The following is a 56,849-nucleotide window of genomic DNA, read 5'->3' as shown; positions in this document are numbered from 1 at the left end:
GTCCTCCAGTGCTTTGACGTCGCTGATGTAGAAATTCGACGTCAGGAAGGCGCGGATCTGTTCCTTGCATCGGTCGGGTGCCAAGACGAGTGTCATTGCATTCGGGCTCCATAAAAAGCGCTGGGTTCATTGGTCGTTCACGAGCGATGCGGCGATGAGTTCTCGTTTGTTGATCTTGCCGGTGTCCGTGCGCGCCAGGCTAGGCACGACGACGACATACTTTGGTACCATGAAGCTCTCGAGGCGCTTCTGACACTCCCGCTGAATCTGCTTTGGGCCGATGGGGGCGCCCTGGTCGACCACGACGAAGGCCTTGAGCGCGTGGCCCAGCAGTTCGTCGGGGACGCCAATGACCGCCGCCTCCATTATGCCGGGAATGTCCAGCAACGCGCTCTCGACCTCCTTGGGGGCGACCTTCTCGCCGCGGGACTTGATGACCTCGTCGCTTCGGCTGACGAAGTACAGATATCCGTCGGTGTCCATCCGGCAGTAGTCGCCCGTGTACAGCACCTGCTCCCCCGGTAGCGGTCCGGGCTTGAGTTTCCGCGCGGTAGCTTCGGGCTTTCGCCAATAGCCCTTCATGACCGTCGCGCCACGGATCACGAGTTGCCCGACAACGCCGGCGTCGACCCGTCGATCATGCTCGTCGACGATCCACATTTCGGTATTCGGGATGGCAATTCCGACACTCTCGGGCTTCCGATCGAGATCCTCCGGCGGCAGGTAGGTGCAGCGCTTGCATTCGGTGAGGCCGTACATGGAGTAGATGCGTGCGCCGGGGAACGTGTCTCTGAGCTGGAACAGGTGCCGAACCGGTAATGCGGCGCCGGTGTTTGTCACGTAGCGAATGCTCGATAGATCGTAACTCTTCAGCGATTCAAGCTGCAGAAGGGTCGAGAACATGGTCGGCACGCCCGGAAAACCCGTAACTCGCTCTTCTGCGGCATGCCGGAGTACCTCGGCGGGGAAGGCAAATGAGCGCTCGAGAACCAGGCGCGCGCCGGCGCGTACGGCCATGATCATCTGATACAGGCCGTAGTCGAACGCGAGTGGCAGGGCGTTGAGGATGATGTCGTCGTCGCGCACATCCAGATATGATGAAACCGACGTACAAGCGACCATCATGTTCCGATGCGTCAACATGACGCCTTTCGGCTCGCCGGTCGAGCCGGAGGTGTAGACGATGGCGGCGAGATCGATATCGATGCAGCGGCGTGCGGGTGCTGTGTCGTGCTCGGTAGCCGTTGTTGCACTCCATCGCGCGGCATGGGGCAGCGCGTTCAAGTCGGCGTCGCCGATGGCGCCGGAGATGATGACGCGGCGCAAGGACGGGCAGCGTCGCGCAGGCTCGCAGAACGTTGCGCAGAGGCGCGACTGCGTGATGAGCGCGGTCGGCTGGCAGTCATCCAGGAGATAGCCGAGCTTGTCGCTCTTCGTGAGCGGATTGATGATGCACGCAATGGCATTGGCCTTGAGCACGGCCCAGAAGCTGACAGCGGCCTCGACGGTGTTGTCGGCGAAAACCATCACGCGGTCGCCGCGCTCGATGCCGGCCGCGACCAGGTGATGTGCGACCGCATTCGACCACGTCTCGAGCTGGTCGTAGGTGACCCGGTGGCCGTCGCACACGAGTGCAATCTTCGTGCCTTTGCAACGCGCTGAGTGGATCAGGTAATCGTGCAGGAGCGGTACAGGATCGTTCATCAGGCGTAAGCTCCCGATAGCTCTTGGTGATCGACGTCCACGGAGAGCCTGAGGCGGTGGCGTCCCTCCGGGCGGTCTGCGACGAACTGCTGGACCAGCAGCTGAGTGGACAAGACTCCGACCAGTGCCATGTTATCGAAATTCGACAGGTCGCCATCGCCGGTTTGCGCATGCGCTCGGCACTTGCTGCGTAGCCGCTCAATGGCCGTCGGATCGAAGATGTTCGCGGCGCGAATGCTTGCATCTGAGAGCACTTCGTCCACGTATGGAGGGCTGTCCTTGCCGACGAAGCAGAGCGCATTGGGGGTGCGGTAGGGTTGCTTCTTGCGCTTGACGATCTCTGGGGGGAGCTGCGACTGCGTGACGCGCTTCAAGACATGCTTCTCGTCGAGGATACGAAGCTTGCAGGCGTCGGGAAGCGAGTTCGCGAGCTCGACGACGTCACCGTCAAGAAATGGAAAGCGCCCCTCGACTGAGTGCGCCATCAGCATCCTGTCCCCCTGAGAGGAGAGCAGATAGCCGGCCAGAAGGGTTTTGCTCTCGAGGTACTGATCTTGTGCAAGAGGCGTCCAGCGGGAAAAATCCACCGGCAGACCATCGAGCAGTTCGGTCAAGGGGTCCCGCTGCGAGCACGCATCACGCATGTCGCTGGAGAGCAGGCGCTTGATGGTGCTCGTGCTGCGCCAGCGCGTTTGGTGAGCAAAGCCGGGCATATCAACATCGGAAATGCCGTGGCCGAAGAACTTGAGCGCGATGCCCTGCATATGGACGGGCGATCGAGAGATGTAGGGATAGAGGCGTTTCAGGAGGGCGGCTCGCCGCATCGAGGCCGGGTTGCGGCCCCAGAAGCGACGGATCTTGCCCTCGCGAAACAAATCATAGCCGGCGAAAATTTCGTCAGCGCCCTCGCCGGTCAGGACAACCTTGATGCCGCGTTCCCGTACGAATTTTGAGAGCAGAAACAGCGGTACTGGAGCGGTCCTCAGGATGGGACGCTCGGTGTGGTAGATCACCTTGGAAAATGCCTCGGCGATGTCCTGCCGCGTGACCATGAGTTCGTGATGCTCGCTCGCGATCGTGCGGGCCATGAGGCGCTGATAGGGCGTCTCGTCATACTCGGCGTCGGCGAAGCGTACGGAAAACGTCTGGAACCGCCGGCCTGCGCATCGGCTCCCGAATGCCGCAACAAGCGAGCTGTCGAGCCCGCCGGAGAGATAGCTCCCCACGGGGACGTCGGAGCGCACCACGCGAAGCGCGGTGGCCGCTTCAAGCGCGTTCCGCACGGCATCGATCACTTCGTCATTGCAGGCGTTGGATGGAGTCGAATGCCGTTCGGAGCGGGGCGGATAGCGCGGAGCCCAGAATGCACGATCCCTGACCTCGCCGCGCATGTAACTGCGGACGTGTCCCGGCTCGATCTCCGTGATCCCCTGAAACACGGTTTGCGGCGGCACGGTGCTCCAGAACGTAAAGGTCTGGTCGATGCCGGCCGGATCGATCGCCCGCGGGATCGCCGGATTTGCCGCGAAGATCGCCTTGATTTCACTGGCAAAGTAGAGCTGGCCTTGATGATTGCAGACGTAGAGCGGGCAGATTCCCGTCCGGTCACGCGACAGGACGAGGCGGCGGGCGGAGGCGTCCCATATTCCGACGGCCCATTGCCCGTTCATCCGCTCGAAGGCTGCCTCGCCCCAGGCGCGATAGGCCTGAATGACGACCTCGGTGTCGCTGCGGGTACGGAAGCGATGGCCGAGCAGGATCAGCTGCTCGCGCAACTCGACGTAGTTGAAGATCTCGCCATTGAACACGATCCAGGAGTGCGCGTCGGGATCAGAGAGAGGTTGTTGTCCGCTCGCTATGTCGATGATCGAGAGGCGGGCATGCGCCAAGCCTGCGCGTTGGTCCCGGTACAGGCCGTGCTCGTCGGGCCCGCGATGTGCAAGCGCCTCGACCATGCGCAGCAGCGCGTTCCGCGAAGGACCCGGAGCGTTTGCGTTCAGCGCAACGATGCCTGCGATGCCGCACATGCCGTCAAGTCCTCGATCGCCACGTCAACAAGCAGAGGCGGCGTGTGGAGATAGCGTGTCGCTCGACGCTTCGAAGTAATGTCGTTGAATACCTTCTGTACCTGCCTTGCCGGCAAGCCGACCGCCTCGGCCACGTCATCGGCGGAAACACCGTGATTGACCGCATACAGGCAGACGTCGGTCAAGCGATAGGGAGCCGCGAAGTAGAATTCTTCCTGGCTCTGCGGCATCGAGAACGTGTCGGATGTCGGCGGCCGTCGCCTGATCTCCTCGTCGACGCCGAGGTATTCGGCCAGTTGATAAACCTGGCTTTTGTAGAGATGCGCGATCGGCATCACGTCCGCGTCGCCGTCGCCCTGCTTGACGAAGAAGCCCTGATCGTGCTCCAGCCGATTTGGCGTGCCGATGACCGCGTATTTCAGGCGGTCCGCGTGGTAGTATTCGGTCATCTTGCGGACACGCTGCTTGTAGTTGGTTGCAGCGACGATCTGCAGGTAGACTTCGGGGGGGAGTCGTACACTGGAGGTTTCGCCGGTCGGGTCCTGTACGGTCAGGCGCGTGATGTTGATGCCATCGCGCTCCAGAACCGAGCCGAGGACCAACTTGCATTTCCAATCGGTGTCGTATTCGGGTACGACCGCCTGGATCGCCTCCCGCTGCCGGCGGTATGCACCCAATGCTTCGAGAGCTGGTGCGATGTCTTCGACAACCGTCGTCAGGCGCAGCTGCGCAGCAACGGTCCGGCCGAGTCTCAGTGAATCCGAGGACGAATCGCGCTCGGGCATGAGCAGACCGAGGACTTTCGTACTCCCAAATGCGCGCACACACAGCGCCGCGACGACGGAGCTGTCGATGCCGCCGGAAAGTCCGACAACGGCCCCGCGTCGTCCAAGTACGCCAAGAACCCGGTCGCGCAAGAACGCGACAATGCGCGCCACTTCCAGTGGCGCGTCCAGGGCCAGGACGTCCTCACTGAACTGTCGTTCGGTCCGTTCGGGAGCTGCCTGCATGGTCACGTGAACAATCCGTCCGTCTTGGAGAACTCGGCGAGTGAGTAGGTTCGCGACAGCGCATTCTGCACGAGGTGCAAATTCATTGCGAGATAAGGTGGCACGACGAGGTCAATGTGCGTGCCTGCGCTTGGAACGACGTCGACATGGGCAAACGCACGGTCCCACCCAAGAGCCTGCGGCATCTTCTTCCGCTGGCATCGGAACAGGACGGCGGAAATCGGCAGCATCGACTTCGGCTCCGCCAGCCAGCGGAAGTAGGCCTTGGCGCGCAAGACCTCCTGCAATTCCTGCTTGAGCCTGAAAGACGTGAGATTGAACTGGCGGTTCGCGCGCTGATCAATCATTCGAGCCAGCTTGGCTTCACGGCCGATCGCAACGGTTGCCTTGGCGACGGCCCGGCAGGCCATCCGGGACGCGGTTACCCGGTTGTTGCGGATTCGGTGAACTGTTCGGCTCAACGTGTCCCAAGCAGAACTGCGCTCGCCCATGAGGCTGGTGTCGAGAATCCCGAAGAACTTCACGGACCGGCCGGAGGCAAACAGTTGCGTTGCGACCTCGAAAGCGACCGCCCCACCGAGGGAGTGGCCGAGAAGCCTGATGGGGCCCCGCGGCTGGACGCAATTGATCTGCTCCAGCGCGGCAGCGGCCATATCGCGAACGCCGTCCTGGCCCTGCAGTATCTTGCCGAGATCCGGGTACCGGATCGGAACGATATGGGCCATTTCGCGCATCGACGCGGCTAGAGCCGAGAGGCTCGCTCCATAACCAAGTGATCCGGGCAGCAGGAAAAGCACGGGTAGCGCCGCCGCCACGACAGGGGAAGGCGGAGAATCCGGAGTCTGCCCTGCATCAATCAATGGCCGTAGCGTCATTAGAATACAACCGACCGACAGGATTTCAAAAAGTGCAGTATGGAGACGGACGGAATCCTCTCATCGTTCATTTGCATGATGCATATCGTCGCACCTTGGGAATTGATTGCTCCGGCCCGAGTACATCTGTCGTCCATTGTCGTGCCTCACACCAAGGATGCGCCCCTCAACCTTCGGATCAGACAGGTCCATTGACGGGTGCGCTCGACCGCCGCGCGCCGCCTGGACCGTTCAAAAGGAATAACGCTACGACAATTCCCAAGGCGTAGCCGGTCGCTCCTCCGGCAGCCATCGTGAAGATCACCTGCAACGGATCGTGGCCTAGACGAGCCCCGATGAGGAGCGGAGCAAATACAAGCAGGGCCCGCACCAGGTCGACGAGCAGGCGCAGTTCTTGACGGCGAAAAAGCGTCGGAACCTCTTGAATGGGGGTCGACAGGGCCTGTGCGGCGCACATGATCGCCAGGGCGGCCATGATCTGACCCGTAGGCATCCAGGACGGCCCGAGCAGGGGAACGACGACATAGGGCGAAACGAACCCAAGGCCAAGTACCGGCAGGGCGATCAGGCCGGCCGCAACGGCCAACAGGCCGAATGCGGTGCCGATCAGATGTTGACGATCAAAACCCTTGCTGGCTTCGGCGACGAAGACATTGCTGAGTGGCAAGGCGATCAGAGTCACTGGTCCGGTCACGAGACGGGCCGCGACGCCAAAGTGCCCGGCAAATGCTGTACCAAACAACGAGCCTATGAAGATTGCGGGAAGATTGATGATCGCAAATCCGGCAAGGGCCGAGGGCAGCTCGAACAAGGGAAACTTGTACTCTCGCCGCGCGGTTGCCACCACAGCCTCCCATGAGACTTGCATGATGCGGCGGATGTCATCCCGCTTCAGTAGCCGAGCCCACAGAAATGCGATCAGCACAGCCTGGCTCAGGATGTGCGCCTGGATCATTGCATCGTCTCCGAGGTGGGCGATGCCGAAGCCTACCTGGAGCACTGCCATCGTCGCCGGCAGGATCAGGCGGCCCATGCCGAAGTCGCGGATATGATTGAACCGCAAGCACCAGCAGTTCATGGCGTCGGCAACGCCGACCGCCGCCATGCCGACCGGTATCAGGTAGACGAGATGCTGCAGTCGTTCCGGCATCACGGCTGACAACAGGTATCCGCCGACAAGCGCTGCGGAGGCCGTAGCGCAGATCGCGAGGAAGATGAGCTTGAGCGCGACCAGCGCCTGGGCTCTGTCCTCGACCACGTACAGAGAGGTGCTGAAGCGAAGCCCTGCGATCGCGCCAAGGATGTTCACGATCGAGAGATAGATCGTGAAGACGCCAAACTCTTCCGGCGAATACAGCCGCGTAAGGACGGGAATGGCCGCGACGAGCGTGAGTTGTCCGGTGAGCGCAAGGGCAGAGACGCCGGCCGCTGCACGAACGAGAGCTCCTGTTCGCGACGGAGCGGTAGCCGTTTTCGCCGCCATGAGAAGCTTCCTCAGTCCAGAATTAAGTTCAAGGCAGGATGGTGCGGCTGAGCGATGTGCTCTGGTCGGATCGTAGGATGGGGCGCAGCGCACGCCATCATTCGTTTGCAGGACGATCACCGAGTTGCCGCCGGAATCGATCGAAAATTTGCGCGATCAGATTGTGCTTGCCCGAGCAGACGATGCGGGCAGCCCGATCGTGATTGAGCCTCGTGAAGAAGCCGGGCCGTGGTTGCGTGCCTGCGTGCGAGCGAGGTGATGGATTATCAAGCGAGCCGCTCGGAGCGCAGACGGCCATCTACCGGCCGCCGGGGTGTGGACTGGGCAAGTCGAAGGCCGGTCCGCGCGAGCAGGTCGAGCAGGGCCGATTGTCTGACGGCGATCAGGTTATCGTCGTCGGGGCCCGGAATGTCAGGAGAGGCCCGCTCAAGCTGTCCCGCCCTGAGATGAAAGAGCTCGAACCCGTGATCGATCAGCCGGCCGTATAGCTCTGCACGCGAGGTGCCGGCCCGCCGAAGGTTGAGCTCGGAATCTTCGATGTAGAGACAGCGGCAATCGGAAATGGTCTTCACGGCGCCCTTGAGAAGATCAACTTCGAATCCTTCAACATCGACCTTCAGGAGATCCACCGTCCGATTTCCGATGATGGAATCGAGAGGACGAACCGGAACCCGGAGCGCTGCGCTGCCGGGCGGAGGATTGGCGCATGCGAAATTCATGTCATCGCTGCGAAAGTCCGTGAAAACGATCTCTCCATCCGTACTACCGATGGCGGTATTGTGGACTTCAATCGCGAATCCGTTCAGGCGAACGTTTCCCAGCAGATATTTGCAGATGCGCGGATGGGCCTCGATCGCGATGACTCGTCCGGATCTTGTAACCCGTGCGGCGGCGGCGAGGCTCAATTGTCCGACGTTCGCGCCGACATCGACGAAAGTCTCCCCGGGTTGCAGGTAAGCTGTCACAAAGTCGGCGTCTTCGGTGCGAAAGTCCCGTCGCCGCCAGAGCCCCGCGGACATGGAGCTGGGATAGAAGCGCATTCTGTATCCGGCGGGAAAGCCGAAAGTGATGAATCGGCACAATCCGGTCACCCACAGTGCGCGCGACAGCAGGAACCGAACCTTGTCAGGCTCCTCGCGGATTCGCGTGAGCATTTGATGCAATCTGCGCAAAGGGTTCTTCACCTATCTCTTGACCTATCTCTTGCGGCCGGCTTTGCGGTGGAACGTAAGCTCATAGGATCGACCGGCCATCCTTCGTTTGCATGAAATCTGAAATCCGGCGGTTTGACGATGATTCCCCCGCCCGAGTTGACCGCTTCGAAACATCACGCCTTGCGATGATCCTCGTCATGCGAATGAAGGATGACCGGGCCCGCCCAGCTACTAGCGTGCTATCTTGCCGCGTGACGAGGCCGGACTTCATCGCAGAGTCGAAAGGCATTGCGGGTTCGTCAAGGCCCGACACTTTCATGAATTGAGCCTGAGGGAAAAGCGATGAATCCGTTGCAGCTCGACGAGTCCGACAGCATTCGAGCTCGGGAGGATCGCCCGTTTATTTCGATAGCGATTCCGACCTTCCGTCGACCGGACCTGGCGCGCCGCACGATCGAAAGTGTTCTGCAGCAGTCGTACTCCGACTGGGAAATGGTGATCAGCGACGACGAAGGGCCGGATGGTATGAGCTGGAGTGTTCTATCCGAATACGCGCGGAGCGATTCCCGCATTCGGGTTGTCGAGAACCTCCGTCCTCCAGGTCAGGTCGAGAATACGAACAACGCGATGCTCGAATGCCGCGGCCACTGGATCAAGGTGCTGCACGACGACGACTGGCTGACGCCAGGTTCGCTCGAGACTTTTGCGGAATTGGCGAGGAGGTACCCCACTGTCGCGTTCATAACCTCCACGTCTCATCTCCTCCTGGACAGCGGAATAAGATACCGACGTGGAGGGCGCGTCACGCTGTATTCGGGCCAGCAATGCCTGACCGATCTCTACCTGGTCGGCAAGACCCGAGCGCTGGGAATTGTTCCGTCGACTCTGCTGATCAACAGCGAGGTCATCCGGGCCGGTTGCCTGATGCGAAACTACAAGTCGATCACGTGGGGAGTGGACCAGCTGTTTTTCGTCGATCTCGCCTGTCGTGGCGACATGGTGGCGATCGACGACGGTCTGATTTTCTACGACATGACGTCTCATGCGAGCATCAGCGGTGCCAAATCGTTCTCCCAGATCGATCAGGAGACCCTTGATCTCAAATATCTGACCTGGAGCCTGCTCGAGGACAAGCAGGGGCTTCCGGATCCCGCGACGATCGTACGTGCATTGCGGGTCGCAAGATTGCGCGGGCGGTTTCGCCACCAGTCCTGGCTCAAATCGGTCGGGGACGCCTTCCAGATCCTGCGGCCTTCGGTGATCAAGGCCGGCAGGAAAGCCATGCGGGCGCGAACGCAGACACCGACGACGGCTCACCGGCTCGCGTGAGTCACACCTGACGAAGCCGCCGCAGGCTGCTCTCGGGACATCGCTATCGGGACAGAGCGCTGGTCTGACCAGGTTGATCGAGGCGCGTTACAAAGTCGAACACGGGGCCGCCTGGTACCCCCCAATTGCTTGACCAGATGATTTGGGATCCATCGGGCGACGGCGAAGCGTGGGTCTCGTTCCAGTAATTGTACGGGACGTTGCGTGTGTGCGCGATGCGCCTGAATTGGCCACTGCCGTCAATTCGCAGGGCAATAACTTCCCGAGCAAAGGGCGCAAACGACGGGAGCTGGGCAATCTCGGCCGGGTCGCCGCCATAGCTTAGAATCACCCAGCCAGGCGAGTGGATCGCGCGCGTGGAGGCATGTGAAGCTTCTCCGCGCGGAGCGAGAGCGGTAACCAGGCCGTCATCCAGCCGGCGTTTGATCACCTGGTATATGTCCGGATCGGCTTTGCTGATGCCGACGTAGACCTCGCGTCCATCCGCGTCCACGGTCATGTCGCCATGGCTCGGGCGATGATGCTCGGTCCAGCTCTGCACCAGATCGCCCGCGACGGTAAAGATGAATGCCTCATCCTTGCCGTCGACCCACCGGCTGCATCTGACGTAGCGACCCAGAGGAGAGATCTCGCACACACCGTCCCGCCCGGGCAGTTTTCCCACGTCGATGTCCGGAAACTTCTGCCGGGCCACGAGATCAAACGCGAATGCGACGACGGTGCCGTCTGCACGCGTACCTCGCACGGCGATGCGGCCGCCGTCCTGAGAGGGATTGCCCTTGCCTGGTCCGAACTGAAGGCCGCGATAGCCGTCGGCCATCAATAAGATCTCTTCGGCATTGGTTCGCGGTGTCCAGAGCGAGATCTTGCGCCCGATCACGCAGATCATGCGCTCCGGGTCGCGCGGGTGCCATTCGCACTCGTCCTCGCGTTGCCGGCGGAACAAGGGGGCGTAGGTCCGTCCGTCAAGAAAGCAGAGACCGTTGCAGCCGTTGGCGATCAGAAGCAGGCTCTGGTCGGCATTCCAGGCCTGCGCACTCGAATAGCGGTGGGTGCAATAGGCCTTTTGGCAGGCCACGCCGGCGCCCAGGGGGCCTGGGGTTGTTATCCGGACGATCGTGGCGCCGGTGTCGGGGTCGGTGACCGGAACGAGATAGTCGGGCAGGTCCAGGCTGCTGGGTGTGGTCAGCTTCGCCTTTGCCAGCGTCTGCGCGGCGGCGATGCCAGCCAATGCGAGCACAACCGCCGCAACCCCGGCGATGCCAACTTTGATGCGGACGGACGGAGACATCGATTCATGCTCCATAGCAAGCAGTGGCTAGGATCATTCAAGCGGGCAAGCGGCCGACCTGGGGGCCTGCCGGGCATGACGCTCTCATCGCGACCTGGGATAGGTCGCGATGATCCGTTGTATCCGTCACGTCTCGATGCGCATCATCTAAATGCAGGAAAACCACTTCGCAAAGCTTCGTGATCCTCGCGCAAGTGCAGATCCTCGATTGACGGAGCATTCCGGTGGAGTTCATCGCGGAGCACGGGGCGGGCGCCGCCCCGTGCTTCCTTGGGGATTCGACGAACGTCAGAGCCGATGGTCCAGCCTAGTCCAGGTTGGAGACGCCGGCTTCGTGACCTACGCCCTTATGTGGCGCCAGGTCAGGAGCATCGGTCCGATCGATCGACAGAGCCAGGGCGTGACCATTGGAAGGCCTGACCAGCGATCCGTTGTTCATTCCCCAAATGGCGGCCTGCGTCCTGTTCTGGACTCGTATCTTGCGCAGGATCGCCTTGACGTGAACCTTCACTGTTGCTTCAGCGATATCGATCTTTCGCGCGATGCATTTGTTGGAATTGCCTTCGATCAGAAATGAGAGAATTGCCTGCTCTCGCGGCGACAGATGAGGGGCGATCCGTTGCTCAGCCGTAACGATGAAGCTCGATCGCTCCTCACTCGTATCACCCGTCGGTTGCAATTGAGGCTCGCGATCGGGACTGCCATCGAGCACGAATGACAGGAATGCGGGCGGAAACACGGTTTCGCCCATGGTCACGAGCTCTATGGATTTGACGAAAGCGTCGCAAGAATTCACGTCTACGAAGTAGCCACTCGCCCCGGCCTTGTAGGCCGAGATCAGCTCATGCGGCCGGTGGTGGTCCGAGACGATCGCCACGCGGGCCTCTGGATAATGCTCCTTTACAAATCCGATATGCTTCAGTGCGAGCTCGAATTCGTCGGGATTGTGGACGATCACAAAGAGGAGCTGGCATCCCTGTAGTGCGCTTGGCAGTTCATCGGTACTCGAGACCGACATCGCAATGTGGAAATCTGCCGCATGCAGTATTCTTGAAATTCCTTCTCGAAGTAAAATATTTCGACCAATTAAAACGACTCGACTAGATTGTCGCCTCCTCATATCTACCTCCGCACGCAATGACGCGACCTGAAACGAAGCCCGGATAAAAAGAATGAAGCTCAACAAGCCACCGGGATTACCGATTTTTAGAAGCAGGCCTTTCGTTAGCCTTTCCTAAAGGTTAGATTCAATTTTTCGATTTTGCCTATATACCGTTCGTTATAGATTGCGTCCGGCTTTCTACGTGGTGAACGAGGCCCGGTGCGGTCGCGAAAACATGATCTGAGGGCGAGCGAGAGTACCTGTTCAACCTTTGAATGTTGGCATAAAATAGAGAGATATGACTGTTAGCGGGCACATACTCGATCGTCGTGGCTTCGCGGCGGCCAATCGGTTCGTGTCCTAATGTATTAACAAGAGGCGGTCAGACCTCACCCCGGATTCATACGGCGTTTGGATCTGGAAACTTCATGTATTATCCGAAGCTTCAGACCCGCGCGGTCGTTTGCCTCGCGGGTTCGGTATCGCCGGGTGAAACTTTTGTGCGGTAGAAAGTTTATTGCGATCAATTGGTTTTGAAGCGGCAATGGCGGAAGCGTTCAGCTTCATTCGGCGGAATTGAGTCGGCAGATTCAGGAGCGCCCGATGCGTCGTGCGACTGTAGTTATTGCGGACCGACATCCCGTTGTACTGCAAGGTCTCGCAAGTATACTTGGTTCAGAATCCGATTTTGAGATTGTTGCGTCCTGCGGTGATGCTGCGAGCTGCGTCAAGTCAGTTGTGACGCTCGCACCCGACGTTGCGATCGTGGATGCGGCAATGCCGGAGCTTGCAGCGCTGCTGAACAATTCGTTCGGCGATTCGGAAACTCGATCGACGCGTTGGGCCTTCTTCGTGGCCGGCGAGGATTATGATCTTGTTTTGCCGACCGTTCCCGCGGGGCACAGTGTTCTTCTGAAGGAGATGGCGGGCCAGGACCTGGTGCAATGCTTGCGAGCGATCACCAATGGTGAGACCGTCATTCCAGGACCGCCCACCGATCAGGCCCAGGCTCGGGAGCAGAGTCCGAATCTCGAAACTGCACTCGCGGTGCTCACCGATCGTGAGCAGCAGATCATGCGCCTCGTCTCTCGTGGTCTCTCCAACAAGGAAGTTGGCCGCCGACTCAATATTGCCGACGGCACCATCAAGGTGCATCTCCACAACATCTTCCAGAAGCTCGCGATCGGTAATCGTACGGCGCTTGCTGCTCTCGCCATCTCCCATGATGACCGCGGCAATTCCGCGCAGGACAAGCCCGCGCAGGCAGGACCGGATCCAGTGACCGGAGAGCGCTAGCACGCCTCTTCGCGCTGACCGCAATGCAACATGCGGCAATCTGTCCTGAGCGCAGCCGCATAACCTCTTCCGCTTTGGGCACGGGGAGGATGCCGCTCTTGTCAGTTATCCTGCGACCGAGAACTGAAGAATGAGCAGCGACCGGCCGCCAAGCCTGGGGCTGTCGCTGACCTCGACTTGCCAGGAGACGTGGGGCAAGAGCGGATCCGCCAGGTCATGCTTGAGTATTTCGCCGCTCAGTTCAACCGCCGCGGACCGCGCCGCGAAAATGTCCGGCAGATCGAGCCCGACGTCGTCGAGCACGGAAGCGCCGTCGTGGATATGAAAGAAATACCGCGGCATCGATGTCTCCGGACAACGCCCACATCCCACACGCCCACATTCCGATGACTGCACGGAGCCCTATGCATCGAGTGGGCTCATCGGCTCATCGCACCACAATGGCACACGTGGCAAGTCGCTATTCTAGGAGGATACATCATCATGGATGGGTACCCCCACGTTGACGGGAATGATCACGAATTCAGAATGAATGGTGGCTTTTCTAAGACTACGATGGTGGTGCGCCGACGGAGCCCACTTCGGCGCAGCGTTGCGGCCCCGGCCTGCTAATCCTAGCCCCCCGCCGGGGCCGCGATCTTTTGCAGGTGAGCCTGGTCATCCATCGCAATCCGCCGCGCAGATGTTACGTCCTGATGCCTCGTGAGGGCCGGACCGCAGATGGTCGACGCGTCATATTTCATAGTGGTCGCGGTACCAGCGGACGAAATTCCGTACGCCCGTTTCGATCGGTGTGGACGGCGAAAAGCCGGCATCCCGCATCAGATCGCCGACGTCGGCAAAGGTTTCCGGAACATCCCCTGGCTGCATCGGCAGCATCTCCTTGTCGGCCGTTCGTCCAAGCTCCTTCTCGAGCAGGTTGACGACATGCATCAGCGCTTCCGGGCGGTGATTGCCGACATTGTAGAGTTTGGCCGGGGCGGCCGCCGCATCAGCCCTGTCTTCCGGAGCGCGATCAATCAGCTGCGAAATAACGCGAGTGACGTCGTCGACATAGGTGAAGTCGCGCCGCATCTTCCCATGATTGAAGAGCTTGATCGGCCTGCCTTTGGTGATTGCGTCGGCGAACAGGAATATCGCCATGTCGGGCCGGCCCCACGGGCCGTAGATCGTAAAGAACCGCAAGCCGGTGACCGGGAGACGATACAGGTGGCTGTAAGAGTGGGCCATCAGCTCATTGGCCTTCTTGGTCGCGGCATAGAAGCTGATGGGGAAGTCGGTCTTGTGTCGTGTCGAAAACGGCAGCTCGGTATTGGCGCCATAGACGGACGACGACGAGGCGTAGATCAAATGACCACAGGCGTGATGCCTGCATCCTTCCAGGACATTCAGGAAACCCGCTAGATTGGCGTCGACATAGGCGTGCGGCTGATCGATCGAATGCCGAACGCCGGCCTGAGCGGCAAGATGGATGACTCGCTTAAAGCGATGATTCTCGAACAACTCCGCCATTGCCGACCGATCTCCAAGGTCGATCTGCATGAAGGAGAAACGCGGATCGCGCTGCAAAATGCCGAGACGACCACGCTTCAAGGCGGGGTCGTAGTAGTCGTTGATGTTGTCCAACCCGACGACCCGGCGTCCCTCATCGAGCAACCGACGTGCAACATGAAAGCCGATGAAGCCGGCGGCTCCCGTCACCAGAACGTCGTTGGAGGCTGGTTCTGAGCGCAATGACACTTGATGTCCAGGTTATGTCGTTCTTCGAAACGGTCGGAGTTCATCGATCGCAGCAAATGGACGCTCAATCTTGCCGTTTCGCCAGTGCTCTAATGTGCGCACCCGACGATGGCGGTCGTGTCAGCCGGTGGGTGATGGCTCGAACGGACTACTCCGCACATCATCGCCGCCGTCGTGAATTCGATGGGCACGCGTACAATGTCCTGAACGAGCCGGTCATCCTCCATTTGCATGAGGAATAGGCCGCGCACAACCTGCAGAGTTGTGCGATGGCCGGCTCGACTGACCTGACGGTCTGCCTGGAGTGTGCGTGGCCGCGACCTATCAAGAGTGTCTGCGATGAAGACGGTCTATGTTGATGCTCTCGGTACCAGCGTATCGCGCATCGGCTTCGGCTGTGCGTCTCTCGGAGGGCGCGTTGGGGCACGCGCCGGCATCGAGGCGCTGGAGCGCGCATACGACGCCGGAATAAATTGGTACGATGTGGCGCCTTCGTACGGCGATGGGACGGCAGAATCGATTTGCGGCCGGTTCGCCTCCAGCAGGCGCCGCAGTGTCCATATCTGTACCAAGGTCGGAATGCGCCCGAGTGCTGCCGGCGCCACCATGCGGGTCCTGAAGCCCATGGCGCGCGCCTGTCTGGCGGTATTTCCCGGAATGCGATCGCGTCTCTCTGCAGTGAAGCCAAAGCCGTTCAAGGTGCCGCTTTCGGCCGAGCTGATCAGAACGAGCATCGAGGACAGCTTGCAGCGTCTTCGGACGGACTATGTGGACGTGCTGGCTCTCCACCGTCCCACTCGCGAGGAAGTCGTTCGCGAAGACATCATTCGGGCGGTTGAGCGCATCGTCCAGGATGGGAAAGCCCTTGCAATCTCGATTGCGGGAAACGACGTGGCGGGAATTGATGGCCTGAATGATTCATTGCCATATCGTCTGGTACAGACCGCCAACAACCCGCTCGAGCCGAATCTTCTGCGATCAGGACATTCCGCGCGGAGTAGAACGTTTGTGACGTATGGATCATTTTCGTGTGTCGGTGAGCTCGCCACGAGAATAGGTGCGAGGCAACAGTTGTTGAAGGAGCTGTACGAGCTGGGATACCGGGGCGATCTCACCGAGATTTCTGCCGCGTTCGCGGTGGATTATGCGCTTGCGGCGAATCCGACGGGAGTCTCCCTGTTCTCGATGTTTCGGCAAGAGCACCTTGCGTTCAACTTGCGTCGCTTGGCGCAACTGCCGACGTTTCAGCAGCTGAATCGCATCGCGGTCGAGCTCGCGAGCGAGCCGCAGCAGACCCAGCGCATGATTGATGCCTCGAATGGATTGCGGGTTGGAGGATGTTGATCAGGGCGCAGCACGATATCGACAAGCGCGCGGACGGCCGAAAGGAAACTGGGCCTTAGCAGCGTGACGCAGTGAGTTTTGGCCTGCAATTCGTCGGGCCGGTAAATGCGCGGAGGCGGAATATGTGCGGAATCGTTGGTGTCGTCGGGCGTGGCCCTGCCTCTGCGGTTCTCCTGGATGCGTTGAGACGGCTTGAATATCGCGGATACGACTCCGCGGGAATTGCGACTCTCGAGAACGGCTCGTTGACCCGGCGTCGTGCGGTCGGAAAGCTCGTGAACCTCAAAAGCCTGCTCGTTTCGGAGCCGCTGTCGGGGCAGATCGGAATCGGTCACACACGCTGGGCGACGCATGGCCGTCCGGATGAGAACAATGCGCATCCTCATATGGTCGACGGCGTTGCGATTGTGCACAACGGAATCATTGAGAACCATCGAGAGTTGCGCAATGAGCTCGAGGCGGCTGGCGCCCGCCTTGCGACCGAAACGGATTCGGAGGTGGTTGCGCATCTCGTCAGCCGCGAGCGGAAGAACGGATGCGAGCCCATCGTCGCGGTACGTAAGGTGCTTCCCCGCCTGAACGGAACGTTCGCGCTCGCCTTCCTGTTCGAAGGGCATGAGAACCTCCTGATCGGCGCTCGGAAAGGCTCGCCTCTTGCCGTGGGTTATGGGCGCGGCGAGATGTTCCTGGGCTCGGACGCGATTGCGCTCGCACCCCTCACGGACATTGTCGCTTACCTCGAGGACGGCGATCTCGCCGTCGTGACGCGAGACCAGATCGAGTTTCTCGACGTGAATGGCGCGACTCTGCGACGTGCGTCGGCCAAAATCGGCAGGTCGGCTGTGATCGTTCACAAAGGCGAGCATCGCCACTTCATGGCCAAGGAAATCCACGAGCAGCCGAAGGTGGTCGGGGAGACGCTTGCTCAGTATGTCGGGCGCAACGGTACAGTCAGGCTGCCGGAAGGCGTGGATGTGGACTTCAGGGCGATCGACCGCATCTCGATTGTTGCTTGCGGCACTGCCTTCTATGCTGCTCTGGTTGCGAAGTACTGGATTGAGCGCTACGCCAAGCTCCCGGTTGAAGTCGATATTGCGTCGGAGTTCCGCTATCGCGATGTTCCACTAGGCGCGGGCAACCTGGCGATTTTCGTGTCGCAATCCGGTGAAACGGCCGACACGCTCGCCTCGTTGGAATTCGCGAAGAGCCGCGATCAGCGTGTTCTTTCGGTCGTCAACGTGCAAACCTCGACGATGGCGCGCGCAAGCCATACCGTGCTGCCGACGCTGGCTGGTCCTGAGATTGGGGTTGCATCCACAAAGGCGTTTACCTGTCAGTTGGCGACCTTGATCTGCATCGCAATCGCGGCGGGGCGCAGCCGCGGTGTGCTCTCGGCCGAAGACGAAAGCTCATGTGCTCGAGCTCTCGCCCAGCTTCCGACCTATATGAATCGCGCGCTTGAACTGGAGCCGAAAGTCCTGGAGCTCGCCCGCAGGATCTGTACGGCGCGCGACGCGTTGTTTATAGGCCGGGGCACCAACTATCCGCTGGCATTGGAGGGAGCCCTCAAACTCAAGGAGATCACCTACATTCACGCGGAGGGGTATGCGGCCGGCGAGCTCAAACATGGGCCAATCGCCCTGATCGACCAGGACATGCCCGTCATCGTGATCGCGCCGAGCGGGGCGACGTTCGAAAAGACCATGTCGAACATGCAGGAGGTCATCGCCCGTGGCGGCCACACGATGTTGTTGACCGATCAGCGAGGCGCTTCGCTCGCCGCATCCAGCGCATGCTCGGTCCTGAGTTTGCCGGATATGCCAGAGATCGTGACGCCGCTGGTCCTTGCGGTGCCGCTGCAGCTTCTCGCCTATCACAGTGCCGCGATCCTGGGGACCGATGTCGACCAGCCGCGCAATCTCGCCAAGTCCGTGACCGTCGAATAGTCCCTCCGGTTGCGCCGTTTCCGCGAAGGCTCGGCTATCAAGGCGAGGCGGTGTCCGGAGCATACCCGCGTGACAGCGCAAAGCGCTCCGAACGGGCTGCCTCTTTTGAGGAATCCTCAGTCTCAGCCGCGAAGCGTAGAATGTATTGGCTTTCGGGACGAGGCTAAGCGCCGAAGTCCGTGGAGCAGGCGGCCCCGCTATGTTGTCAGCGCGTCGGCGGGGCCGCTGCTGCTCGGAGATGCAAAAGGCAGAGCCGGCCGGGGGTACTTCTTTCGAGTATTGGAACGCTGCTATCCAGATGGCTCTGGCGGTTTCGCCGCCATGCCCATGGCCTTGCCTCTCAACCCCCTTGCCTCTCAACCCCACCGTATGGGTTTGCCGCCTTGCTTCGCACTGTCCTCGGCGAGGATTGCGATACGTGTGGCGCGCAGGGCGTCTTTCGCCGAAATCTGCAGAGCTTCGCCGTGCACGAGGTGATCGAAGACGAAGCCGGCAGGCGAGGCGCCCTGGGGAAGATCGACCTCGCGTCGCGCTTGTGTTGCTGTTTCAACGAGAAGCCGGTTCTCGGCGAAGAGAACATCCGCGCGCCCGCGTGTCCCCGAGATCCGCATGGCATAATCGCCATGGCGGGGCGAGGCTTCCGGCTGGATCCAGTCCACCTCGATTGAGAATTGCGGACCGCCATCGCAGGCGAGGATGGCGCGCCCCAGAGCAGGGAAGTTCGTTGTGCCGGCCGCCGGAGTAGGCGAGACCCAGCCGCTGATCGTGCCGCTGGTGTACCCGGTCAGCCAGAGTGCCAGATCGATGTCGTGGACCGTCAGGTCGGCGAGGATGCCGCCGTAGGTCGATGGTTCGAACAGCCATGCCGGACGGCGGCCCGGCACGAGCTTGTGCGGCCCGGTCGAGCTGATCGAGACGATGTCGCCCAGCTCGCCGCTGTCGAGCACCGAGCGAAGCGCAAGCGTCACCGGATAGAAGCGCTTCTCGAGCAGAAGCGTCAGGATGTTGCGCCCGGCTAGGGCGTCCTCGATCAGGGCGAGCTGCGGCAGCGTCACCGCCATCGGCTTGTCGACGATCGCGAAAATGTTTCGGCGCAGCAGTTCGGCCACGAGCGGGGCCCTGAGACCGAATTCGGTGAAGATCGCGACGGCCTGGACCTTATGTGTGTCCAACAATGCGATCGGGTCGGCGTAGCCGGGCGCCTGCGCGCGTCGTTCCAACTCGGCGAGGCGCGCCGCGTCGTGATCGGCAACCGCCGCGATCCTGACGTCGGTCCTGACGGAGATCTCCGAGAGCGCGTATTCGACGTGTGGATGCGCCGCGCCGATGATGGCGATGTCGAGCGTGGAAGAAGCATTGCCGGCCATCGGGCTACACCAGTGGCGAGATGTCATTGGGGGTGACGGCCCGGCCGTCCGCGGCCGAGCGATAGATGGCGGTGACGACGCGCGTGGCCTCGAACCCTTCCCTGAACGGTGTGGCGGGGGCCCGTCGCTCCCGGACCGCACCGACGAAGTCGCGCCACTGGGCGATATGCCCCTCGATGCCGACGGCTTTGGGATCGTTGGCGGCGCTTCCTGGTCCCGCCGCGCTCGCCGGCTGGGCGACGCCGGGAAAATCCCAGCGAACGATGCCGTCGTGCGCGAGCTCGCAGCTGCCGCGATCGGTGAACAATCGCAGCATGGCGGGGCGTCCCGGCGGCAGCGCCGTGCTGGTCACGATCACGCCGAGCGTGCCGGATGCGAAGGACAGCAGCGCCGCCGTGGTGTCCTCGATCGCGTGCGCATGTCCGAGCGTCGCCGTCTGGCCCTGAACGCTCGCCACCGGCCCGAACAGCCAGAGCATCAGATCCAGATTATGGACGCCCTGGTTGAACAGCGAGCCGCCGCCGTGATCGGCTTCGGCGCGCCATGGCTTCTCCGCATAATAGGCGTCGGAGCGGTACCAATGGATGGCCGCCTCGATCAGGCGCGGTTGTCCGAGCTGGCCTGCATCGAGCAGCGTCTTGATCGCCTGGTGCTGCGGCTCGAGCCGGCGCTGCGAGACCACGCAGCAGATCAGTTGCGAGCTCTCGGCTGCCCGGACGAGGGATGCCGCCTCGGCCGGATCGACGCAAAGCGGCTTCTCGACGAGCACATGCCGACCCGATCTGATGGCGGCAAGGGCTGCGTCGTGATGCGCGCCGCTCGGAGTGCAGATGACCACGGCGTCAATGTCCGCGCCGGCCAGCATGGCGTCGGTGGTTGCAAACGCCGGAACAGGTTGGCCGTCGATGCAGGCGGCAATCTGCTCGGCCGTGCCGCCGGCGACGGCGGCCAAAACGGTCTCGTCGAGCGCCTTGATCGCACGCGCGTGGGTTTCACCGATCGCCCCCGGACCAACCAAGCCGATGCGAAGCTGGCTCATCTCAATTCCTCAAGGCTTGGCCGGAAAGGGCTGACCGGCAACAAAAGTGGTCTCGGGGATGATGGATCCATCATCGCCGAGACGAAATCGCAGCAGATCGGCGGGCGCTCCGACTGTCAGGGCCGGAAGCTGGAATGGCGTGCGGGGATTGATCGTTGCCAGCCGCAGTGCCTCGGCCAGTGTCATTCCGGCCATGCGTTGCGCCGTCGTGATCCCGAACGGCAGGCTGGCTGCTGCACCCGCCAGGAACGGCGTGCCCACGACTTCCAGCCGGCCATTCGCCTTCAGCTCGACGCGTCCTCCGACGGGCATGTCGTAGATCGCCGGCGGACACCCCGCGAGCGCGACGGCGTCCGACACCAGCATGGATCGTTCGAGGCCCTTGGCGCGCAGCATGGCCTTGAAGGTCTCGGACGGAAGGTGGTGGCCATCGGCGATGAAGCTCGCCCACAGCCTGTCCTCCGCCAATTGCGTCCAGATCGGATTGGGGTGCCGCGGCAACTGCGCCGCGATGCCGTTGCCGAGATGCGTTGACAACATGGCGCCGGCTTCGACCGCGGCAGAGATCTGATCCGTCGTGGCGTTGGTATGGCCGAGCGCAACATGAACGCCGCGCGCGCGAAGCCCTCGCACATAATCGGGCGCCTGCGGCCAGTGCGGTGACAAGGTGACGAGGCCAACGAGGTTTCCGCTGGCGGCCTGCCAATCGTCGAACTCGTCCAGGTCAGGCGGCCTGACGTGCTCGGCCGGGTGCGCGCCGCGAGGGCCGTCCTCCGGTGCGATATGGGGCCCTTCGACATGGACGAAGGGGATTGCGTGCCTGACCAGCGGATCGCTGGCGCGCGCCTGTGCGATCGCCTTCAACGCATCGATGAACGCAGCGCGCGATGCCGTGATCAGCGTGGGCGCAAAACGCGATACGCCGCTGCCATGGACGGCCAGGGCGAGATCGCGAACCGTCTGTGGATCGGTGCCGCCATTGAGGTCATGGCCGCCGAAGCCATTCAATTGCAGATCGAACAGTCCGAGCGACAGCCAATGCCCGTCGTCGGCACCGCCGGGGCCGATGGCTGAGATACGGCCATCGGAAATCGTGATCGTGTGAGGTTGTCCGGTCTCGGGATCGCGGCCCGAGATGTGTGTCGCCTGGGTGCTCATGCGCGCGCCGGCGCTTGCAGTCGAGGCGGTGCGGAATCCCGATCGAGATACAGCGTGCAGCGCGGATGCGTCCGCAATGCACTTGCCGGACAGGCCGCGCCGATCGGGCCATACAGGGATTGCTCGACGGCGGCCCGCTTGGCCGCGCCGGGCACTACGCAGAAAAGCTGGTCGGCATCCAGCAACCGCGGAATCGTCAGGGTGATTGCATGCGTCGGGACATCGTCCAGTGTCGTAAAACACTTGTCGTCGACTTGCTGCTGACGGCAGATCGCGTCGAGCTCGACGATCTTGACCTGTTTCGGGTCGCGCAAATCCGCGACGGGTGGATCGTTGAACGCCAGATGCCCGTTGACGCCGATGCCGAGGCACACGACGTCGATCGGGGCCTCGCTGAGAAGCCCCGCATAACGCGCCACTTCGCGGTCGGGATCCGGTTCTTGTCCGATCAAATGGACGGTGCCCAAGGGGACGCGCGAAAAGAAATGGCGGGTCAGCCAGGCGCCGAAGCGCTCGGGCGCATCCGCCGAAAGCCCGAGATATTCGTCCATGTGGAAGGCGGTGACGCGTCGCCAATCGATATCGCGCTCGCTCGCAAGCGCGCCCAGCATCTCCGCCTGGCTCGGCGCGGCCGCGAACACCATCCGCACAACATCTCGCCGGGCGAGGCGGTCGCGCAGCGCCGCAGCGACGTCCGACGCCGCGGCCCGGCCCATCGCGTCCCGCGTCTCTGATATCGCGATCCCCAATGTCGGGATTCCCGGAGCGACCGAAGCCATCATGCTCATCCGTGGTTCTTGACGGGGCCTGTCACTCCGCGCGATCAAGGATGTAATGCAATCGGTTGCATGTCAAGCTTGCGCGCCAGCGACGATCTAGGGCATGTGTAGTCCCGAGATCCCGCACAGGAGACGCCCCCGGTGAAACGCGATTCCGACGGCAGGGAGCAACGCTCGGAGATCGCGCCGACCATCAGCCAGGTCGCGAAGCTCTCCGGGGTCTCGCGCGCGACCGTCTCGCGCGCCTTTACGCGACCGGGAATGCTGAGCGAGGAGACCGTCCGGCGCGTCAAGGCGGTCGCCGACAAGCTCGGCTATGTGCCCAACCAGGTTGCCCGCGCGTTGTCGACCGGACGGCACGGCAATGTCGGGCTGATCGTCTCCGACGTTGCGAACCCGTTCTTTCCGCCCCTGATCAGGGCCGCGCAGCTTCATGCCGACAAAGCGGGACTCTGCGTCTTTCTCGGCAACTCGGACGAGGATCCCGCCCGCGAGGAATTGCTGCTCGGTCGCTTTATCGGCCAGGTGGAGGGGCTCGTGCTCGCCTCGTCCCGTCTCGACGAAGCGCAGATCCGGACCTATGCCGCGCGCCGGCCGCTGGTGCTGATCAATCGCGACATCGAAGGAATTACGCGGGTCCTGATCGACACCGCGCCCGGCGTTGCAGCCGCGATTGCGCATCTTGCCGAGTTCGGGCATCGGCACATCGCCTATGTCAGCGGCCCCACGACCTCATGGTCCAACCAGCAGCGGCGCAACGCGGTCCGGAAAGAGGCGGCGAAGCGCGGGATCAAGGTGATCGCCATTCCGGCGCGCCCGCCGTCCTACGACACCGGCCGATTGGCGGCTGCCCCGATCGTCGCCAGCGGGGTGACCGCGGCGATCGCGTTCGACGACCTCGTTGCCCAGGGTCTACTGGCGGGGCTTGCGGCCCTCGATGTCGACGTGCCCAGATCGTTCAGCGTGGTCGGCTGCGATGATGTGCTCGGCGAGACCACTTACCCGCCGCTCACCACGGTGTCGGCGCGCTGCGCCGATGCAGGCGACGTCGCGGTTGGACTCCTGCTCAGCCAGATGAATGGCGGCGCATCGGGCGAGATCCGTCACAAGCTGAACTCGCATCTCGTCGTGCGCGCGAGCACCGGTCCGGCTCCCGCCAAACGGAAAAGCCGCTGACGATTTGGTCAATCGCCTTCCAAAGCGGCAACGGATCGCAATTGACACGCAACCGGTTGCATGACAGCCTTTGGTCGGGATTTTTGTAAGTATCTGGGGAGCGGGGACATGGCCTTCATCGCGACATCGGTTGGCACGTGCGGATATCCAACCTCTCCCGGGACAAAGCGTCGTTCATGGCTGTCAGCCGCTCGCTTGCTGGCAGTGGCCGCTGCCCTGCCGATGCTGGTCTCGCCTGCGTCGGCGGAGAAGCTGACCATCTGGAGCGGCTGGCCTGACCTCGCCCCCTTCTACAAGCGCGTCGGAGATCAGCTGAAGGCGAAGTATCCCGATCTCGATGTCAGCGTCGAGGCCATCGCCTTGCGCGAGCACGAGAAGCGGCTGGCGCTGTCGCTTCCATCGGGCGCTGCCGGAGACGTCATCGAGATGGAGGTCGAGGCGGCGCGATATCTGGAAGCGGGCCTCATTCCAGAGCCGCCGGCCTCGATCGTGAATTTCGTCAAAGCCAATTACGACATGACGCGCGTGAAGACCGCTATGTACGAGGGCAAGATCTACGGCGTGCCGTTGTTCCAGGGGCAGGGCGCGCTGTTCTACAACACCGAGATGTTCGCCAAGGCTGGTCTCACTTCCCCTCCAAAGACGATGGCGGACTACACGGCCTACGCGCAGAAGCTGGTGCAGCGTGACGCGTCCGGTACGCCGACGGTCAGCGGCTGGAGCCTGCGTCTCAGCGGCGGCGGCTCCGGTATCGCCGAGAAGTACTGGACCATCCTCTATAATTTCGGCGGGACGCTGCTGGAGGAGAAGGGCGGGAAGTGGCGCGCGGCCTACGCCAACGAGGCCGGCCGTAACGCGCTCAAGCAATATCTCGACAATGTCGTGACCTACCGGACGGTGTTGCCCGAGATGAAGGCGGATGCCGAAGCCTTCGAGCTCGGCCAGACCGCAATGTTCATCCGCGAATCCTGGGTGATCGGCGACGTCGCCAAGAAGGCGCCCGATCTGAAATATGCGACGGCTCCGTTGCCCAAGGGCACGCTGATGGTCCCCGTGGACCTCTACGTCCCCAACAAGGGGCCGAAGAGCCAGATCGCCTGGGATTTCGTCCAGAAGGCGAACGAGCCGGAGAATCTGCTGTGGCTGCTCGAGAACACGGCGTGGGTGCCCAATCGCAAGGGGCTCGACTACTCCGCGGTCCTCGGCAAGATCCCGCAGCTCGGCGCGTTCGTGAACACCCCCGCCGACCACGTCTTCTTCACCGTTCCCGCGATCAGTCCGGCCAGCGAAATCCTCACCCGGCTCGCGGCGCGGCTCGAGAAGGCCTACACGGACAAATCGCTTGCAGGAAACGATGCCGCCATCGACGCCTTCCTGAAATCTGCGGCCGAGGAGAGCGACAAGATCCTGGCCCGGGAAGATCTGCTGGCCAAGTAAGCTCGCAATCAATGGTCTCGACCACACAATTGCAGCGCTAGCCGGCGGCGGCGTCCGGGAGACTTCATGCGTTCCAAGCCGAAATGGCTGTTTCCGGTTCTGGCGCTGCTACCGGTTCTCGGTCTCTATGCTTGCCTGCGCATTTATCCGATCGCCGAGACGCTGCGTCTCAGCCTGTTCAAGTGGAACATCATCTCGCGGCGCAAGCCGTTCATCGGGCTCGACAACTTTGTCGAGCTGATGAGCGATCCGCTGTTTATCGAGGCGATCTTCAACACCACAGTCGTCGCCTTCGGCGTCCTGCTGATCACCATTCCCGTCGGGCTCGCACTCGCCGCGCTGATCAACAGCCGGCAGGGGCTGCGGCGCAGCGGCTTCTACGAGACCTCGATCTTCCTGCCGCACGTCGTATCGCTGGTGCCGGCGGCGATGGCCTGGAAATGGATCTTCGATGCGCGGCTCGGGCCGCTCAACGCCCTCATCGGATGGTTCGGAATCCCGGCGCAGTCCTGGTTGTTCGATCCCGTCCTATCGGTGGTGTGCCTGATCGTGCTGTGCTCCTGGCAGGCGATCGGCTATGCCGTCCTGATCTTCCTCGTGGGCCTGAAGAACGTTCCGGAGGCGCTCTATGAGGCCGCGCGCCTCGATGGCGCATCCTCGTTCCAGGCCTTCCGCTACGTGGCAATACCGCTGTTGAAGCCTGTCATGCTGTACGTGTCGGTGATCACGCTGATCTCGTCGTACAACATCTATGCGCAGGCCTTCGTCCTGGCCTCGGATGTCCAGGGCGCGCCGGGACATCTGGTTCGCGTGCTCGTGCTCGACATGCTCGAAAACAGCTTTCGCAATTACCGGGTCGGCTATGCCGCCGCCGAAGCCGTGGTGCTTCTCGTGATCGTGCTGGTTCTGACCGGCGCGCAGTTCAGGCTGTTTCGGGATCGGAGCCGGGCGTGAGCGATCCAGACCATCCGTCCAGCGATATCGATCGCAACACACCGGCCGGCCTTGCAACCGACGTCGTTCTCTCCGTTGTCGGCCTGATGATGCTGTTGCCGCTGGTCTTCCTGATCAGCAACGCGTTCAAGACGCCGCCCGAATTGCTGGCCTGGCCGCCGACCATCATTCCGAACCATCCGACGCTGGAGAACATCCTCGGCGTGCTGCACGACACGCCATTGCTCCATTGGATCGGCAATACGCTGATCTTCGCGGGGATTTCGACGGCCAGCATCGTCTCCACTTCCGCCATCGCCGGCTACGTGCTCGGCAAGTTCGATCTGCCCTGGTTTCCCGCCGTCTTCGGCGTCATCATCGCGACGTCAGTCGTGCCCTTCGAAGTCTACATGATCCCGCTCTATCTCAATGTTCAGGCTGCGGGGATGTTGAACACGCTGCCCGGGCTGCTGGTCGGCTATCTCGTGATGAGCTTCGGCATCTTCCTGGTGCGGCAATATGTGACGACCTCGATCCCCGACGAGCTTCTGGAGGCCGCGCGCGTCGATGGAGCAGGCGAGGGCTGGATCTTTCTGCGGATCGTGCTGCCGCTGATGCGGGGGCCGCTGGGGGCGCTGGGCGTGCTGGCGTTCTTCCAGGCCTGGACCGCGTTCGCATGGCCGCTCGTCGTGACGACCAACAAGGATACGTATACGCTCGAAGTTGGACTGGCGCTGTTTCAGACCGGCTTCACGGTGGATATCGGTCATCTCAGCGCGGCCGCCGCGGTCGCTCTCGTTCCCAGCGCGCTGTTCTTCTCGCTGATGCGCCGGAATTTCGTGCGTGGCGTGGCTGGAACAGGTCTGAAGGAATGATCGCCGCGTCCCATGGGGTCGCCAACGGAGCGCACAGGACGTGATTGAACAGGAATACGACACGATCATCATCGGCGGAGGCTCCGCCGGCGCGACGCTTGCCGCGCGTCTCAGCGAAGACCCGGCGCATCGTGTGCTGCTGCTTGAGGCGGGGCAGGATCTGCGCACCGCGACCACGCCGGAACACATCCGCATTCCCAATCCGATGCGCGCCATCGGTGACGACGACTTCCGCTGGCCGAAACTGTTGGCGCGCCGCACCGAGCGGCAGCAGCCGCTGCTGCTCTGGCGTGGCCGCGCCATGGGCGGCAGCTCGACAATCAACGGCCAGATCGCGATCCGCGCCGTCCCTGACGACATCGACCGCTGGGCGGCCGCCGGCTGCACGGGCTGGTCGTGGGACGAGCTTCTGCCCTATTTCCGCAAGCTGGAGACGGACAAGAATTTCCCAGACGCCCCCTATCACGGCGATCGCGGCCCGATCCCGGTCTATCGCGCGCCGATTCCGGATTGGGGCAATGTCGACCGCGCGCTGCGCGCCTCGGCGCTCGGCCTCGGTTATGGCTGGTGCGAGGATCACAACGCGCCCACCGGCACCGGTGTCTCGCCCTACGCCATCAACAGCGAGGCCGGCTTACGCATCTCCACCAATGACGGCTATCTGGAGCCGGTGCGCGATCGCACCAACCTCGACATCGTCGGTCACGCCCTGGTCGACACCATCAGCTTCGAAGGCAACCGGCTGCACGCCAACGGTGTCATGGTCCGTGTGAACGGCCGGTCGTTCACGCCGCGCGCGACGCGCGACGTCATCCTCTGCGCCGGCGCGATTCATTCGCCGGCCATTTTGCAGCGCTCCGGCATTGGGCCCGCCGCCCTGCTGGAGAAGCTCGGCATCGCCATCCGCGCCGACTTGCCGGTCGGCGAGAATCTGCTCGATCATCCCATCATCAACGCACTGCTGCATCTGCGCGAAGGCAGCCAGGTCAGCACGCTGATGCACCGGCACACCAATTGCTGCCTGCGCTACTCGTCCGGTCTCGCAGGCGCCGGCGAGAATGACATGATCATGATCGCCGGCAATCTTGCCCGATCCCAGCAATCGATGGTGGAAGTCGCGCTGGGGCGCATCGCCGTTTCCGTCTATCAGGCCTTCAGCCAGGGTCACGTCCGCATCGTCTCGACCGACCCCGAGGTCGATCCTGAAGTCGAGGAGCGTATGCTGTCTGAGCCCAGCGATCTCGTGCGGATGCGCGACGGCGTCCGCCGGCTGCGTGACATCTGTCTGCAGCCTGCGGTGAAAGAGATCGCTGACCGCGTCGACTATGGCGCCAGTGGACGCTCGATGGATGAGCCGCTCAGCGACGCGGAGCTGGATGACTGGCTGTTCGCCGAGTGCAGCGACGCCCAGCACGCCAGCGGCACCTGCAGAATGGGCGCACCTCATGATGCGCGCTCCGTCGTCGATCCCGAATGCCGCGTGATCGGATGCACGGGATTGCGGGTGATCGATGCCTCGATCATGCCGGAAGTCCCGCGCGCCAACACCCATCTGACCACGGTCGCCATCGCCGAGCGCATGGCGGACCGGTTGAGAAGGTAATACCCAAGCGATCTGGACGGGCCGCTAGTCTGCGCCGACCGTCCTTGTCGCCGGGTCCCTGCCAGCAACGACCTTGTGCAGTTCGGTGCGTACCTGCGCAATGACGTCAGACCAATCGTGCGACGCGTTTTGCCTGAACAGCCGCATCGACCGATACCATGGGCTGTCGTTGCGATTGAGCAGCCAGCGCCAATCCGGGTTGAACGGCAACATCGTCCAGACCGGAACGCCCAGCGCGCCGGCAAGATGAACGACGCTCGTGTCGACCGAGATCACCAGGTCGAGACAGGACATCAGCGCCGCGGTGTCGCTGAAATCCGTGAGATGTTCCGTCACGTCGACGATATCAGCGTGTTCGCCGAGGAAGGCCCGGTCCCGATCGCGGACGTCCTTTTGCAGGCTGACGAACTGAACATCGCAATCCAGCAGGGGCGCAAGCCTGTGCAGCGCGATCGATCGATCCTGGTCGTTCCGGTGAGCTGGATTGCCCGACCAGACGAGACCGACGCGGAAGCGATCGCGGGCGCCAAGCCGGTCTTCCCACGCCTTCACGCGCGCCGCTTGCGGCGCAGGAAGGTACGGATCCGCGCTCGGGATCGTATCGAGCCGTGTCCGAAACGCGAATGGCAGGGTTCCAAGAGGACAGTGCAGGTCGAATGCCAGCGATGTCGCAGACGGCCGGTCGACACACGCTGCGACCCCGGACACCTCGGCCAGGAGCCGCCGGATCGGAGGCTGGACCTCCAGGATGACTCGCGCGCCGAGCGCGGCCACCATGGGGGCATAACGCGCAAACTGAATTGCGTCGCCCAATCCCTCGTCGGCATGAAGCAAGACGGTCTTGCCTTCGATCGGTCGATCACCAAGCCATAGGGGCTGGGAAAAGCCGCGATCGAGCATGCCGACGGGAAGTTTCCAGCGCGCTTCGCGCCCACGCCAGCCTGGCTCGAACTCTCCGGTCAGCAATTGAAGCGTCGCCAGATTGAAGGTCGCCAGCGGATTGCCCGGCTCGACGGTCAGCGATCTCTGAAAGGTCGCGGACGCTTCATCCAGCAATTGCAGATTCAGCAACACCAAGGCCTTGTTGGACAGCGTCGCAGCAAAATCCGGTCGAAGTTCAAGCGTCCGATCGAAACATGCCAATGCCTGGTCCATACGGCCAAGTTTCGCATGGAGCACGCCGAGCTTGTTGTGCGCGTCCGCGAGGCTCGGGTCCAGCGCAATGGCTTTCTCGTAGTCAGCCTCCGCCTCAGCGAACCGGTTCGTCTCCTGAAAGCATTCGCCGCGCAGTAGATACAGGGCTGCGGACTTTGTGCTCAGCTTCTCGGCGACGCCCAGGTATTCGAGGGCTTCCGCATACCGGCCGAGACTGAACAACAGTCTTCCGCAGCTGGTCGCTGCATCCAGATATTGTGGATGCAGTTGCAGCGCGCGCTGGAAATGCAGCACAGCATCGTCCACGCGCTTGCGCTGCCAGAATAGATTGCCGAGGCAATGAGAGACGACCGCATCCTGTGGTATCGGGGCCTTGCTCTGGTGTTGCGGTGTTCCCGACTGCCATGCCGCGGTCTGCGCCCTGAGCTCAAGGCGAACACGATCCACCACGCTGGCCCAGTCATCGCGCTTGGGTTGCCTGAACAACCTCATGGACGAATACCACGGGCTGTCGTCGCGGTTGACCAGCCAGCGCCAGTCCGGGTTGAAAGGCAACATCGTCCAGACCGGAACGCCGAGCGCGCCGGCCAAATGTACGACGCTGGTGTCGACCGAGATCACCAGATCGAGACAGGACACCAGTGCCGCTGTTTCGCTGAAATCGGTGAGATGTTCGGTCAGGTCGACGATATCAGGGTGTTCACCGAGGAAGGCCCGGTCCCGGTCCCGGGCGCCTTTCTGCAGGCTGACAAACTGGACGTCGCAATCGAGCAGCGGCGCAAGCGTGCGCAGTGTCATCGATCGGTTGTGATCGTTGTTGTGGTCCGGATTGCCCGACCAGGTCAGACCGACGCGGAAGCGATCGTGAGGGCCAAGCCGGTCTTCCCACGCCTTCACGCGGGATGCAGGGGGCGCGGGGAGATACTGCTCCGCGAACGGGATCGTATCTAGCCGCGTCCCGAGCGCCAGCGGCAGGCTTCCGAGCGGACAGTGCAGGTCGAACGCCAGCGACGGCGTCGACGATCGGCCGACGCAATTCGCGACGCCGGGGATGCCGCCGAGCAGTTGCTGGATCGGCGTCGACACCTCCAGGATGACTTGAGCCCCGAGCGCGGCCACGAGGGGTGCGTAGCGCGCAAACTGGATCGAGTCGCCCAATCCCTCGTCGGCATGAAGCAATATGGTCTTGCCTTCGATCGGCTGGTCACCAAGCCAGAGGGGGCAAGAAAAGCCACGCTCGACGAGGCCGAGAGATGCTTTCCAGCGGGCCTCGCGTCCCGGCAAGCCCCGTTCGAAATCGCCGGTCAGCATCTGAAGCAGCGCGAGGTTCCAGATCGTGTGCGCATTGTGCGGGTCGAGCGCCAGCGATTGGTGAAAGGCCGCGAAGGCCTCATCCAGCAATTGCAGGCTCCACAGAGCCCGCGCCTTCTCGTTGAGTGCTGCGGGAAAATTCGGACGAAGCTTCAGCGCGCGATCGATGCTCGCGAAGGCCTGCTCCATCCGCCCCAATCGCGAATGAAGCGTGCCGAGATTCTTGTGCGTCTCCGCCTCGCCCGGGCTCAGCGCAATGGACCTCTCGAAGTCAGCCTGCGCTTCCGCGAACCGGCCCAACCGCTGGAAGCAAAGGCCGCGCGTTTGATAGAGAGGCGCGATATCCGGATTGTGCCTCTCGAACAGGTTGAAGCATTCCAGCGCTTCGGCATAGCGGCCGAGATTGAACAGCGATTGGCCCTGTCTCAAGGCCTCAAAATGTTGCGGCAGGCGTTGAGGTGCGACCGTTATGGATTGCTTGGCCGCGACCCGGCGCTCTTGGCGATTCATAAGCTGACCAGAAGGTGACTACGTAAAACACGAGCCGGTTCTCGGTCACGGGAAGCGAGGTCCGTCACACCGGCCTTCGCGTTCGGCCATGCTGGCGGAGTTCACCGAGCGCGACCGCAGCGTCCCGTTGAGATTGTTTATGGCGTGAGGCTGGCGTGAGGCTGGCGCGGCTTCCTCGCAGGCGCTGTCCGCAAGGCTTCTCGCGTACTAAGGCTTCTCGCGTACCAAGGCTTGCAGCGCCGATCAACCGACGTGCAAGGCTCCGCCTCGCGGACGCTCTGAGCGGGATAAAGCCTAGACGTGGATCGCGTGGCCGAGCGCCTTGAAGGCGGCCTCCTGAATGGCCTCGCCCAGCGTGGGATGCGCGTGGATCGTGCCGGCGATGTCCTGCAACACCGCGCCCATCTCGATCGCGAGGCCGAACGCGGCGGACAGCTCCGAGACGCCCTGTCCGACCGCCTGGATGCCGATCACCTGCTGATTGTCGGCCCTGGCGACGACGCGCACAAAGCCCGCCTCGCCATGGCGCGACATCGCGCGGCCATTGGCTGCAAAGGGAAATTGTCCAACCTTGATGTTGATGCCGGCTTGGCGCGCCTCGTCCGGTGACAAGCCCGCCGAGACGATCTCGGGATCGGTGAAGCAGATCGCCGGGATGCAGCGCTTGTCCCAGGCGCGCGGCAGGCCGGCGGCAATTTCCGCCACCATCTCGCCCTGCGCCATGGCGCGATGGGCCAGCATCGGCTCGCCCGTGACGTCGCCGATCGCATAGATGCCGCGCATCGAGGTCTCGCAATGCTGGCCGATCCGGATGAAGCGGCCGTCCATGTCGAGCACGAGTTGCTCCAGCCCCAGCGCGGCGGTGACCGGCGCACGCCCGACCGTGACGAGAATCTTGTCGGCCACAAGGCTACGCTCCTGGCCGTCGGCGGTCTCGATGCGCAGTCCGTCGCTCTTGGCGGTGAGGCCGAGCGCCTTGGCGCCGGTCAGCACCTTGACACCGAGCGAGGCGAGGCGCCTCGTGATCGGAGCCGTCAACTCGGCATCGTAGAGCGGCAGGATGTTGTCCTGCGCTTCGACAACGGACACCTTGCTGCCCAGCTTGGCGAAGGCGGTCCCGAGCTCGAGCCCGATATAGCCGCCGCCGACGACAACGAGGGATTTCGGCACCTCTGCGAGCGCCAGCGCACCGGTGGAGGAGATGACCCTGCCGCCGAACGGCAGCGATGGCAGCTCGACGGGGGCCGAGCCGGTCGCGATCACCACCGTCTCGGCCTTGATCGTCTTCGGTCCGGTCTCGGTCTCGACGACGATGGTCTTGCCGTCGCGGAAGCGTCCATGGCCCTGAACGATCTTGACCTTGGCCTTGCGCAGCAGCGCGGCAACGCCGTTGTTCAGCCGTTGGACGATCCCGTCCTTCCAGGCGATCGCCTGCTCGAAGTCGAGCGCGGGCTGCGCCGCCGTCAGGCCGAACGGCGTCTTGCCGTTCGCTGCTTCAGTCAGCTTCTCGAATTCCTCGGCGACATGGATCATCGCCTTGGAGGGAATGCAGCCGACATTCAGGCAGCTTCCGCCGAGCTTGCCGCGTTCGACGAGAACGGTGTCGAGGCCGAGCTGGCCGGCGCGGATCGCGCACACATAGCCGCCGGGTCCGCCACCGATGACGACGAGCTGACAGGTGATTTCGGTCATGGCTTGTCCTGTCTCAGGGATCGACGAAGATCGTCGCCGGATTCTCCAGCAGCTCCTTGAGCCTCTGCACGAAGATTGCGGCGTCCCATCCGTCGATGACGCGGTGGTCGAAGCTGGAGGAGAGGTTCATCATCTTGCACGGCACGAACTGCGCGCCGTCCCAGAGCGGGCGCACCGCGATCTTGTTGACGCCGACGATGGCGACTTCGGGATGGTTGATGACAGGCGTGGTCGCAAGGCCGCCGAGCGCGCCGAGCGAGGTGATGGTGATGGTCGAGCCGGTCAGTTCCTCGCGCGTCGCAGTGCCCTCGCGGGCGCGCTGCGCGAGACGGCTGAGCTCGATGCTGCAGTCGCGGAGGTCGCGCGCCTCTACATGCCTCACCACCGGCACGACGAGGCCCGACGGGGTCTGGGTCGCGATGCCGATATGGATGCCGGCATGCTGATGCACGATGCCGGCCTCGTCGTCATAGAGCGCGTTGAGCGCTGGTTGCTCGGCAAGCGCCTTGGCCATGGCGCGCATCAGGAAGGGCAGCAGCGTCAGCTTGGGCTGCTCCGGCGCCGGCTTCTTGTTCAGCGTCGCGCGCAAATCCTCCAGCGGCGAGACGTTGACCTCCTCGATGATGGTGATGTGCGGGATGCGCGACTTCGACAGCGCCATCTTCTCGGCGATGCGGCGGCGCAGGCCGACCACCTTGACGTCGGTGACGGCGGTCTTCGGGCTCAGGCCGCGGCCATGCACCGGCACTGAGCCGCGCGCGAGGAACGCGTCGATGTCCTCGTGGGTGATGCGTCCGGCGGGACCCGAGCCTTGGACCTGGCGCAGGTCGATGCCGGCTTCCTGTGCCTTGAGACGAACGGCAGGCGAGGCCAGCGGCTTCTCGCCCGGCGCGCGGCGGACCGCGAATGTCGTCACTGGCCTGGCCTCGATGGCCGCGGGGCTGATGCGGGCAGGGGACGCCGGCGCGGCAGCCGCAGGTTCGGCCTTCGTCACGGCTGGCGGCGTTGCGACCGCTTTCGCCGGCGTCTTGTCTTCGGGCTCCGCGGCATCGTCGCCGGCGACCTTGAGCTTCACCAGCGTCGAGCCGATCGCGACCGCGTCACCGATCTGGGCGCCGACCCAGACGACCTCGCCGGCGAGCGGCGAGGGAATCTCGACCGAGGCCTTGTCGGTCATCACGGTGGCGAGCAGATCGTCTTCGCGAACGAGATCGCCTTGCTTGACGTGCCATTCGACCAGCTCGGCTTCGGCGATGCCTTCGCCGATGTCCGGAAGCTTGACGCTGCGCTCGCCCATCAGCGTGTCTCCATGATGTCGCGCAGCGCTTGGCCGAGCCTGAGCGGGCCGGGGAAATAGTCCCATTCCTGCGCATGCGGATAGGGCGTGTCCCAGCCGGTGACGCGCATCACCGGCGCCTCGAGGTGATAGAAGCAATGCTCCTGCACCAGCGCGGTGAGCTCCGCGCCGAAGCCGGAGGTCAGCGTTGCCTCGTGCAGCACGATGCAGCGGCCGGTTTTGGCGACGGACGTGGCAATCGCCTCGAGATCGAGCGGCAGCAGCGTGCGCAGGTCGATCACCTCGGCGTCGACACCGGTCTCCTCGACGGCGGCGAGCGCGACGTGAACCATGGTGCCATAGGTCAGGACGGTGACGGCCTCGCCGGCGCGCCGCGTCACCGCCTTGCCGAGCGGCGTGGTGTAATGTCCCTCCGGCACTTCGGCGAGCTCGTGCCTGGCCCATGGGGTGACCGGGCGATCATGATGACCGTCGAACGGGCCGTTGTAGAGCCGTTTCGGCTCCAGAAAGATGACGGGGTCCGGATCCTCGATGGCCGCGATCAGCAGGCCCTTCGCGTCGTGGGGATTGGACGGCACCACGGTCTTCAATCCCGCGACATGCGTGAACAGTGCCTCGGGGCTCTGGCTGTGCGTCTGTCCGCCGAAAATGCCGCCGCCCGTGGGCATGCGGATGACCAGCGGACAGGTGAAGTCGCCGGCCGAACGGTAACGCAGGCGAGCGGCCTCCGAGACGATCTGGTCGTAGGCCGGATACATGTAGTCGGCGAATTGCAGCTCGACGCAGGGGCGCAGGCCATAGGCCGCCATGCCGATCGCGGTGCCGACGATGCCGCACTCGCTGATCGGTGCGTCGAAGCAGCGTGACACGCCGTATTTCTGCTGCAGGCCCTGCGTGCAGCGGAATACGCCGCCGAAGAAGCCGACGTCTTCGCCGTAGACCACGACCTCGTCGTTGCGTTGCATCGAGACGTCGAGCGCCGAGCGGATTGCCTCGATCATCGTCATGCGCGGCACGGCTCAAACTCCGATCTGCTGGCGCTGGCGCCGCAGATGCGGCGGCAGCTCGGCATAGACGTCCTCGAAGATGTCGCGGGCCGAAGGCTTGCTGCCCGAGTGCAGCGTGCCGAAGCTCTCGGCCTCCTTCTGTGCGGCGATGACGTCGGCAAGAATCTCGGCTTCGGCCTGCTTGTGGCGCTCTTCCGACCAGGCCCCGGCTGCGATGAGATGCTGCTTGAGCCGGATCACGGGATCGCCGAGCGGCCATTCCTCGGATTCGTGCTTCGGCCGGTAGGCGGACGGATCATCCGAGGTCGAATGCGCGCCGGCGCGGTAGGTGACGTATTCGATCAGCGTCGGCCCGAGATTGAGCCGGGCCCGCTCGACGGCCCATTTCGCGACGGCATAGGTCGCAAGATAATCGTTGCCGTCGACCCTGAGCGCGGGGATGCCGAAGCCGAGACCGCGTGCGGCGAAGGTGCCGGAGCCGCCGCGCGCGATGCCCTGGAAGGTCGAGATCGCCCATTGATTGTTGACGACGTTGAGGACGACGGGCGCCTTGTAGGTCGAGGCGAACACGAGGGCGGCGTGGAAATCGGACTCTGCGGTCGAGCCGTCCCCGATCCAGGCCGCCGCGATGCGGCTGTCGCCCTTGATCGCCGAGGCCATCGCCCAGCCGACGGCCTGGACGAACTGGGTGGCGAGATTGCCTGATATCGAGAAGAAGCCGTGCTTCTTGGATGAATAGAACACAGGAAGCTGGCGTCCCTTCATCGGATCATTCGCGTTGGAATAGATCTGGCACATCATGTCGACGAGCGGATAGTCGTGCGCGATCAGCAGGCCAGCCTGACGGTAGGTCGGGAAGTTCATGTCGTCAGGACCGAGCGCGATGCGGAAGGCGCAGCTCACCGCTTCCTCGCCGGTGTGCTGCATGTAGAACGACGTCTTGCCCTGGCGTTGTGCCATCTGCATGCGCGCGTCGAACGTGCGCAGGGTCATCATGTGGCGCAGGCCCGCGACCAGTTGGTCCTGGGCGAGATCCGGCGCCCATGGCCCGATCGCCTGCCCCTCGTGATTGAGTACGCGGATGATGGAGTAGGCGAGATCGCGGATCTCCTCGGGCTGCACATCGACCGGCGGGCGCCGGACCGAGCCTGCCTTCGGAATCGAGACGCCGGAGAAGTCCGGCTTGCCGCCCGGCCGGCTTGCTGGTTCCGGAACGTGGAAGTGAAGTGGGTTGGTCATGGCAGCATCCGCTCGTTTGCGGGTTGTGAAGCGGCGACACCCGGCTGATCGGACTGTTCGCGTGAAAGCTCCGCGATGCGAAGGTCCAGGATCGCCGGATGGCGTGACAACCGTTCCGTGAGGTCGGCGCAGTCGGCCGACGGCTGGACTTCAAGAACCATCCGTATCGTTCGGTTCCCGTCGGAGCGGGTGGTCATCGAGACCTGGTCGAGGCCGAAGCCGAACCGGCCGGCGTCGAGCACAAGCCGGACGATGCCGTCGAAGGGTCGGACGTGGTGGCCGTCACGCTGAGGCAGCGGCGCTGTTGAGGTTGCATGTCACGGTCTCTCGCGGCACAATGATAATCTCTTCATTCGCGAAGATTTCCCAAAATTCCGACGGATTGGCCGAAATGGCGGGAGATTTTCCCGAAAAACGGCGAAAATGCAGAAGGATTATCTGATGCCTGCCAAGCGCGGCCCCGTCGAGGAGCTGGATCAGCTCGATCGCCGCATTCTCTCGGCACTGAGCGAGAACGGCCGCCTGACGACGAGCGCGCTGGCGGAGCAGGTCGGGCTCTCGAGCTCGCCGTGCTGGACCAGGGTGAAGCGCCTGGAGGAGAATGGCGCGATCGAGAAATACGTCGCGGTGCTCAATCACGCCAATCTCGGCTACAACAACGTCGCCTTCGTCGAGATCACGCTGGACAAGCACGACGAGAAGGTGCTCGAGCGTTTCGGCTCCGCGCTGTCGCGCATTCCGGAGGTGATGGAAGCCTATCTCGTGACGGGCGAATACGACTACCTCATCAAGGTCGTCGTGCGGGATACCGATCACTACGAGCGCTTCCTGCGCCAGGCGCTGTACCGGATACCGGGCATCCGGCAGTCGCGAACGACATTCGGCCTGCGCACCCTGAAGCGCCAGATCTCCATCGATCCGTCCAAGGCCGGTCAGCCGTAGGTGCGGCGGTGAAGAGGTGGGGCTTCTGTAGCCCGGATGGAGCGCAGCGTAATCCGGGGCCGCTCGCCCGGCGGGGCACCTTTCCCGGATTACGCTGCGCTCCATCCGGGCTACGAGACTTTGCTTTGCCCGACGGGCAAAACACCTGCCCGGTCTGTCAATACGTCCCCGCGAAAATATTCCACTTTACCGAAATTCGGATTTATCGTATGTCTCGCGCATCCCGGCTCATCCTTGAGGGGCGATCGTGTGGTCGTCACGATACGCGAGCCGGGCTTGCGGTGGACGCGGCAGCGTCGGGCACGAGAAGTCAAGGGCAGGGCGGATTGCTCTCCGTGAGTTCTTGGCTTCGTGCCGACGAGCGGCGCTGTCAGGTTCGTCTCGCCAGTAAGTTTCCGGCTCCGTCGACAGGGCCGGGAAAACTGCGGCGAACACGCGAACCGTGCGTACGGCAAAACCGTGTGGTCCTTTCCGCCAGCAAAATTTTGGGCCTATCGAATTCGGCGGAAGCATCGGAAAACAAAAGTATATTTCGATTTTTGCCGGGTTAGATAAAACCCGCCCGAACCTACCGGGCCCTAATAGGCCCTAGTTTCACGTTGGGAGGCACTGCCCACGCCGGTCACTCGGGTCGCCGGACGTTCTATGCGGCCAGGTGTCGGGAATTGGATTGCTCCTCGGCACTTTCCGCGATGCTTCGACGTGCTCGCGCAGATCAAGGCCATCGGGCCCGGCATCAGCGAGGCTCAGCCGCCGTCGCGGACAAGATCGAGAAGTCGCTGGCGAGATCGTACTGAAATAACCGATGGCACTCGGTCGTTCACCTAGCGCTCGGTGAGAAAAAGCCATCGGTCCTCGAATTCACTGGCCCGGAGATTGCCTGCGGCGGCTGTTAATTCTGCAACAAATATCGTTCTCGCCGGTACGGCGCGGTGAATAGGAACCATGGCCGCAGTCACGGCGGCAGCAACAACGAGAGCAAAGGCGGCAATTTGCTTGGTCATGAGAACTCTCCATCCCAACCCCTCGGACGTAGGTCTCGCGGACACTGTGCGGTGGTTCAAGAATGGCGGCCCTTTATTAACGTCAGCGCATCTGACCTTCAGTGCATGAAATAAACGTCAGTACCCCCATCGCGATGAGTGCGGCGCCGCCGACGACAGCGATGACTAGACAGATGCGAGCTGGGATCGAGTAGGTGTCCAAATGGGGATGTTCGATCATGGCACACTCCCTTTTGCTCAGGCGGGAGCGCGATTGGTCTCTCAGGTGCCGGTATGCCTTGCTAGGTCCAGCAATGGAACTATGCTGCGCTCAATTGATCAAAATAGCGAGCCGAATTAGAACGCCACGCAATTCCAATTAGGCCATTGGGGGCGTCTGGAGCGACGAGCCCTGGGCACTGCAAAGGCGCGCTCGCCGCCGATCCCAAGGGGCTGGCTTAATGTTGGCACCGGCAGCGAGACCCGCGCGGCCTCCATCTTTATGCGGGCCGCGCCAGCTTTGCCTTTGATCTAAATCAAAGGTAGTAAATTGCGACAGGATCAACCCTCACAGACATGAGGCAGGAAGATCGTCTTTTTATTGCGCTGATTGTGTTGGCAATCCTGGGTGTGGTGGCGCTTTTTGGGGCCGTGGTGTTCTAGCCACAGCTCCAGTTTGCAGAATTCCCGGCGAGTGGAAATGGCGGATTTTTAATTTGAGCGTCGGTCGGCCTTGAGGCATTTGTGGCATATGACCCACCGCACAAGGCCTGCTGCTGAGTATCGTTTGATTGCATCAGCATACAGAGAGCAAGCGCGCCAGGCCGGCATTTCCGCAAGACGATCTTCTCTTCTGACGAACATTAGTCGGACCTTCAGCGGTCTGGCGAGCCAACTTGAAATGCTCGAAGCCGATCTGGCGGCGGAGCGAAGGACGTTGCGATAGGCCTTGCCCCCTGCCGAAGCGACATTGGGACCTACGCGTGGTCTAACTCTCTAAGGATCTGATCGCGGTGCGCAACGAACTGCATTTGTGTGCAGAGGAAGGTTTCCACAGTGCGCGAGCCAAAGCTGTGTCATAGGGATCATCTTCGGTTGGCGGCGAGATCGGGTCGGCATGTTAGCTTGGAGGCGATTACTACTCCGGATGAGCCGGGCCGGGCGATCTTACGCAAGTGGGTTCTCTTGTGGAGACGTGACGACTAGCCTCGCCCATTGCGACTTCCGCGCGGGCTTAGAAATGATCTTGCACTCTGCGGAAGGCGGGATGCTTCGGGTCAATCGCGCCTCTGCCCGATCGCAATTTAAGGCAAAGTCCAGGGAATTCCGGTGAGAAGCCGCGCGACGTGAAGGCGGTTTTCATCCGATTGTCTTAGTTGTATAGTTTCACGATTGCCCACCGGAACGCGAATGTCCAATGGGGAAGCCGGAATGCCGCTGTTCGAGGTCAGCATCTGCTTCTGCACTCCCGGCGCGACATGGCACCTCGACACATCACGGGATGTCACCACTCTGATCGACGCGCGCGATGGCGTGCAGGCGGTCAGGGCCGCACTGGAAGGGCTCGAATACGACGAGCGTGCGGAACTGGTCCACTTCATCCATGTCAGCCAACCGAAAGACGGCAGCCGGGACAAACCGTGTGACGGACCGCGCTTGAGTGATCTTGATCAGCCGTCCCTATGAAAGGAGAGCCGAATGCCAAGTTCTCATCGCTTTTCCCTGGTTGCTGCAACGTTGGCAGCGTCGTTAGTCGCGGTCGGCGCCCACGCCGCGCCGGTCACTGCAACGTGCCCAGCCGGATACACGATGCATCCACGGCTAAATCTATGCGTCATTGCGCCGACGTGCGCCGAAGGAGCGACATTGCACCCGCGTCTTCATCTCTGCGTCGCGACGCCAACATGTGATGTGGGATCAACTTGGCACCCGCGTCTGCATCGCTGCGTCGGAACTTAGAACGTGCTTTTCGAACATGGCGCACAGCCTCGTCCCAAAAGCGGCCCCAACTCTGCGCGGTCTGGGTTGAGGCCGCGGCACAGGGCAGAAGGGTATCCGCTAGCCCAAGACGACTATCGATCAATCCGAGCATCTCACCATAACCAGCGCATCACATCATATGTCCGAAGCATCCTACAAAGCGCTTGCTACTACTTGGGGCAATGAGAGGTGACAGTCGAGCTAGAAGTTAGCAAGGACCAGTGGGATCGCATTACTCGCGGAGATCATGTCGAATTCAAAGGGCGCGGATATTGGTATGACGGGGACTGGTTTCAAGATATTTGGGATTTCAATTGTTCGCACGGCGAATTGACCATCCGGTATGGTCAGCCAAACGACGGCGACTTTTCAGGTGAAGGGTACAACGGGCCGATAAAGCAGCGTCTTGGTCGAGGGACGATGAACGGACCCCTTAGTTAGCGACGCGCCTTCCTCACGTTCGCGCGGTCTGCTTCTTGATCGCCCTCAGCCGGTAGGCTTTGTCCTCGTAGGGATCATCGCCGGTCGGCGGCGGGATCAGCTTCGCCCGTCATCCTCAGAATGAGGGCAATGTCCGCATCCTCCAATCGAACGCAACGAACGGTGGCTCTCGGAGCCGCCGCCGAAGCGAGGCTCGCAGATCGATCCGGTCGAGCCGAAGCGCCGCGTTCACGAACGCCTCGAGAAACTTTTGGCGCTGCACCGCGTCGAGCGGCGCCCAGCCTTGCATCGTCGCCTCGGTCAGATCAGTGCGCCGCATGTCGCGTGATCAAATCAGGCGCCGACACGGTCAGTCGATATGATGCGTCTACGCCGAGGGCTGGACAGCGCGTTCATGCCAATGTTGCTGCGGAGCGGGGTTGCTAACCAATATGGTCGTTCAAAATGGTCGGTGAAACGCCCCGTTGCAGGGCGTCCATTGCGCTGCGCACGTGTTGAGCAGCTTCCGTATTGGTGGTTTTCTCAATTTCTTCCAAGGCCCACATTAAGTGCTGCACGGCAGCTTGAACGTGGGATTGAGCGAACCTGTCATGAACAACTCATATCTAACTCCATTTCGTTCGTCGCCCTTCGGGGCCGCATAGGCGGGATCGCGGCCACGTTCCAAAGTTCACATGTGCACAATTCATTCCTGGAGCGAGGAACGACCCGACTCAGCGACCGTTGGCCGGCATCCTGAAATTGCTTCGGAGCCAGCATGTCCCAGGACAAGAAGTCCAAGAAGCCTATGGAACCGGCAAAATCGCGCGAGGAAGAAGCTCGCGAGGTCGCGCAAGAATACGCGGACCAGCAGCGCGAGTTCATCGAAAAATTCCGCAAACGCCAGGACGGGCGCGCCGGGTAAATTGTTTCTTCTTCGCAGCCGGAGTGAGGCCGTCCTAGGTCCCTCTGTTTGACCGACTTTTGCTCGCCGTTGTGCCCGGCGCGTTATTCATGGCAATCCGTATGCCTGCCTCGCGCAGCACGGCGATCCTCCGTGCTGACATGAGCACTCAAGTCACGTGAGACCATTTACGGCGGCTGGGTCAGGGTGGCTGCGGAGGGGCGGGGCTCCTATGGAACTATGGGACCTGGAACTCATTGTGCGGTTATTCAGGTAGAGGACCGCTCTGTGAACCACATTGCCGTTATCTTGATCTTGCTCGTTGGCGGCCCTTCGCTCGCCTCGGCCCAGAGCGCGGGCGGAGCCAGTAGCGGCGGCTCCGCCGCGAGTGACGCGGCGGCCACCGGCTCTCGAGGTTATGCGGGCAGCACCTTGTCTACCGGCCACACCATAAGAGGCACTGGAGGCTCCTCCGGTCCCAACCTGGGCAACGCGCTCAGCCACGCAGCGACCGGTGACGCGGATGCTTCCTCCGTTAGTCCGGCTCCAGCCTCCCACGACAACGCGGTGGATACCCCCGCCGCTGAACGGGCCATAAAGAACTTGGGAAACACCGACGTTGGCTTTCTCAAGAGGTAAGACCATGCAAGGCGACCTCGCTCTTGGCGTTTGCGGCTATTGCACGTTGTCTCCGCGCGAGACATCACGACCAACCAAGCTGCAATCTCCAACCGTTTTCGCGTCATCAACCACTTCGTCGGTAACCTCGCGCCGATGCCGGACGTGCTTTCCAACTATCCATCTCCAGTAAATCGAGACACAGGTGCCGGAAGCGAGATGACGGTGATGCGCTGGGCCATGCCGTCCACTGCGGCGCCGGTGGGCGGCGGCTGGTTGAGAATGCCCGCAACGCGCCAACCTTGGCCGGTTGCCTTCCTTCCGCTGCCCTTAGAATCGAAGGGGCCGCCTCGGCGGTGGCGGCCCCTTGCCGGTTACAATCTATTCGGGATGAAATACCAGCCCCGGCTACAGTCACGCTAGTGACGGTAGAAGCCCCCAGCAATTCGGAAAGCTACCGTAGGAAGCACTGACCTAAATTTTCAGGTCTCCGGTGCCCCAAGTTTCCGTGAGGCCATGTACAGGCGGCGCTAAGTCCCCTCAGCAGCAGTCGCGCGCCGCCCCTTGCCGCGCGCCCGGTGCGGATCGAATTCATCGACCGCGCTCTGCCACGCGGCGATCTCGTCCTCGAACCAGACGCGCCGGTTCGGGCTGATGTAGGTGGACTTCGGAAACCGGCCCGCCTTCTCCATGCGGTAGAGCGTGGTGCGGCTGATGGGAATGATTGCCAGAACTTGCGCCTCGTTGAGCATGCGGCGGGGAGGGGCGGGTTCAGTGGCGCCCTGTTCAGTCCTCGGTCGTTGCGCGGCGGTCATTGCCACTCCTCGTATATTTGTTTTGGCGCGGGCGCATCTGAATGTCGGGCGCTCGGTGCTCCTCCCATGCCTCGGTGAGATAGCGGCTGACCACTCTCGTCTCTGCATATTGGTGGGGAGGTATCGCTATTCAGGTTCGTTCGAGGGCTCAATTAGATATCGGGCGAGCGACGATAGGCTCAGCGCCTCACGTTGGCGTCCGCGTCTATAGCCGCGCGCAATGGCCCGCCCGAGAACGTCAGGCGGATCGTCTGGACGTGCGCCACGAGAACGGGGCGCTGCTTTCGGATTCACGCTGAGTTTGTAGCTCATAACCTGATCGACCACGGCGGCGACGAAGGTCGCTCGCGCTTGTTCGTTTTCGAACCAAGCAAATCCGACATCGCTCTCAACCTCGGCTGCAAGTCGAAGAAGAGCTATCGCCAGATCACACGTATTCTGACCGCTCGCTTCAAAAAGGAATGAAAGCGACAAACGGGTCCGGATTTCTTCCGAGAGGGACTTCCCGCTTACCTGAGTTGCACGATCAAGGTGCGATCGTTGGTCATCTTCAAGCGTAATCTTAAGTTGTGCAGCCATAAACGATCGCCTTAGGGTGAGCTGAATGTTAAATCGCTGTCTAGGTCAAGAGATACCTAGAAATGACCTATAATATGACCTTAATATTTGGACCGCAAAAGGTCAACGAGACGGTAGTAGATATGACCACAAAGGCCGAATCGACTGAGAGGCCACGGACTGGGCCGATCTACGACGCCAAGTGGGATGGCCGTTCGACGTTTTCAGTCGAAGAGGCGGGTTGCGAGATCCTGGGGCTCTCGAAGTGCAGTGCCTACGCAGCCGCCAACTCCGGCGAGCTGCCTGCAATTCGGGTGGGGCGCCGCTGGATCGTCCCGCGGCACGCGCTGGAACGCATGTTGAGCGGCTGACGCAGAGCCGAGTGGAATTGATCGGGCGCTAATTGGAGAGCGCAGGTGATTTCTATTGAGCAGATCGCGATGGCCTGCGGCCATGCCAAGCGGACGGCAAGCGGATTCATGTGTCGCTGCCCCGCGCACGACGAGCGGACGGCCAGCCTCTCCCTCGGTTACGGCCGCGATGGCATTGTGCTGGTTCATTGCTTCGGCGGCTGCAGCCAGGCGTCAGTCATTGATGCGCTCAAGGGCCTCGGCATGTGGCCGCACGTGGTCGGGCCGCGCAAAGTGTCGAAAACGCCGGTGTCGAAAGATGCCGGCGTTTGCAGCTCTGCATCGTGGGCAGCACGGATTTGGAATGCCTCAACCTGCGCAAAAGGCTCGCTGGTTGAGATCTATCTGCAGCGGCGTGGCCTCACGGTCTCAATTCCCTCGGCCATTCGCTTCCACCATGGTCTGCGGCACGCGGAAGGGTCGACCTGGCCGGCGATGGTTGCTTTGGTGTCCAGCGCACTCGGCGGCACCCCGACCGCTATCCACCGCACGTTTCTCTCGCGCGATGGCACCTCGAAGGCTCCTTTGGAAAACACCAAGATGATGTTGGGACCGTGCCGCGGCGGAATCGTGCGCCTTGGTGGTGTTGGCAACATCCTTCTGATTGGCGAGGGGATCGAGACCTGCCTCTCGGCCATGCAGGCAACTGGGCACCGGACGTGGGCCGCGCTCTCGACCTTAGGCGTGCGGACGCTCGCTTTGCCTGCTGACGAGCAGGACATCATTATTCTTGCGGACGCCGACCGGGCGGGGGAGGCGGCGGCCAAGGACGCCGCGGATCGTTGGGTGCTGGAGGGGCGCCGCGTGCGGATTGCTCGCCCCCCGCCGGGGCAGGATTTCAACGACATGCTGATCGCTTGCGAACCTTCGAGCGGCTTGCGCGGTGAGGGGGATATGCCATGTCGTTAGACGCGGAAAATTGCCAGCATGGGCTCGCGCGGTTTCTCTGCCGGCGCTGCAACGAGAACGGCCGCACGGCAGCAGTTGAATTTCCGCCGCGTACCGCCCTGATCAAAGTTGCACGTGAAACACCTGAACTTGCGCAGGAGCGCATCAAGGCAATTATTGCCGCCGCTGAGGAGGTGCGCTCGCCCTCGGAAGGCGAACTCGAAGGTGCGCCCCAGGCGGAGGTCGCCAAGGCACGACCGACGCAGGCTAACATTCTGGCCGAGCTCGCGCAGAGCGCCGAATTGTTTCATGCGCCCGACGGAACCGGCTACGCCGATCTGGACATCAATGGTCACCGCGAGACTTGGCCAATCCGCTCCAAGGGGTTTCGCCGTTGGCTCACGCGCCGGTTCTTCGAAGAAAAGGGAGGAGCGCCGAACTCCGAAGCAATGCAGTCGGCACTGAATCTTGTGGAAGCAAGGGCACACTTCGGTTCACCCGAGAGGTGCGTCTGCATTCGGGTAGGGGCGCTTGAGGGTCGTCTCTATCTGGATCTTGGCGATGAAGAGTGGCGCGCAATCGAGATCGATTCCACTGGTTGGCGGATCGTCAATGACCCGCCGGTGCGTTTTCGTCGTGCCAGCGGCATGCAGCGCTTGCCTGAACCTGTGCGGGGCGGGTCAGTCGAAGCGCTTCGGCGCTTCCTGAATGTGAATTCCGACAAGGACTTCGTTCTGGCCGTATCCTGGATGCTGGCCTGCCTGCGCAATCATGGTCCTTATCCGGTGATTGCGCTGGCGGGGGAGCAGGGCTCGGCCAAGTCCACTTTTTCGGCGATCCTGCGGTCGCTGCTTGATCCCAACTCCGCTCCTTTGCGCGCGCTGCCGCGTGAGGATCGCGACCTCTTCATTGCTGCCAGCAACAGCCACGTGTTGGCCTTCGACAATGTCTCAGGCCTGCCGGCCTGGATCTCGGACACGCTCTGCCGGCTGGCGACCGGCGGTGGTTTTGCCGTCCGCCAGCTTTACGCTGATCACGATGAGGTGCTGTTCGAGGCGACCCGCCCGGTGATCCTTAACGGGATTGAGGAAATTGTCACTCGGCCCGACCTTGCTGACCGCGCCTTGTTCTTGACGCTGCAACCGATCCCCGAGGAGCTGCGCCGTCCGGAACGCGAGCTGTGGGCTGAATTCGAAGCCGAGCGTCCGAAGATTCTCGGCGCTCTTCTCGATGCCGTTGTGGTCGGCCTGAAAAGCATGCCTGAGACACATCTGCCGAAGTTGCCGCGCATGGCGGACTTCGCCCTGTGGGCCACAGCATGTGAGGCGGCGATGTGGTCTCCCGGCACGTTCATGTCGGCCTATGTTGGCAACCTCGAAGACGTGGTTGAGGGCGTGCTTGAGGCAAGCCCGGTCGCGGTCGCCGTGCGCGCCATGATGGAGGAGAGGACGCTCTGGGCGGGAACCGCCTCAGCTCTTCTCAACGCTCTTCCCGTCGATGAACGCGTCGCCAAATCGAAAGGCTGGCCGCATACGCCCAATACCCTTTCGGGTAAACTTCGCCGGGATGCGACGTTCCTGCGCCGGGTCGGCATCGATGTCGCTTTCGACAAGGAGACGAACCGGGTGCGTACCCGGACCATTACCATCACCAAGATGACGAAAACGAGCGCGGCAGGATCGTCCGAACCGTCCGAAGTTTCAGAAAAGGCTGGTAACACAAACGAGATGCTCGTTGTGGCGCGGACGGAAGACCCGTGTGCGGACGATGTCAGTGAGCGCGATCATCAGATCGTCGGCGACAACTCCCGCGAAGACAAGGCTGAGGACGCAACGGACGATGCGGACGCAGCTCTTCCCCACCAATCTGAGCCCAGCCCGTCGCTGGCACCAGGCTGGAGGATGCGGTTATGACGGTTTGCGAAGCTCTCAGTGCGGCTCGTGCCGCAGGCGTTCGCCTCGTACTCGACGGGCAGGATCTCGTGCTGACGGCAGCCGAGGCACCCCCGGATGGGGTGCTCAGCGCGCTGTCCCGCTACAAGCCTGAGATCGTCACGCTGCTGCGGTCCACCCATGAGCGCTGGTCGGAGGAGGATTGGCTGGCTTTCTTCGACGAGCGGGCGGGCATTGCCGAGTTTGATGGCGGAATGGAGCGTCGGGACGCGGAGGCGCGCGCTCTTGAATGTTGCGTCATCGAATGGCTTGACCGCAATCCGGTCTGCTCTCCGCCCGGACGGTGTCTGCACTGCGGCGGCAGCGAAGCCACGCTCGACGAACTGGTGCCATTCGGTACGGAGCTGAGTGGTCACGTCTGGTTGCATTCACGGTGCTGGGCAGCGTGGCATGGCAACCGGAAAGCCATGGCGGCAGCCATTCTGTCGCCGCTGGTGATGGACAAAGCATGACACGGAGCGACATTGATGGACTCGAACATCACGAAGGATGACGTCCGGAACTTGTTGGCCGTGTTCGTGGCGGCGATCGAGCTAGATCAGCTCCGGGTGGACGCCTTGCCGGCGCAGGCGTTTCATCGCCAATATTCGGATAACATGTGGCGCATCTGGCGCCGCCATCATCTCGAATACGTTCGCCTGCTACTTTCGACGGTAGATGCGATCGGGCCGGAGACGTTGGAGAGGCTGACCTGGCTTTCCACCCATTATGGACCCAACGTCGTCCGCGCGCGGATCTTGGACCTGTTCGGCTCGGCGGCATCCGGATCGATTCCTAGGGCGGATGTCGCGACCGCGACGCTGTTCTTCGAGCGTTTAGTCGCCGAAGTCTCGGGTCAGTCTGAACCTGAATTGTCTGGCCTGGATGCCAAAGCTTTAGTGATGCGTTGGCTGGAATTCAGCGATCCCTTGCAAATCGCGATCGATCCCGAATGCGGATATAAGAAGTATCTGAAAGCTTATGTCGCGTCCTAGTCGTAGCGCGCTCAAGTGAGTGGTACTCGCACCGGTCTGGTACCAATGCCGCCTATCGTGAAGGGTCCAGAGCAGTTCGGAAAATTTCCCTTCGGAATGCAAAGAGCTGAGCGCAAAGCCGATAGTTCCATCGAAGAATTGAGTTTAGAATCGCATACATGGCGACACGGTTAGGGGCAGCTCATGGGACGACCAATCGGAAGTGCGAACAAGGAAAAGCCGTTCAACGACGCGCTACGGATCGCGCTGCGGAGCCGGCCCTTGGCGTTGCGGCGGGTGGCGGACCAACTGCTCGACAAGGCGGAGGCGGGCAATCTCGCCTATATTCACGAGCTCATCGACCGTCTGGACGGCAAGGCCGTGCAGGTCGTTGATCGCCAGGATGTGCCGATGCACGAACTGACCGATGCCGAGCTGTATCGCATCGCAGCCGGTGGTGGCCTCAGCCCGGACACGATGCTACTGCTGCCGCCGGTGAAGGTCAGGTCGGACGAGCCGAGCTGAGCTTGCCGTCGTCGCCCGAGCCGCTAAAGCGGCTGAGCATTCTGATGACCTGAGTAGCTTGCCACTTTCCGCCTCGTGGTGTCGTGATCCCACGCTCGTTCAGGATCACCGAGATGCGCTTGGCAGGAAGATCCCGGAGGGGCTCGATGATTGGTCGAAATTGCTCGGCATGGAGATCCGCCTCGGCCTTTCGGGCCTCGCCAATCGCAGCGTTGCCGAGCACCTGTCCGCGTGCTTTGGCCGCTGCAAGGGCCTCCCGAGTACGCTGAGCGATGCGCTCGCGCTCTTTCTCGGCCACGGCTGCGTGGATGTGCAGCATGAACGGGTCCACATCCGGTCCCAGCTCGGTGACGATGAAGGGGATCCGCTGCACCATCAGCCCGCTGATGAAGTGAACGTCGCGGCTCAGTCGGTCCAGTTTGGCAATGATGATGGGAGCGGCTCCCGACTTGCCACCTCGACCAACCTTGCGGGCGAACTTCATGGCCGCTGCGAGTTCAGGCCGGCGCTCCAAGGCATCCGCGCCCTTGCCGGTCTCCACCTCGCGATACTCGGCTTCGATGCTGTAGCCGTGCTGCGCGCAGAAGGACCTGATCGCGGTTTGCTGCGCTTCCAGACCGAGACCGCTGCGGCCCTGCTTCGGTTTTGAAACGCGGATGTATGAAACGGCGGGTCGCATAGAATGTTTTTCCTCTCAAGGTTTACATGCAATCGTGCGTCTATCTGTAAACACGGAGAATGTAGCGAACGAAGTCGCGTTTAGAATCCCCTACCTTAGGCGAAATCGGAATTTTACGTGACGCTCAGCGCGCGCATGAAGCACACGTTGGTCATGCGTCGCCAAGCAGTGAGATCGGGGTAGACTTCCTGGCGGAGGGGTGGGGAGGGAAAAATCGATCTCTAAGCATGCTTGCTGTGCTGGGTCCCATCGCCTCCACTGCCACAGCTTTATCTAGAGGCCTTCGGACGATTATCGTTATCCGAGCGTTCCACGTGAAATATCCCGCGGCCTCCTGTACGTCGGAGACTCCGGTTCGGTTCTGAATGAGACAACGCTTACGAGCTAGAGCGGCAATCGTCCCTGATCTTCAGACCAGTCGATGATGTTGAAGAACATTCCTCGCTTCAGCATCTCGGCTTCCAGATTTCCCGCGTGCTGCTTCCAGTCGGGCGTCTCGCGAACCCGGAAGCGAGGAGCCTCTCCAGCGGCCTTCTGCGCATCGTCAGACGCGAGCGCGCCGCGAACGCTTTCGTACATCATCGTCAAACTGTCGTTTGTGAAAGCGCGGTAATCCATGCAGCCAAAAAAAGGCCGTCACCGGGTTGAGATCGGCGACGGCTCCCAATGTGTGAGTTCTAGGTTTTTGCGCTGGTCGAAGGTGATGATGTCGCGCAGCGGTTAACGGGCCGTTCACGCAGCCTGATCGTCAGCTACAATCCGCCCAGTGGAGATCTGAGAAAACTAATGACCGAGGTGTTTTTACTCCCCGCGAAAAGCAACTGCTGAGGCGTCTTGCTGCGGCCAAGGCAGACCGAGAAATCGCAGCCAGACTGGGAGGGACCGTTAAACAAATCGCGGAGTAGTGCGCTCGCTTACTCGAAAAACTGAGGATCACTTCCAGAGCGGAGATCGCCGAGGCGGCTGATCGGCTGGCCGAGTGGCGAACCTGCCGAGGCATCACCTGACACCGACCTCATTTGACGCTTTGCCGGCGCTCCTCCTCGCTGGCGCCTCTGCGCTAAGCACGGAAACGTGCAGATAGCCCACCACCATACTGCAGCGCAGCGCGCTAATCGATTGCTGTCGCACGGGAATTCATGTGAGATCGAGCATTATCAGTCGAGACGCATTTGAGCTGACAATTTTTAGGGGGAAGTGCAATGCTTAGATACAGGACAGGGCCGGGATCGCGGCTCTCTTCGCGGCAGGGGCTCGGCATGTTCGATAGGGCAGTCACTGCTACCTTGCGAGCGGTGCTTGATGAGGTCTGCATCAACATTTCAAGTAGCGAGACCGGTACCCGCACGCACGTTGCTTCGAAGATCCTTGAGGCAGCAAGAGGCGGAGAGACCTCAGTCGAAGGTTTGAGGCAGGTCGGCCGCAAGGCTCTCTTCCACGCGCCTACGATGTGGCGCTGATAGATCGAGGCCGGCGTGAATTTTCAGGTCACGGTACTCAAGATCCTGGTCAGCTACCCGAACGGCCTCGCCGTGATGGAGGACCTCAAGCGCGACATGGCGATCCTTGCCACCAGTGGCCGGGATTGGGCCGACCGTACCAAGCGCCTCGCCGCGCGCGTGCCGGATCTAGACATCTTCTCGCAAGCGCTGGTCGAACGAGGGGCAGGGGGCTGGAAGATCACCGAGAAGGGGCGCGCTGTGTTGGAGTTCATGGAAGAGCCCTGCGCGATCGTGCCGCAAATGCAGGAATCGCCGGAGCCTGTCGCCGCGCCGATGCCCCCAGACGTTCTTGTACCATTACTGCCGCAACGTAGTGAGCGCGCGAAACGCAGGCTCGCACGTCGCGAGCGCCCCCGCGAGGCTCGCGAACGGGCGCGCGCGAAGGCGTCGTGAAAGGCTGGAAAGAAAGTCAATAAGAGAACAGCCGGGACTACTTTAAGAGATTCGTGACGTTTTTTTAGCACCCTTATGACGCCGCCGGTCGCGGCTCTTCATTGCATACCTGCTCGGTTCGCAGTCTCTTCGCCGGAGAAGCCTGCTATGTTGAAAGGCGTACTCGTTTTCCTGCTTGCACTCATTTTTCTGGCGCTATGCGATTACACTTGGTCCGACGGGCGCTACACGGATCTCGCTCTCATGATGGGCAAGCACATCAAGCGATCGTTCGGTGCGTGACTCAGCGCGATCAGATGCGATTGAGATCGCAGCTTGAAATCCCCGTTCTGCGGAAGTGCGGTTGAGCCGCACTCCAGTCAGCGCCATCACCAACTACCATGATGTATTCGACGAACGTTCGCCGCACGCGTCCGCGCCATGTGGTGGCGAGCAGCCGTCTGCTCCTGCTGGAGTGTCTCCTCCGGGTCATCAGGCCAGTGCCATCAGCCGCTCGGTCTCGCAGCGTCCGCGAGCCAGGACATGGCGCCTTAAATAATGCCACGATCCACTTTCAGTAGTTTGAAGATCTCTTCTGACCGAGGGGAGGGGTGGAAAAATCTCAGGAAAAGCATGCTTCTGCTCGTGAGCCAGATAGTCCGCGCGACCGGTTGGCCAATTTCCTCAGAAGATCGTTTCGGGATGCACATTATGCATTTAAAGGAACATTACTTCCCCGCGCTAAGGGTTTTGTCGGATATCGATAATTCGAGTTGGAAGGTACCCTCCAGAGCATGCTGATCATCGTTCAGATGCAGGTCAAGAACACGGCGCGACAATCCATGACCATCGGTCTAATCATCGAGGCTCTGACCCGGTCCACCCTGGGCCTTCGCTTTGCCTGGGATGGTGCCCGATCACTTCAGCCGTGCCGAACGCTACGTAGCAAGGATGAGGAAACAATGAAGGTTCCCACCCGCCGCGCCTTTCTTGGCCTCCCACGAAATGCTGTTGCTGCGCGGGTCGTCACCACGCTAGGCGCTCGTCTCATCGAGGTTGCAGATGCAATGCCGATCGCGCCGGGGGCGACCGCCGCTGGCCAGGCGCCGCTGGGTCTGTTGGTGGCATCGCGGCCGCCGTCGTTGCGGATGGCGGTGGGGCTGAGAACGCCTCTCGCAACCAACTCAATCCATGAGTGGCCTCTGATGAATACCGCAAATAACACAACCCTCATCAATATGATGGCCGAAACCTTCCGCGAGCAGAACCCATAGCGTCTTGCATGCGAACGATACGATCTCTTTGCATCCTGTGCGTATCCGCCGTTGTTTGCGTGGGGGTTACGCCGGCTCGCGCCGAGGCATTCCGGGTGGGCCGGTTGCTGTGTGCGATCAGCCCGAGGATTGGCTTCCTTGTCGGATCGACGCAGTCGCTGCGTTGCGTGTTTTACCCGAGAGGAGCGTCCCGCCGTTACATTTACGAAGGACGGATCAGGCGTATCGGCTTTGATCTCGGCATCACCGGGAGCAGCGTCCTGTCCTGGACCGTCTTTGCCCGAAACTCACAAATTCGTCCGGGGACCATGCGAGGGAACTACGTCGGCGCCAGCGGCAATATCGCGTTGGGTCCGGGCCTCGGCGCCAACGTCCTCGTTGGAGGATCTCGCCGAAGTGTCGCCCTGCAGCCCCTCTCGATCGAGCGCGCGGTTGGGCTCAATCTAGCGGCGACGGTGACGCATTTGATGCTGCGGTAATACTTGCGATCCGGCGCCCGTAGCGCCCTTCTTCGCCGCGAGGGTCCGAAGTAAGGAGTCCATGCGTTAGATAAGTCATGTTTCGATAAAAGGCAGCGAGTTCGCGCTTGAACGGGTCCAGGCTAGAGCGTCTCTGCAGTGGCAGATAAGGGAGGATTGCAATGTTCTTCTTTCAAGAGGGCTTCACCTATCGAAATTTCCTGCTGGACGTCCTCACGATATTCTTCTTCGTCGTGTGGTTCTGGTTGCTCATTACGGTTGCCTCCGATCTATTCCGGCGCCACGACATCTCAGGGTGGGTCAAGGCCATATGGGTGATCGGATGGATAGTGTTTCCATTCATTTTCATGCTTGCATATTTGATCTTTCAGGGGAGAGGCATGGCGGAGCGTAACGCTCAGCAGGCGCAACAGGCACGCGATGAATTGCGACGCATTGTTGGCTTTAGTGTCGCAGACGAAATTACTAAGCTGGATCAGCTAAAGAAGTCGGGATCAATAACTGACGTCGAGTACGGACGTCTTCGCGCGAAGCTGGTCCAGTAGCGGGTGCACCATGGCTATTCAGCAATCGGGGTAGCGAGTTGGCAATCAACTTCAAAGCCGCGATGGCGCTTGGCTCCGGTCCCCATGCCACTGCTCGACACCGCTCGCCCAAGCAAAACAAGAATTGGAGGAACGGATCAATGACGACATCATTTCGGTCAATTCCACGACGCGTGGTGCTCGGTGGAATTGCTGCGTCCGGGGCGATGCTGACGCTGCCGGGTGTGGCCCATGCGAAAATGCCAATGGGTCAGCCGCAGGCCCCTTGTTTCTACCGCTTTAAGCTGGGCGACGCAGAATGCACTGTCGTTTCGGACGGCCAGTTACCGCTTGGCGATCCCAAGGCGGTTTTTCTGAACATCACCAAGGAGGAGATCGCGCGCCAGCTGCATGACAACTTCTTGCCCGCCGACAACGCTGTCCTGGAGCAGAATGTGCTGGTCGCCAACTTCGGCGACCGCGTGGTGCTGTTCGACACGGGTATGGGCACCGACACGTTGTTCGGCGACGGCACGGGCAAGCTGATGAGCACGCTCAAGCAGGCTGGCATCGATCCCGCGGGTGTCGATGCCGTGGTCATGAGTCACGCGCATATCGACCATTGCGGCGGACTAATCGGCGCCAATGGCAGTCCCAACTTTCCCAATGCGCATTATTTCATCGGCGAGCCAGATTTTGCTTATTGGACGGATGATTCCAAGATCCCGGCCAACTATCCCGCGCGTTCGCACTTCCTGGCCCAGGCACAGAGAAACTTACTGCCGGTGAAGGACCGCATCCATTTCTACAAAGACAACGAGGAAATCGTTCCAGGCATCACAGTGCTTTCCGCTCCGGGGCACACGGTTAGCCACTCCATATTCATGATAAATTCAGGCGGTAAGCAGCTTTGCTACATCGGCGACTTGGCGCATCACCCGGTGCTGTTGCTTGAGCATCCGCGCACCCAATTCGCGTTTGACACGGACCCGGTGCAATCGGCGGAAAGCCGCGTGCGAATGCTTACCATGCTCGCAGCAAACCGGACGCCGCTGCTAGCATATCATTTCGCGTGGCCCGGCATCGGAAACGTCGCGAAAGCCGGCGACAGATTCCAGTACTTCCCGCTGCCTCTGCAGCAGGAGACGGTCGGATCCATCTGACGCCGGTGCCGGCGAGAGAGGCCGGGGCACCGGGCCTCGGCCTGCGATCGACGAGCGCGCTTAGGTGCAAGTTTTTGGACGCTGGCAATAAGGACGCTCCGCACTCAACCGACCGGCGTCAAAAAAAAGCGCCAAGGCCGTCGGTTCAAGGTTCAAGGGTGAAACGTCGAATATGCAGTCGGCGAACCGTTGCGAGCACCGCAATCGAAGCGGAGCCGTGGCTAGACTACACCGCGCGACGCACCGATCCTGCTTGCGATGAGGCCGATGCCCACGAGAGCGAGGCTGAGACCCCACACATTCAACCCAAGACTGCCATGTCCACCAACTCCCTGCGCCGCAAGCAGCGCAAGGCCGGTGCCGGTCATGAATGCGCCGAGCAAGTAGCGCCACGCGGGCGCCGGTGCGCCGCCGGTTGCGCGCGGCCGCTCAAAGCGTCCGAAAGCCGCAACAAGAGGAATGAGCGCCATCGCGTTCGCCGCGAGCCAGGGAAATCGCGACCACCACCACTCAGAGCTTCCCGGCTCAAGCCGCAGACCGAAGCCACCGGCGAGATAGGCGGCGAGGATCACAAGGGTGGTGGCCGTCAGGTGCCAGATGAACATCGTCATGATGTTGCTATTCATCACTACGGTGGCGGTCCACGCGACGCGGCCAGCCAGCCAACGGCGCGCAGGTGCTTGCGCAGCAAGCAGCAACCCGCCCTGCATGATTGCGAGCGCTATCAGCGTGACCTTCGGCGGCGTCGTGGTGCTGATCGGATCGCCGGGGACGCCAATCATTGAGACAGGATAGGGCCCGATCTGTACCAGCAAGAATAGCGCGGCAAAGCCCAGGACGGCGCCGACAAGCAGCGTCCTGCGCGCGGAAAACCGCTCGTCGAGCCACGCATACCCGAGCATGGAGATCGCCCCCCAGACGAAGAGATAGTTGGCGAAACCAAGCCAGTGCAAACCGACTGCAAAGTACATGACATCAATAGCGACCGCGGCAGCTGTCAAAGCCCAGAACGATGTCATACCAAATCGAGTCCACGCGCTTGCCATGGCTGGCACCAGCAGAATAATTCCGATATACACCGCGAGGAACCAGATTGGTATGAATGCCGCCTGCGAACCATAGCTGATCAGCTCCGGCCGCACGCCGCGGGCGTACTCAATGGCAACGATCGCTACCCAAACCAGGAGCAATGGGAGGATTGGCCACACGAGACGGCGCAACCGGCCTTCAAGCCAGACTGCATATGACTTGTCGTCCCGCCGCGCGGCACGCCAGCTGATGCCGTTCGCGTATCCGCCGACCATAAAGAAGATCGGCATGACTTGCACGATCCATGTGAGCCAAGCGGTCCAAGGAACGACCGTCAGGATGTGGAATGTCGTCAACGTGTCGGTTGCGTCGAAATAGGGCGCGGCCGCCAGCCAGTGGCCAACGGTCACCACCAGCATCGACATAGCTCTTAGGAAGTCGACGTAGCGGTTCCGGGACGGGGGCGTCCGGTAAGCAAGCTCGGCAGCACGGGACCAAGCTGCCATGATCGTTCTCCAACGTGCCGTTCAGCGTGTATGGCCAAGCGGACCGCGATCGCTCTATGCAGCCCGGGTGTCAATCGTCCGCGACTCCTCGCGCAACTGCCGGCGTAGGATCTTGCCGACATTGGTCTGCGGCAGCTCGCTCCTGAACTCCACCACCCGCGGGACCTTGTATGGCGTGAGCCGCGTCTGGCAGTGGGCGAGGAGGTCCACCTCGGTGATGTTTGGATCCTTCTTGACGACGAACAGCTTCACCGCCTCGCCGGAGCGCGGATCGGGGATGCCGATCACCCCGCACTCGACTACCCCCGGGTGGCTCGACACCACAGCCTCGACCTCGTTCGGATAGACCTTGAAACCGGAGACCGTGATCATGTCCTTCTTGCGATCGACGATCCGGGCCCGTCCGGTTTCGTCCATGATGCCGATATCACCGGTAAGGAAGAAGCCGTCGGGTGTCATGACGTTGGCCGTCTCATCCGGACGTTTCCAGTAGC

54 protein-coding genes (2 of these 54 only partly in view) are annotated in these 56,849 nt (G+C 61.8%); 24 read left to right on the top strand and 30 right to left on the bottom strand.

Going from position 1 to position 56,849, the window contains the following annotated elements; translation table 11 throughout:
- From RAD16_RS13105 to RAD16_RS13075, 7 genes are all read right to left on the bottom strand, one after another.
- Window positions 1-96, bottom strand: partial view of an acyl carrier protein gene (locus tag RAD16_RS13105; protein ID WP_458158293.1) — the beginning only. 183 nt of this gene lie to the left of the window's left edge; only the first 96 of its 279 coding nucleotides appear in the window; it begins with the start codon at window positions 94-96; its stop codon lies beyond the left edge, outside the window.
- Window positions 97-126: 30 nt separating this feature from the next.
- A complete protein-coding gene (locus RAD16_RS13100; protein WP_458158292.1) occupies window positions 127-1,704 on the bottom strand; it encodes a class I adenylate-forming enzyme family protein in 1,578 nt (525 codons plus the stop codon).
- On the bottom strand, window positions 1,704-3,731 hold the full coding sequence (asnB, locus tag RAD16_RS13095; RefSeq protein ID WP_458158291.1) for an asparagine synthase (glutamine-hydrolyzing): 2,028 nt from the start codon (window positions 3,729-3,731) through the stop codon (window positions 1,704-1,706). The genes RAD16_RS13100 and asnB overlap by 1 nt, the downstream gene beginning before the upstream one ends.
- Window positions 3,701-4,741, bottom strand: a complete 1,041-nt coding sequence (gene nadE / locus RAD16_RS13090; protein WP_458158541.1) for an NAD(+) synthase — start codon at window positions 4,739-4,741, stop codon at window positions 3,701-3,703. Before nadE ends, asnB begins: the two co-directional genes overlap by 31 nt.
- A 2-nt stretch (window positions 4,742-4,743) precedes the next feature.
- Window positions 4,744-5,538, bottom strand: coding sequence for a thioesterase domain-containing protein (locus RAD16_RS13085; RefSeq protein WP_458158290.1), 795 nt, complete (start codon window positions 5,536-5,538; stop codon window positions 4,744-4,746).
- Window positions 5,539-5,794: 256 nt separating this feature from the next.
- Entirely contained in the window at window positions 5,795-7,099 is a 1,305-nt protein-coding gene (locus RAD16_RS13080; RefSeq protein ID WP_458158289.1) for a lipopolysaccharide biosynthesis protein, read from the bottom strand.
- A gap of 266 nt (window positions 7,100-7,365) precedes the next feature.
- On the bottom strand, window positions 7,366-8,283 hold the full coding sequence (locus RAD16_RS13075) for an FkbM family methyltransferase (protein WP_458158288.1): 918 nt from the start codon (window positions 8,281-8,283) through the stop codon (window positions 7,366-7,368).
- A gap of 312 nt (window positions 8,284-8,595) precedes the next feature.
- Between RAD16_RS13075 and RAD16_RS13070 the strand changes: the two genes are divergently transcribed.
- Window positions 8,596-9,582, top strand: a complete 987-nt coding sequence (locus RAD16_RS13070) for a glycosyltransferase family 2 protein (protein WP_458158287.1) — start codon at window positions 8,596-8,598, stop codon at window positions 9,580-9,582.
- Between the two features lie 43 nt (window positions 9,583-9,625).
- Here the strand turns inward: RAD16_RS13070 and RAD16_RS13065 are convergent, their stop codons facing one another.
- Entirely contained in the window at window positions 9,626-10,873 is a 1,248-nt protein-coding gene (locus RAD16_RS13065; RefSeq protein WP_458158286.1) for a hypothetical protein, read from the bottom strand.
- Window positions 10,874-11,180: 307 nt separating this feature from the next.
- Entirely contained in the window at window positions 11,181-12,056 is an 876-nt protein-coding gene (locus RAD16_RS13060; RefSeq protein WP_458158285.1) for a LuxR C-terminal-related transcriptional regulator, read from the bottom strand.
- Between the two features lie 522 nt (window positions 12,057-12,578).
- On the opposite strand from RAD16_RS13060, the gene RAD16_RS13055 reads away from it, so the two are divergent.
- Window positions 12,579-13,271, top strand: coding sequence for a response regulator transcription factor (locus tag RAD16_RS13055; RefSeq protein ID WP_458158284.1), 693 nt, complete (start codon window positions 12,579-12,581; stop codon window positions 13,269-13,271).
- A gap of 105 nt (window positions 13,272-13,376) precedes the next feature.
- On the opposite strand, the gene RAD16_RS13050 is transcribed toward RAD16_RS13055, so the two are convergent.
- Entirely contained in the window at window positions 13,377-13,613 is a 237-nt protein-coding gene (locus tag RAD16_RS13050) for a DUF6894 family protein (protein ID WP_326904741.1), read from the bottom strand.
- 390 nt (window positions 13,614-14,003) lie between these two features.
- The gene (locus tag RAD16_RS13045; RefSeq protein ID WP_458158283.1) at window positions 14,004-14,972 is read right to left on the bottom strand and encodes an NAD-dependent epimerase/dehydratase family protein; all 969 of its coding nucleotides are present in this window, start codon (window positions 14,970-14,972) and stop codon (window positions 14,004-14,006) included.
- 378 nt (window positions 14,973-15,350) lie between these two features.
- Here RAD16_RS13045 and RAD16_RS13040 point away from each other — a divergent pair, with 378 nt between their 5' ends.
- Both RAD16_RS13040 and glmS read left to right on the top strand, forming a co-directional pair.
- The gene (locus RAD16_RS13040) at window positions 15,351-16,355 is read left to right on the top strand and encodes an aldo/keto reductase (RefSeq protein WP_458158282.1); all 1,005 of its coding nucleotides are present in this window, start codon (window positions 15,351-15,353) and stop codon (window positions 16,353-16,355) included.
- Between the two features lie 122 nt (window positions 16,356-16,477).
- Complete coding sequence (glmS, locus tag RAD16_RS13035) at window positions 16,478-18,301, top strand: glutamine--fructose-6-phosphate transaminase (isomerizing) (protein ID WP_458158281.1); 1,824 nt, start codon at window positions 16,478-16,480, stop codon at window positions 18,299-18,301.
- Between the two features lie 356 nt (window positions 18,302-18,657).
- On the opposite strand, the gene RAD16_RS13030 is transcribed toward glmS, so the two are convergent.
- Genes RAD16_RS13030 through RAD16_RS13015 form a run of 4 tightly spaced genes read right to left on the bottom strand, consistent with a single transcriptional unit; the run spans window position 18,658 to window position 22,581 of the window.
- Window positions 18,658-19,668 (bottom strand): Gfo/Idh/MocA family protein, encoded by a 1,011-nt coding sequence (locus tag RAD16_RS13030; protein WP_458158280.1) that lies wholly within the window; start codon window positions 19,666-19,668, stop codon window positions 18,658-18,660.
- Between the two features lie 4 nt (window positions 19,669-19,672).
- Entirely contained in the window at window positions 19,673-20,707 is a 1,035-nt protein-coding gene (locus RAD16_RS13025) for a Gfo/Idh/MocA family protein (protein ID WP_458158279.1), read from the bottom strand.
- Between the two features lie 9 nt (window positions 20,708-20,716).
- Window positions 20,717-21,865: an N-acetylglucosamine-6-phosphate deacetylase gene (locus RAD16_RS13020; RefSeq protein WP_458158278.1), complete on the bottom strand. Its 1,149-nt coding sequence runs from the start codon at window positions 21,863-21,865 to the stop codon at window positions 20,717-20,719.
- A complete protein-coding gene (locus RAD16_RS13015; RefSeq protein WP_458158277.1) occupies window positions 21,862-22,581 on the bottom strand; it encodes a glucosamine-6-phosphate deaminase in 720 nt (239 codons plus the stop codon). Before RAD16_RS13015 ends, RAD16_RS13020 begins: the two co-directional genes overlap by 4 nt.
- Before the next feature lie 204 nt (window positions 22,582-22,785).
- Here RAD16_RS13015 and RAD16_RS13010 point away from each other — a divergent pair, with 204 nt between their 5' ends.
- The 5 genes from RAD16_RS13010 to RAD16_RS12990 all read left to right on the top strand — a co-directional run bounded on the left by RAD16_RS13010 (window position 22,786) and on the right by RAD16_RS12990 (window position 28,668).
- Window positions 22,786-23,820 carry a LacI family DNA-binding transcriptional regulator gene (locus tag RAD16_RS13010; RefSeq protein ID WP_458158276.1) on the top strand — a complete coding sequence of 345 codons (1,035 nt, stop codon included), beginning with the start codon at window positions 22,786-22,788 and terminating at the stop codon, window positions 23,818-23,820.
- A 108-nt stretch (window positions 23,821-23,928) separates the two neighbouring features.
- Window positions 23,929-25,257, top strand: a complete 1,329-nt coding sequence (locus RAD16_RS13005) for an extracellular solute-binding protein (RefSeq protein ID WP_458158275.1) — start codon at window positions 23,929-23,931, stop codon at window positions 25,255-25,257.
- 66 nt (window positions 25,258-25,323) lie between these two features.
- The gene (locus RAD16_RS13000; RefSeq protein ID WP_458158274.1) at window positions 25,324-26,211 is read left to right on the top strand and encodes a carbohydrate ABC transporter permease; all 888 of its coding nucleotides are present in this window, start codon (window positions 25,324-25,326) and stop codon (window positions 26,209-26,211) included.
- Window positions 26,208-27,065, top strand: coding sequence for a carbohydrate ABC transporter permease (locus tag RAD16_RS12995; protein WP_458158273.1), 858 nt, complete (start codon window positions 26,208-26,210; stop codon window positions 27,063-27,065). Before RAD16_RS13000 ends, RAD16_RS12995 begins: the two co-directional genes overlap by 4 nt.
- A gap of 40 nt (window positions 27,066-27,105) precedes the next feature.
- Window positions 27,106-28,668: a GMC family oxidoreductase gene (locus tag RAD16_RS12990; RefSeq protein ID WP_458158272.1), complete on the top strand. Its 1,563-nt coding sequence runs from the start codon at window positions 27,106-27,108 to the stop codon at window positions 28,666-28,668.
- Window positions 28,669-28,692: 24 nt separating this feature from the next.
- On the opposite strand, the gene RAD16_RS12985 is transcribed toward RAD16_RS12990, so the two are convergent.
- From RAD16_RS12985 to RAD16_RS12960, 6 genes are all read right to left on the bottom strand, one after another.
- Window positions 28,693-31,644 (bottom strand): tetratricopeptide repeat protein, encoded by a 2,952-nt coding sequence (locus RAD16_RS12985; RefSeq protein WP_458158271.1) that lies wholly within the window; start codon window positions 31,642-31,644, stop codon window positions 28,693-28,695.
- 294 nt (window positions 31,645-31,938) lie between these two features.
- Complete coding sequence (gene lpdA, locus RAD16_RS12980) at window positions 31,939-33,336, bottom strand: dihydrolipoyl dehydrogenase (RefSeq protein WP_458158270.1); 1,398 nt, start codon at window positions 33,334-33,336, stop codon at window positions 31,939-31,941.
- A 13-nt stretch (window positions 33,337-33,349) separates the two neighbouring features.
- Window positions 33,350-34,633, bottom strand: coding sequence for a dihydrolipoamide acetyltransferase family protein (locus tag RAD16_RS12975; protein WP_458158269.1), 1,284 nt, complete (start codon window positions 34,631-34,633; stop codon window positions 33,350-33,352).
- Entirely contained in the window at window positions 34,633-35,649 is a 1,017-nt protein-coding gene (locus RAD16_RS12970) for an alpha-ketoacid dehydrogenase subunit beta (protein ID WP_458158268.1), read from the bottom strand. Before RAD16_RS12970 ends, RAD16_RS12975 begins: the two co-directional genes overlap by 1 nt.
- Before the next feature lie 3 nt (window positions 35,650-35,652).
- Window positions 35,653-36,879 carry a thiamine pyrophosphate-dependent enzyme gene (locus RAD16_RS12965; RefSeq protein WP_458158267.1) on the bottom strand — a complete coding sequence of 409 codons (1,227 nt, stop codon included), beginning with the start codon at window positions 36,877-36,879 and terminating at the stop codon, window positions 35,653-35,655.
- Window positions 36,876-37,121, bottom strand: coding sequence for a hypothetical protein (locus RAD16_RS12960; RefSeq protein WP_458158265.1), 246 nt, complete (start codon window positions 37,119-37,121; stop codon window positions 36,876-36,878). Before RAD16_RS12960 ends, RAD16_RS12965 begins: the two co-directional genes overlap by 4 nt.
- 199 nt (window positions 37,122-37,320) lie before the next feature.
- Here RAD16_RS12960 and RAD16_RS12955 point away from each other — a divergent pair, with 199 nt between their 5' ends.
- Window positions 37,321-37,821 (top strand): Lrp/AsnC family transcriptional regulator, encoded by a 501-nt coding sequence (locus RAD16_RS12955; protein WP_458158264.1) that lies wholly within the window; start codon window positions 37,321-37,323, stop codon window positions 37,819-37,821.
- Between the two features lie 824 nt (window positions 37,822-38,645).
- Here the strand turns inward: RAD16_RS12955 and RAD16_RS12950 are convergent.
- Together RAD16_RS12950 and RAD16_RS12945 are read right to left on the bottom strand one after the other, a co-directional pair.
- Window positions 38,646-38,825 (bottom strand): hypothetical protein, encoded by a 180-nt coding sequence (locus tag RAD16_RS12950; protein WP_458158263.1) that lies wholly within the window; start codon window positions 38,823-38,825, stop codon window positions 38,646-38,648.
- An 82-nt stretch (window positions 38,826-38,907) separates the two neighbouring features.
- Window positions 38,908-39,045, bottom strand: coding sequence for a hypothetical protein (locus tag RAD16_RS12945; RefSeq protein ID WP_458158262.1), 138 nt, complete (start codon window positions 39,043-39,045; stop codon window positions 38,908-38,910).
- Window positions 39,046-40,235: 1,190 nt separating this feature from the next.
- Between RAD16_RS12945 and RAD16_RS12940 the strand changes: the two genes are divergently transcribed.
- A complete protein-coding gene (locus RAD16_RS12940) occupies window positions 40,236-40,490 on the top strand; it encodes a hypothetical protein (RefSeq protein WP_458158261.1) in 255 nt (84 codons plus the stop codon).
- 850 nt (window positions 40,491-41,340) lie between these two features.
- Here the strand turns inward: RAD16_RS12940 and RAD16_RS12935 are convergent.
- Entirely contained in the window at window positions 41,341-41,544 is a 204-nt protein-coding gene (locus RAD16_RS12935; RefSeq protein ID WP_458158260.1) for a hypothetical protein, read from the bottom strand.
- Between the two features lie 438 nt (window positions 41,545-41,982).
- On the opposite strand from RAD16_RS12935, the gene RAD16_RS12930 reads away from it, so the two are divergent.
- The gene (locus tag RAD16_RS12930) at window positions 41,983-42,129 is read left to right on the top strand and encodes a hypothetical protein (protein ID WP_458158259.1); all 147 of its coding nucleotides are present in this window, start codon (window positions 41,983-41,985) and stop codon (window positions 42,127-42,129) included.
- 1,127 nt (window positions 42,130-43,256) lie between these two features.
- On the opposite strand, the gene RAD16_RS12925 is transcribed toward RAD16_RS12930, so the two are convergent.
- Window positions 43,257-43,541, bottom strand: a complete 285-nt coding sequence (locus tag RAD16_RS12925) for a helix-turn-helix transcriptional regulator (RefSeq protein ID WP_458158258.1) — start codon at window positions 43,539-43,541, stop codon at window positions 43,257-43,259.
- Between the two features lie 126 nt (window positions 43,542-43,667).
- Window positions 43,668-44,120 (bottom strand): hypothetical protein, encoded by a 453-nt coding sequence (locus tag RAD16_RS12920; protein ID WP_458158257.1) that lies wholly within the window; start codon window positions 44,118-44,120, stop codon window positions 43,668-43,670.
- Window positions 44,121-44,182: 62 nt separating this feature from the next.
- Here RAD16_RS12920 and RAD16_RS12915 point away from each other — a divergent pair, with 62 nt between their 5' ends.
- The 6 genes from RAD16_RS12915 to RAD16_RS12890 all read left to right on the top strand — a co-directional run bounded on the left by RAD16_RS12915 (window position 44,183) and on the right by RAD16_RS12890 (window position 48,827).
- Entirely contained in the window at window positions 44,183-44,470 is a 288-nt protein-coding gene (locus tag RAD16_RS12915; protein WP_458158256.1) for a helix-turn-helix domain-containing protein, read from the top strand.
- A 45-nt stretch (window positions 44,471-44,515) separates the two neighbouring features.
- Window positions 44,516-45,418 carry a DUF7146 domain-containing protein gene (locus RAD16_RS12910; protein WP_458158255.1) on the top strand — a complete coding sequence of 301 codons (903 nt, stop codon included), beginning with the start codon at window positions 44,516-44,518 and terminating at the stop codon, window positions 45,416-45,418.
- Window positions 45,409-47,310, top strand: coding sequence for a hypothetical protein (locus RAD16_RS12905; RefSeq protein WP_458158254.1), 1,902 nt, complete (start codon window positions 45,409-45,411; stop codon window positions 47,308-47,310). The genes RAD16_RS12910 and RAD16_RS12905 overlap by 10 nt, the downstream gene beginning before the upstream one ends.
- Window positions 47,307-47,801: a hypothetical protein gene (locus RAD16_RS12900; RefSeq protein WP_458158253.1), complete on the top strand. Its 495-nt coding sequence runs from the start codon at window positions 47,307-47,309 to the stop codon at window positions 47,799-47,801. The genes RAD16_RS12905 and RAD16_RS12900 overlap by 4 nt, the downstream gene beginning before the upstream one ends.
- Before the next feature lie 15 nt (window positions 47,802-47,816).
- A complete protein-coding gene (locus RAD16_RS12895) occupies window positions 47,817-48,323 on the top strand; it encodes a hypothetical protein (protein WP_458158252.1) in 507 nt (168 codons plus the stop codon).
- 183 nt (window positions 48,324-48,506) lie between these two features.
- The gene (locus RAD16_RS12890; protein WP_458158251.1) at window positions 48,507-48,827 is read left to right on the top strand and encodes a hypothetical protein; all 321 of its coding nucleotides are present in this window, start codon (window positions 48,507-48,509) and stop codon (window positions 48,825-48,827) included.
- Here the strand turns inward: RAD16_RS12890 and RAD16_RS12885 are convergent.
- Window positions 48,805-49,506: a recombinase family protein gene (locus RAD16_RS12885; protein WP_458158250.1), complete on the bottom strand. Its 702-nt coding sequence runs from the start codon at window positions 49,504-49,506 to the stop codon at window positions 48,805-48,807. The genes RAD16_RS12890 and RAD16_RS12885 overlap by 23 nt on opposite strands.
- A gap of 384 nt (window positions 49,507-49,890) precedes the next feature.
- The gene (locus RAD16_RS12880; protein WP_458158249.1) at window positions 49,891-50,124 is read right to left on the bottom strand and encodes a hypothetical protein; all 234 of its coding nucleotides are present in this window, start codon (window positions 50,122-50,124) and stop codon (window positions 49,891-49,893) included.
- A gap of 641 nt (window positions 50,125-50,765) precedes the next feature.
- Between RAD16_RS12880 and RAD16_RS12875 the strand changes: the two genes are divergently transcribed.
- The 6 genes from RAD16_RS12875 to RAD16_RS12850 all read left to right on the top strand — a co-directional run bounded on the left by RAD16_RS12875 (window position 50,766) and on the right by RAD16_RS12850 (window position 54,820).
- On the top strand, window positions 50,766-50,966 hold the full coding sequence (locus RAD16_RS12875) for a hypothetical protein (protein ID WP_458158248.1): 201 nt from the start codon (window positions 50,766-50,768) through the stop codon (window positions 50,964-50,966).
- Window positions 50,967-50,981: 15 nt separating this feature from the next.
- Window positions 50,982-51,401 carry a hypothetical protein gene (locus RAD16_RS12870; RefSeq protein WP_458158247.1) on the top strand — a complete coding sequence of 140 codons (420 nt, stop codon included), beginning with the start codon at window positions 50,982-50,984 and terminating at the stop codon, window positions 51,399-51,401.
- 773 nt (window positions 51,402-52,174) lie between these two features.
- Window positions 52,175-52,654, top strand: coding sequence for a hypothetical protein (locus tag RAD16_RS12865; RefSeq protein ID WP_458158246.1), 480 nt, complete (start codon window positions 52,175-52,177; stop codon window positions 52,652-52,654).
- Between the two features lie 8 nt (window positions 52,655-52,662).
- Window positions 52,663-53,133, top strand: coding sequence for a DUF992 domain-containing protein (locus RAD16_RS12860; protein WP_458158245.1), 471 nt, complete (start codon window positions 52,663-52,665; stop codon window positions 53,131-53,133).
- Between the two features lie 161 nt (window positions 53,134-53,294).
- On the top strand, window positions 53,295-53,678 hold the full coding sequence (locus tag RAD16_RS12855; protein WP_458158244.1) for a hypothetical protein: 384 nt from the start codon (window positions 53,295-53,297) through the stop codon (window positions 53,676-53,678).
- A 140-nt stretch (window positions 53,679-53,818) separates the two neighbouring features.
- On the top strand, window positions 53,819-54,820 hold the full coding sequence (locus RAD16_RS12850; protein WP_458158243.1) for an MBL fold metallo-hydrolase: 1,002 nt from the start codon (window positions 53,819-53,821) through the stop codon (window positions 54,818-54,820).
- 221 nt (window positions 54,821-55,041) lie between these two features.
- Here RAD16_RS12850 and RAD16_RS12845 read toward each other — a convergent pair whose 3' ends face one another.
- On the bottom strand, window positions 55,042-56,355 hold the full coding sequence (locus RAD16_RS12845; RefSeq protein WP_458158242.1) for an acyltransferase family protein: 1,314 nt from the start codon (window positions 56,353-56,355) through the stop codon (window positions 55,042-55,044).
- A gap of 54 nt (window positions 56,356-56,409) precedes the next feature.
- Window positions 56,410-56,849, bottom strand: the final stretch of a protein-coding gene (locus RAD16_RS12840; RefSeq protein ID WP_458158241.1) for a long-chain-fatty-acid--CoA ligase. The gene runs 1,258 nt beyond the window's last position; only the last 440 of its 1,698 coding nucleotides appear in the window; its start codon lies off the right edge, out of view; the stop codon is at window positions 56,410-56,412.

This window comes from Bradyrhizobium sp. 18BD (assembly GCF_054185225.1).
The sequence above is the reverse complement of the archived record's forward strand: the minus strand, read 5'-3'. Positions and strand labels throughout refer to the sequence as shown.

Excerpts from the sequence above, each read along its gene's own strand:
- RAD16_RS13015 (WP_458158277.1), bottom strand. The coding sequence starts at position 22,581 with ATGGGCCGGGCCGCGGCGTCGGACGTCGCTGCGGCGCTGCGCGACCGC.
- glmS (WP_458158281.1), top strand. The coding sequence starts at position 16,478 with ATGTGCGGAATCGTTGGTGTCGTCGGGCGTGGCCCTGCCTCTGCGGTT.
- RAD16_RS12875 (WP_458158248.1), top strand. The coding sequence starts at position 50,766 with ATGTTCGATAGGGCAGTCACTGCTACCTTGCGAGCGGTGCTTGATGAG.
- RAD16_RS12925 (WP_458158258.1), bottom strand. The coding sequence starts at position 43,541 with ATGACCGCCGCGCAACGACCGAGGACTGAACAGGGCGCCACTGAACCC.
- RAD16_RS12950 (WP_458158263.1), bottom strand. The coding sequence starts at position 38,825 with ATGACCAAGCAAATTGCCGCCTTTGCTCTCGTTGTTGCTGCCGCCGTG.
- RAD16_RS12930 (WP_458158259.1), top strand. The coding sequence starts at position 41,983 with ATGTCCCAGGACAAGAAGTCCAAGAAGCCTATGGAACCGGCAAAATCG.
- nadE (WP_458158541.1), bottom strand. The coding sequence starts at position 4,741 with ATGCAGGCAGCTCCCGAACGGACCGAACGACAGTTCAGTGAGGACGTC.
- RAD16_RS13040 (WP_458158282.1), top strand. The coding sequence starts at position 15,351 with ATGAAGACGGTCTATGTTGATGCTCTCGGTACCAGCGTATCGCGCATC.
- RAD16_RS13065 (WP_458158286.1), bottom strand. The coding sequence starts at position 10,873 with ATGTCTCCGTCCGTCCGCATCAAAGTTGGCATCGCCGGGGTTGCGGCG.
- RAD16_RS12945 (WP_458158262.1), bottom strand. The coding sequence starts at position 39,045 with ATGATCGAACATCCCCATTTGGACACCTACTCGATCCCAGCTCGCATC.
- asnB (WP_458158291.1), bottom strand. The coding sequence starts at position 3,731 with ATGTGCGGCATCGCAGGCATCGTTGCGCTGAACGCAAACGCTCCGGGT.
- RAD16_RS12850 (WP_458158243.1), top strand. The coding sequence starts at position 53,819 with ATGACGACATCATTTCGGTCAATTCCACGACGCGTGGTGCTCGGTGGA.
- RAD16_RS12895 (WP_458158252.1), top strand. The coding sequence starts at position 47,817 with ATGGACTCGAACATCACGAAGGATGACGTCCGGAACTTGTTGGCCGTG.
- RAD16_RS12905 (WP_458158254.1), top strand. The coding sequence starts at position 45,409 with ATGTCGTTAGACGCGGAAAATTGCCAGCATGGGCTCGCGCGGTTTCTC.
- RAD16_RS12885 (WP_458158250.1), bottom strand. The coding sequence starts at position 49,506 with ATGCGACCCGCCGTTTCATACATCCGCGTTTCAAAACCGAAGCAGGGC.
- RAD16_RS12955 (WP_458158264.1), top strand. The coding sequence starts at position 37,321 with ATGCCTGCCAAGCGCGGCCCCGTCGAGGAGCTGGATCAGCTCGATCGC.
- RAD16_RS13000 (WP_458158274.1), top strand. The coding sequence starts at position 25,324 with ATGCGTTCCAAGCCGAAATGGCTGTTTCCGGTTCTGGCGCTGCTACCG.
- RAD16_RS12940 (WP_458158261.1), top strand. The coding sequence starts at position 40,236 with ATGCCGCTGTTCGAGGTCAGCATCTGCTTCTGCACTCCCGGCGCGACA.
- RAD16_RS13030 (WP_458158280.1), bottom strand. The coding sequence starts at position 19,668 with ATGGCCGGCAATGCTTCTTCCACGCTCGACATCGCCATCATCGGCGCG.
- RAD16_RS13080 (WP_458158289.1), bottom strand. The coding sequence starts at position 7,099 with ATGGCGGCGAAAACGGCTACCGCTCCGTCGCGAACAGGAGCTCTCGTT.
- RAD16_RS12920 (WP_458158257.1), bottom strand. The coding sequence starts at position 44,120 with ATGGCTGCACAACTTAAGATTACGCTTGAAGATGACCAACGATCGCAC.
- RAD16_RS12985 (WP_458158271.1), bottom strand. The coding sequence starts at position 31,644 with ATGAATCGCCAAGAGCGCCGGGTCGCGGCCAAGCAATCCATAACGGTC.
- RAD16_RS12865 (WP_458158246.1), top strand. The coding sequence starts at position 52,175 with ATGCTGATCATCGTTCAGATGCAGGTCAAGAACACGGCGCGACAATCC.
- RAD16_RS13025 (WP_458158279.1), bottom strand. The coding sequence starts at position 20,707 with ATGAGCCAGCTTCGCATCGGCTTGGTTGGTCCGGGGGCGATCGGTGAA.
- RAD16_RS13005 (WP_458158275.1), top strand. The coding sequence starts at position 23,929 with ATGGCCTTCATCGCGACATCGGTTGGCACGTGCGGATATCCAACCTCT.
- RAD16_RS12975 (WP_458158269.1), bottom strand. The coding sequence starts at position 34,633 with ATGGGCGAGCGCAGCGTCAAGCTTCCGGACATCGGCGAAGGCATCGCC.
- lpdA (WP_458158270.1), bottom strand. The coding sequence starts at position 33,336 with ATGACCGAAATCACCTGTCAGCTCGTCGTCATCGGTGGCGGACCCGGC.
- RAD16_RS12965 (WP_458158267.1), bottom strand. The coding sequence starts at position 36,879 with ATGACCAACCCACTTCACTTCCACGTTCCGGAACCAGCAAGCCGGCCG.
- RAD16_RS12900 (WP_458158253.1), top strand. The coding sequence starts at position 47,307 with ATGACGGTTTGCGAAGCTCTCAGTGCGGCTCGTGCCGCAGGCGTTCGC.
- RAD16_RS12890 (WP_458158251.1), top strand. The coding sequence starts at position 48,507 with ATGGGACGACCAATCGGAAGTGCGAACAAGGAAAAGCCGTTCAACGAC.
- RAD16_RS12915 (WP_458158256.1), top strand. The coding sequence starts at position 44,183 with ATGACCTATAATATGACCTTAATATTTGGACCGCAAAAGGTCAACGAG.
- RAD16_RS12855 (WP_458158244.1), top strand. The coding sequence starts at position 53,295 with ATGTTCTTCTTTCAAGAGGGCTTCACCTATCGAAATTTCCTGCTGGAC.
- RAD16_RS12880 (WP_458158249.1), bottom strand. The coding sequence starts at position 50,124 with ATGGATTACCGCGCTTTCACAAACGACAGTTTGACGATGATGTACGAA.
- RAD16_RS13070 (WP_458158287.1), top strand. The coding sequence starts at position 8,596 with ATGAATCCGTTGCAGCTCGACGAGTCCGACAGCATTCGAGCTCGGGAG.
- RAD16_RS13050 (WP_326904741.1), bottom strand. The coding sequence starts at position 13,613 with ATGCCGCGGTATTTCTTTCATATCCACGACGGCGCTTCCGTGCTCGAC.
- RAD16_RS13055 (WP_458158284.1), top strand. The coding sequence starts at position 12,579 with ATGCGTCGTGCGACTGTAGTTATTGCGGACCGACATCCCGTTGTACTG.
- RAD16_RS13100 (WP_458158292.1), bottom strand. The coding sequence starts at position 1,704 with ATGAACGATCCTGTACCGCTCCTGCACGATTACCTGATCCACTCAGCG.
- RAD16_RS12860 (WP_458158245.1), top strand. The coding sequence starts at position 52,663 with ATGCGAACGATACGATCTCTTTGCATCCTGTGCGTATCCGCCGTTGTT.
- RAD16_RS12935 (WP_458158260.1), bottom strand. The coding sequence starts at position 41,544 with ATGCGGCGCACTGATCTGACCGAGGCGACGATGCAAGGCTGGGCGCCG.
- RAD16_RS13020 (WP_458158278.1), bottom strand. The coding sequence starts at position 21,865 with ATGAGCACCCAGGCGACACACATCTCGGGCCGCGATCCCGAGACCGGA.
- RAD16_RS12845 (WP_458158242.1), bottom strand. The coding sequence starts at position 56,355 with ATGGCAGCTTGGTCCCGTGCTGCCGAGCTTGCTTACCGGACGCCCCCG.